Annotated in this window: 38 protein-coding genes and 1 pseudogene; 29 read left to right on the forward strand and 10 right to left on the reverse strand. The window is 71.8% G+C overall.

What is annotated here, in order from left to right:
• Positions 1-407: 407 nt before the first annotated feature.
• Genes ACFWA7_RS25515 through ACFWA7_RS25525 form a run of 3 tightly spaced genes read right to left on the reverse strand, consistent with a single transcriptional unit; the run spans position 408 to position 2,278 of the window.
• Positions 408-1,304: an aminoglycoside phosphotransferase family protein gene (locus ACFWA7_RS25515; protein ID WP_385825389.1), complete on the reverse strand. Its 897-nt coding sequence runs from the start codon at positions 1,302-1,304 to the stop codon at positions 408-410.
• Positions 1,305-1,322: 18 nt separating this feature from the next.
• Positions 1,323-1,754, reverse strand: coding sequence for a ferritin-like domain-containing protein (locus tag ACFWA7_RS25520; protein WP_385548309.1), 432 nt, complete (start codon positions 1,752-1,754; stop codon positions 1,323-1,325).
• Complete coding sequence (locus ACFWA7_RS25525) at positions 1,754-2,278, reverse strand: hypothetical protein (RefSeq protein ID WP_385825391.1); 525 nt, start codon at positions 2,276-2,278, stop codon at positions 1,754-1,756. Before ACFWA7_RS25525 ends, ACFWA7_RS25520 begins: the two co-directional genes overlap by 1 nt.
• 190 nt (positions 2,279-2,468) lie before the next feature.
• Here ACFWA7_RS25525 and rimP point away from each other — a divergent pair, with 190 nt between their 5' ends.
• The 13 genes from rimP to ACFWA7_RS25590 all read left to right on the forward strand — a co-directional run bounded on the left by rimP (position 2,469) and on the right by ACFWA7_RS25590 (position 17,169).
• Positions 2,469-2,966, forward strand: coding sequence for a ribosome maturation factor RimP (gene rimP, locus ACFWA7_RS25530; RefSeq protein WP_385825393.1), 498 nt, complete (start codon positions 2,469-2,471; stop codon positions 2,964-2,966).
• 2 nt (positions 2,967-2,968) lie between these two features.
• Positions 2,969-3,961 (forward strand): transcription termination factor NusA, encoded by a 993-nt coding sequence (gene nusA, locus ACFWA7_RS25535; protein WP_371655022.1) that lies wholly within the window; start codon positions 2,969-2,971, stop codon positions 3,959-3,961.
• Between the two features lie 130 nt (positions 3,962-4,091).
• The gene (locus tag ACFWA7_RS25540) at positions 4,092-4,370 is read left to right on the forward strand and encodes a YlxR family protein (RefSeq protein WP_385548300.1); all 279 of its coding nucleotides are present in this window, start codon (positions 4,092-4,094) and stop codon (positions 4,368-4,370) included.
• Between the two features lie 145 nt (positions 4,371-4,515).
• On the forward strand, positions 4,516-7,644 hold the full coding sequence (infB, locus tag ACFWA7_RS25545; protein ID WP_385548297.1) for a translation initiation factor IF-2: 3,129 nt from the start codon (positions 4,516-4,518) through the stop codon (positions 7,642-7,644).
• A 138-nt stretch (positions 7,645-7,782) separates the two neighbouring features.
• Positions 7,783-8,076, forward strand: coding sequence for a DUF503 domain-containing protein (locus ACFWA7_RS25550; RefSeq protein WP_283141210.1), 294 nt, complete (start codon positions 7,783-7,785; stop codon positions 8,074-8,076).
• Between the two features lie 38 nt (positions 8,077-8,114).
• Complete coding sequence (rbfA, locus tag ACFWA7_RS25555; RefSeq protein WP_385548293.1) at positions 8,115-8,573, forward strand: 30S ribosome-binding factor RbfA; 459 nt, start codon at positions 8,115-8,117, stop codon at positions 8,571-8,573.
• Entirely contained in the window at positions 8,570-9,472 is a 903-nt protein-coding gene (truB, locus tag ACFWA7_RS25560) for a tRNA pseudouridine(55) synthase TruB (protein ID WP_385548290.1), read from the forward strand. The genes rbfA and truB overlap by 4 nt, the downstream gene beginning before the upstream one ends.
• Before the next feature lie 184 nt (positions 9,473-9,656).
• Positions 9,657-13,430, forward strand: coding sequence for a trypsin-like peptidase domain-containing protein (locus tag ACFWA7_RS25565; RefSeq protein ID WP_385825395.1), 3,774 nt, complete (start codon positions 9,657-9,659; stop codon positions 13,428-13,430).
• Positions 13,431-13,493: 63 nt separating this feature from the next.
• A complete protein-coding gene (locus tag ACFWA7_RS25570) occupies positions 13,494-14,450 on the forward strand; it encodes a bifunctional riboflavin kinase/FAD synthetase (protein ID WP_385548285.1) in 957 nt (318 codons plus the stop codon).
• A gap of 240 nt (positions 14,451-14,690) precedes the next feature.
• On the forward strand, positions 14,691-15,086 hold the full coding sequence (locus ACFWA7_RS25575) for an SAV_915 family protein (RefSeq protein ID WP_385548282.1): 396 nt from the start codon (positions 14,691-14,693) through the stop codon (positions 15,084-15,086).
• Positions 15,083-15,373 carry a DUF6317 family protein gene (locus ACFWA7_RS25580; RefSeq protein ID WP_385548279.1) on the forward strand — a complete coding sequence of 97 codons (291 nt, stop codon included), beginning with the start codon at positions 15,083-15,085 and terminating at the stop codon, positions 15,371-15,373. The genes ACFWA7_RS25575 and ACFWA7_RS25580 overlap by 4 nt, the downstream gene beginning before the upstream one ends.
• 10 nt (positions 15,374-15,383) lie before the next feature.
• Complete coding sequence (locus ACFWA7_RS25585; protein WP_385548276.1) at positions 15,384-16,691, forward strand: WXG100 family type VII secretion target; 1,308 nt, start codon at positions 15,384-15,386, stop codon at positions 16,689-16,691.
• A 25-nt stretch (positions 16,692-16,716) separates the two neighbouring features.
• Positions 16,717-17,169 carry a hypothetical protein gene (locus ACFWA7_RS25590; RefSeq protein WP_385825397.1) on the forward strand — a complete coding sequence of 151 codons (453 nt, stop codon included), beginning with the start codon at positions 16,717-16,719 and terminating at the stop codon, positions 17,167-17,169.
• 90 nt (positions 17,170-17,259) lie between these two features.
• On the opposite strand, the gene ACFWA7_RS25595 is transcribed toward ACFWA7_RS25590, so the two are convergent.
• The 3 genes from ACFWA7_RS25595 to eccE form a co-directional block, all read right to left on the reverse strand.
• Positions 17,260-20,511, reverse strand: a complete 3,252-nt coding sequence (locus ACFWA7_RS25595) for an SCO5717 family growth-regulating ATPase (protein ID WP_385825399.1) — start codon at positions 20,509-20,511, stop codon at positions 17,260-17,262.
• 242 nt (positions 20,512-20,753) lie between these two features.
• Positions 20,754-21,515: a hypothetical protein gene (locus ACFWA7_RS25600; protein WP_385545966.1), complete on the reverse strand. Its 762-nt coding sequence runs from the start codon at positions 21,513-21,515 to the stop codon at positions 20,754-20,756.
• Entirely contained in the window at positions 21,515-22,795 is a 1,281-nt protein-coding gene (eccE, locus tag ACFWA7_RS25605; protein ID WP_385545963.1) for a type VII secretion protein EccE, read from the reverse strand. The genes ACFWA7_RS25600 and eccE overlap by 1 nt, the downstream gene beginning before the upstream one ends.
• A 207-nt stretch (positions 22,796-23,002) precedes the next feature.
• Between eccE and eccB the strand changes: the two genes are divergently transcribed.
• From eccB to ACFWA7_RS25640, 7 genes are all read left to right on the forward strand, one after another.
• On the forward strand, positions 23,003-24,556 hold the full coding sequence (eccB, locus tag ACFWA7_RS25610) for a type VII secretion protein EccB (protein ID WP_385545960.1): 1,554 nt from the start codon (positions 23,003-23,005) through the stop codon (positions 24,554-24,556).
• Positions 24,557-24,578: 22 nt separating this feature from the next.
• On the forward strand, positions 24,579-25,901 hold the full coding sequence (gene mycP, locus ACFWA7_RS25615; protein ID WP_385825401.1) for a type VII secretion-associated serine protease mycosin: 1,323 nt from the start codon (positions 24,579-24,581) through the stop codon (positions 25,899-25,901).
• A 152-nt stretch (positions 25,902-26,053) separates the two neighbouring features.
• Positions 26,054-26,548, forward strand: coding sequence for a hypothetical protein (locus ACFWA7_RS25620; protein ID WP_385545953.1), 495 nt, complete (start codon positions 26,054-26,056; stop codon positions 26,546-26,548).
• A 16-nt stretch (positions 26,549-26,564) separates the two neighbouring features.
• Entirely contained in the window at positions 26,565-27,923 is a 1,359-nt protein-coding gene (locus ACFWA7_RS25625) for a hypothetical protein (protein WP_385825403.1), read from the forward strand.
• A 39-nt stretch (positions 27,924-27,962) separates the two neighbouring features.
• Positions 27,963-29,189 (forward strand): S8 family serine peptidase, encoded by a 1,227-nt coding sequence (locus tag ACFWA7_RS25630; RefSeq protein WP_385825405.1) that lies wholly within the window; start codon positions 27,963-27,965, stop codon positions 29,187-29,189.
• Between the two features lie 33 nt (positions 29,190-29,222).
• On the forward strand, positions 29,223-29,588 hold the full coding sequence (locus tag ACFWA7_RS25635) for a WXG100 family type VII secretion target (protein ID WP_385545945.1): 366 nt from the start codon (positions 29,223-29,225) through the stop codon (positions 29,586-29,588).
• A gap of 116 nt (positions 29,589-29,704) precedes the next feature.
• The gene (locus ACFWA7_RS25640) at positions 29,705-30,013 is read left to right on the forward strand and encodes a WXG100 family type VII secretion target (RefSeq protein ID WP_385545942.1); all 309 of its coding nucleotides are present in this window, start codon (positions 29,705-29,707) and stop codon (positions 30,011-30,013) included.
• Positions 30,014-30,113: 100 nt separating this feature from the next.
• Here ACFWA7_RS25640 and ACFWA7_RS25645 read toward each other — a convergent pair whose 3' ends face one another.
• The gene (locus ACFWA7_RS25645; RefSeq protein ID WP_385545939.1) at positions 30,114-30,347 is read right to left on the reverse strand and encodes a DUF397 domain-containing protein; all 234 of its coding nucleotides are present in this window, start codon (positions 30,345-30,347) and stop codon (positions 30,114-30,116) included.
• A gap of 92 nt (positions 30,348-30,439) precedes the next feature.
• Complete coding sequence (gene eccCa, locus ACFWA7_RS25650; protein ID WP_385825407.1) at positions 30,440-34,387, reverse strand: type VII secretion protein EccCa; 3,948 nt, start codon at positions 34,385-34,387, stop codon at positions 30,440-30,442.
• 172 nt (positions 34,388-34,559) lie between these two features.
• On the opposite strand from eccCa, the gene eccD reads away from it, so the two are divergent.
• The 6 genes from eccD (at position 34,560) to ACFWA7_RS25680 (ending at position 41,669) form a co-directional block, all read left to right on the forward strand.
• A complete protein-coding gene (gene eccD, locus ACFWA7_RS25655) occupies positions 34,560-36,029 on the forward strand; it encodes a type VII secretion integral membrane protein EccD (protein WP_385545933.1) in 1,470 nt (489 codons plus the stop codon).
• Positions 36,030-36,246: 217 nt separating this feature from the next.
• Entirely contained in the window at positions 36,247-36,537 is a 291-nt protein-coding gene (gene rpsO, locus ACFWA7_RS25660; RefSeq protein WP_067164948.1) for a 30S ribosomal protein S15, read from the forward strand.
• A 293-nt stretch (positions 36,538-36,830) separates the two neighbouring features.
• Entirely contained in the window at positions 36,831-39,047 is a 2,217-nt protein-coding gene (locus tag ACFWA7_RS25665; protein WP_385545930.1) for a polyribonucleotide nucleotidyltransferase, read from the forward strand.
• Positions 39,044-40,423, forward strand: a complete 1,380-nt coding sequence (locus tag ACFWA7_RS25670) for a M16 family metallopeptidase (RefSeq protein WP_385825409.1) — start codon at positions 39,044-39,046, stop codon at positions 40,421-40,423. Before ACFWA7_RS25665 ends, ACFWA7_RS25670 begins: the two co-directional genes overlap by 4 nt.
• Positions 40,424-40,457: 34 nt before the next feature.
• Entirely contained in the window at positions 40,458-41,210 is a 753-nt protein-coding gene (dapB, locus tag ACFWA7_RS25675; RefSeq protein ID WP_385545924.1) for a 4-hydroxy-tetrahydrodipicolinate reductase, read from the forward strand.
• Positions 41,211-41,225: 15 nt separating this feature from the next.
• The gene (locus ACFWA7_RS25680; protein ID WP_385825411.1) at positions 41,226-41,669 is read left to right on the forward strand and encodes a hypothetical protein; all 444 of its coding nucleotides are present in this window, start codon (positions 41,226-41,228) and stop codon (positions 41,667-41,669) included.
• Between the two features lie 48 nt (positions 41,670-41,717).
• Here the strand turns inward: ACFWA7_RS25680 and ACFWA7_RS25685 are convergent, their stop codons facing one another.
• Both ACFWA7_RS25685 and ACFWA7_RS25690 read right to left on the reverse strand, forming a co-directional pair.
• Positions 41,718-42,269: a PH domain-containing protein gene (locus ACFWA7_RS25685; RefSeq protein ID WP_385825413.1), complete on the reverse strand. Its 552-nt coding sequence runs from the start codon at positions 42,267-42,269 to the stop codon at positions 41,718-41,720.
• A 127-nt stretch (positions 42,270-42,396) separates the two neighbouring features.
• A complete protein-coding gene (locus ACFWA7_RS25690) occupies positions 42,397-42,633 on the reverse strand; it encodes a hypothetical protein (protein ID WP_385825415.1) in 237 nt (78 codons plus the stop codon).
• A gap of 226 nt (positions 42,634-42,859) precedes the next feature.
• Here ACFWA7_RS25690 and thyX point away from each other — a divergent pair.
• From thyX to ACFWA7_RS25705, 3 genes and pseudogenes are all read left to right on the forward strand, one after another.
• A pseudogene (gene thyX / locus ACFWA7_RS25695) lies at positions 42,860-43,482 on the forward strand (FAD-dependent thymidylate synthase); the annotation flags it as partial.
• A gap of 200 nt (positions 43,483-43,682) precedes the next feature.
• Positions 43,683-44,582 carry a 4-hydroxy-tetrahydrodipicolinate synthase gene (gene dapA / locus ACFWA7_RS25700; RefSeq protein WP_385545913.1) on the forward strand — a complete coding sequence of 300 codons (900 nt, stop codon included), beginning with the start codon at positions 43,683-43,685 and terminating at the stop codon, positions 44,580-44,582.
• A gap of 134 nt (positions 44,583-44,716) precedes the next feature.
• A complete protein-coding gene (locus ACFWA7_RS25705; protein WP_385545910.1) occupies positions 44,717-46,402 on the forward strand; it encodes a ribonuclease J in 1,686 nt (561 codons plus the stop codon).
• Positions 46,403-46,738 lie beyond the last annotated feature (336 nt).

Here is a 46,738-nt window from a genome sequence, read left to right on the forward strand (position 1 = left end):
GGGCTCCGCCCCGGACCCGCTCCTCAAACGCCGGAGGGGCTGAATTTCCCGCCGCCGACCCTCGCATCGTGGCTGCACCCCATCCCCCAAGGGGCGCGGGGAACTGCGCGCCCAGCCACCCACGGCTCGCAGATGAGCACCGGGCCAAGAAGGGGCGCGGGGAACTGCGGGCCCAGCCAGCGACGGCTCGCAGGCAAGCACCGGGCCAAGAAGGGGCGCGGGGAACTGCGCGCCCAGTCCCCACCGGCTCGCAGATAAACACTGGGCCAAGAAGGGGCGCGGGGAACTGCGCGATCAGCCCCCACCGGCCCGCAGGCAAGCACCGGGCCAAGAAGCGGCGCGGGGAACCGCGCGATCAGCCAGCGACGGCCCGCAGAAAGAGCACGCACCCAAGGACGGGCAGCCCCCTACAACCAGCCCGCGAACTCCAGCAGCAACTCCGACTCCTGCGTGCGGCCCGCCGCTCGGGCGCGGAGCCCCGACTCCACCGCCCGGAACAGCGTCCAGCCATGCAGACGGGCCGGGTCGACATCCAGCGCGTCGGCCAGTTTGTTCACCCGGCGCCGCGCCACCGACGCGCCGCTCGGGGCCGCGATCAGGTCCTCGACGCGGTCGCGGGCCAGGCGGGCCAGGTCGTAGGCCCGTTCGCCCACCAGCGGCTCCGGGCCCACCGTCAGCCACGGCGAACGCTCGCCCGAAAGCACCTTGCTCTGGCGGAAGTTGCCGTGGAGGAGGAACTCCTCCGAAGAGGAGGTCGTGAGAGCGTCCCGGGCCGTCAGGGCCGCCTCGGCCAGCGGGGCCACGTCGTCCGGCAACACACCCCGCATCGCGGTCGCCTGACGTTCCGTCCGTTCGGCGACGGACTCGAACGGGTGGGCGGCAGGCGGCTCCACCCACAGGCGGCGCAGCGTTCCCGCCGCCTCCAGGAGCGCCTTCGCCTCCGGGAGCGAGCGCAACGACACCTCGGGGTGCAGGCGTTCCAGGAGGAGGGAGTCGGCGGCGTCGGTGTCCAGGAGTTGCGCCGTGCCCCAGCCGTTCCAGTGCCGCAGCGCCGTCCGCTCCAGCTCCGGCCGGGCCTCGGCGGGGGCCAGCTTCAGGGCCGCCGGGGTGCCGTCCTGCTGCCGTACGAGCAGGACGAGGCTGCTGCGGCCCCCGGGCGCCTGCACCCGGTCCACCGTGAGCCCGCGCCCCGCGACCGCCGCTTCGGCGAGTTCGGGCAGCTGCCCGAGCCAGCGCGCGGCGACGTCGTCCCCGTACGTCTCGCCGAGCGCGCGTACCAGCCGCTCAGGCGGTTCAAAAGCCATGCGTGCGTCGTCCCTTGGTCAGCTACCGGTCGGGCCCGGACGTTCGGCGAGCCCCGGAAAGGCTACGCTGCCGCCCCGCCACCTCCCCGCCCGCACCGCCGCCTCCCGCAGCGCGGCCGCGGCCTCCCGGCGCAGCGGGCCCTCGGCCGCCCGGACCAGGTCGGAGTAGACGCCGGCCACCCGGTCCTCCAGCTCCGCCGCCAGCCGCACCGCGGCCGCCGCGTCCGGCACCGGGAACGGCAGCTTGTACGCGGGCGCCGACGCGACCGGCGCGGCGCCCAGGTCGCGCACGGTCCGGGTGAGCGCGTCGCGGCGGCCGCGGTGGGCCGTGTACGCCTCCCGGGCCTCGGCGCCGCGCGGCTCGGTGACCCGGCCGCCCAGCACCCCGTACCCGTACACCGCCGCGTGTTCCGCCGCGAGCGCGGCCTGTGCCGCTTCCAGAGCCGACATCAGCTGCCGCCCTCCCGCCGGGTCAGGAGGTACGCGTGGACCGCGCCCGCCGCCGCGACCGAGGCCAGCAGCCGGGCGAGTTCGGGGGGCGCCCCGGTGAGCGCCGCCGTGTGGGCGTCGCAGACCTGGCGCGCCGTCGCCGCCAGCTCCCGCAACGCCTGGGAGGCGTCGTCGGGGACGGTGGCGGGGGGCGCGGAGGATGGTGTGGAGGGCTGCTGTGCGTGGCCGGCCGCGAGCGCCGTCGCGTGCTGGGCCGCCTCCTCGCGCAAAGGGGCGAGCCGGTCCCGTACCAACGGATGGCGTACCGCCACCGCCTCGTACCGGTCGCGCAGCGCGGCGCTCGCCGCCGAGGTGCGCAGGCGCAGGGCGGCCTCGGCCCGTGCGGCGCGGGCCCGCTCCGCCGCGCTCCGTTCTGCGTCCGGCGCCGTACCGTCCGAGCAGGCGGCCAGGAGCCCGGCCGCGGCGGCCGCGCCGGTCGCCGCGAGGGCGGCTCTGCGAGAGGTCAGCGTCCTGGTCGCCGGCACGGCTGTCTCCCCTGTGGGCTCCGGGCCCGGGGGCCGCCAAGTGATCACCGCAGGCGAGCGTACCCGCGCCCCGCTCCGGGTGGGCGGCAACACCCCCCGGGACCGGATACCCTTTGACCTGACGGCGCAGAGGTATGTATGCCGTACGCGACGATCCCACAACAGCACACGCGGCCGAGGAGTCACCCGGATGAGCACGACCCAGAGCGAGAGGCTGCGCGGACTGCTGGAACCGCTCGTCAGCGCGAAGGATCTCGATCTTGAGGAGATCGAGGTGTCCCGGGCCGGCCGCCGCCGCATGCTGCGGATCGTCGTCGACTCCGACGAGGGCGTGGAGCTGGACACCTGTGCCGAGCTGAGCCGGGCCGTCTCCGACGCGCTCGACGAGAGCGACATCATGGGTGACGAGGAGTACGTCCTCGAAGTCACCTCCCCCGGCGCCGAGCGCCCGCTCTCCGAGCCGCGCCACTATGTGCGCGCCACCGGGCGCCTCGCCCGGTTCACCCTCGCCGAGGGCGAAGAGCTGGTCGCGCGCATCCTGAACACCGACGAGGACGGGCTCGACCTTGAGGTTCCCGGGGTGAAGGGCCGCAAGGCCACCGCCCGCCGGGTCGCGTTCACCGACATCGTCAAGGCGCGCGTCGAAATCGAGTTCAACCGCAAGGACAAGAAGGAAGAGGAGGCGTAGCCATGGACATCGACATGAGTGCCCTGCGGGGTTTGGTACGGGAGAAGGAGATCTCCTTCGACCTGCTGGTCGAGGCCATCGAGTCGGCCCTCCTCATCGCCTACCACCGCACCGAGGGAAGCTTCCGCCGCGCGCGCGTCAAGCTCGACCGCGAGAACGGTCATGTGACCGTGTGGGCGAAGGAAGACCCGGCCGACCTGGAAGAGGGCCAGGAGGCCAAGGAGTTCGACGACACTCCGACCGGTTTCGGCCGGATCGCCGCCACCACCGCCAAGCAGGTCATCCTGCAGCGGCTGCGCGACGCCGAGGACGACATCACCTTCGGTGAGTTCGCCGGGCGCGAGGGCGATGTGATCACGGGTGTGGTCCAGCAGGGCAAGGACCCCAAGAACGTCCTGGTCGACATCGGCAAGATGGAGGCCATGCTCCCGGTGCAGGAGCAGGTCCCGGGCGAGGACTACACGCACGGACTGCGCCTTCGTACGTACGTCGTACGGGTGGCGAAGGGCGTGCGCGGTCCGTCCGTGACGCTGTCGCGGACCCACCCGAACCTGGTGAAGAAGCTCTTCGCGCTGGAGGTCCCGGAGATCGCGGACGGCTCGGTGGAGATCACCGCCATCGCCCGTGAGGCCGGCCACCGCACGAAGATCGCCGTCCGTTCGACGCGCTCTGGGATCAACCCGAAGGGCGCCTGCATCGGCCCGATGGGCAGCCGTGTGCGCAATGTCATGGCCGAGCTGCACGGCGAGAAGATCGACATCGTCGACTGGTCGGAGGACCCGGCCGAGATGGTGGCGAACGCGCTCTCCCCGGCCCGGGTCTCCCGGGTCGAGGTCGTGGACTTCGCGGCCCGCTCCGCACGGGTGACCGTGCCCGACTACCAGCTCTCCCTCGCCATCGGCAAGGAGGGCCAGAACGCCCGGCTCGCCGCGCGGCTCACCGGCTGGCGCATCGACATCCGGCCGGACACGGAGCAGCCCGCCGAGCAGGACTGAACAGACGGCCACGGGGTCCGGGAATAGGCCGGGCCCCGCTGCCGTTGCCGTCATGGCGATCTTTTAGGACAACGACCGTTCGATTTTTGCCCCAAAGGGGTGAGGTCGGTACGGGGAGGTAGACTTAAACGTGTCTGGCCGGACGCATGCCCGCGCATGCCCTGAGCGCACCTGTGTGGGGTGCCGGGAGCGAGCGGCCAAGACCGATTTGCTGCGCATCGTGAAGGCCGAGGGCGCTTGCGTCCCCGATCCTCGCGGTACGCTGCCCGGCCGGGGTGCGTACGTTCACCCCGCCTCGGTCTGTCTCGACCTGGCGGTCCGTCGCCGGGCGCTCTCCCGGGCCTTCAAGGTCAAGGAGCAGCTGGACAGCGAGGCCGTGCGTCAGCACGTCGAGCAAGCAGCACCGTAAGAAGTACGGCACGGAACACCGTGCGGTCAGGTACCTCGCGAGTTGGAAGTAGGTCGAGATTGCGATGAGCACTCGATGAGTACGCGATGAGTACGCCCATGAAGTAGCGACGGTCCGGCGGTAACCCGGACCTAAAAGGAGCGAAGTGGCTAAGGTCCGGGTATACGAACTCGCCAAGGAGTTCGGGGTTGAGAGCAAGGTCGTCATGGCCAAGCTCCAAGAACTCGGTGAATTCGTCCGTTCGGCGTCCTCGACGATCGAGGCGCCGGTTGTACGTAAGCTGACCGACGCTTTGCAGGGGCCCGGTGGCAACGCCGGCAAGTCCGCTGCCAAGCCGAGCGCGCCCCGCAAGGCGACGCCTGCCAAGCCCGCCGCGCCCTCCCCGGCGCAGGCGGCACGTCCCGCTGCCCCCAAGCCCGGCGCCCCGGCCCCCAAGCCGGCCGCCGCCGAGGCCCCCAAGAGCAGCAGCACCCCGACCGCGGCGCCGGCTTCCGGCCCGCGTCCGGGTCCCAAGCCCGCGGCGGCCAAGCCCGCCCCGGCGGCTCCGGTCCCCGCGGCCGAGTTCTCGGCTCCGGCGGCTCAGGCCCCCGCGCCGCAGCAGCAGCAGGCCCCGCGTCCCGCGGGTGCCACTCCCGGCCCGCGTCCGGCCGCCCGTCCCGCCGCCTCCGGTGGTCAGGGCGAGCGTCAGGGCGGCGAGCGTCAGGGTGCCCGTCCGGGTGCCCCGCGTCCGCAGGGTCAGGGCGCACACCCCAGTCCCTCCGGGCGGCCTGGCGGTGCCCGTCCGGCCGGTCCGCGTCCCGGCAACAACCCCTTCACCTCCGGCGGCTCCACCGGCATGGCGCGCCCGCAGGCGCCCCGTCCCGGTGGCGGCGCTCCCCGGCCGGCCGGCGGCGCCGGTGCCCCCGGTGGTGCCCCGCGTCCGCAGGGTGGCCCCGGTGGCGCTCCGCGTCCGCAGGGCCAGGGTGCTCCCCGGCCGACCCCGGGCGGTATGCCCCGGCCGCAGGGCGGCGCCCCGCGTCCGGGCGGTGCCCCGGGCGGTAACCGTCCGAACCCCGGCATGATGCCGCAGCGTCCCGCTGCGGGCCCGCGTCCCGGTGGCGGTCCCGGCGGTGGCCGTGGTCCCGGTGGCCCCGGTGGCCGTCCGGGCGGCGGCGCTGCCGGCCGACCTGCGGGCGGCGGCTTCGCCGGCCGTCCGGCCGGTCCCGGCGGCGGCGGTCGTCCCGGTGGCGGCGGTGGCTTCGGCGGCCGTCCCGGCGGTGGCGGTGGCGCTCCCGGTGGTGGCGGCGGCTTCGGCGGCGGTCGTCCCGGCTTCGCCGGTCGTCCCGGCGGCCCCGGTGGCCGTGGCGGCACGCAGGGTGCCTTCGGCCGTCCCGGCGGGCCCGCCCGTCGCGGTCGCAAGTCGAAGCGTCAGAGGCGCCAGGAGTACGAGGCCATGCAGGCCCCGTCGGTAGGCGGCGTGATGCTGCCCCGCGGCAACGGCGAGGCTGTTCGCCTGTCGCGCGGTGCGTCCCTCACCGACTTCGCGGAGAAGATCAACGCCAACCCGGCGTCGCTCGTCGCCGTGATGATGAACCTCGGCGAGATGGTCACGGCCACGCAGTCCGTCTCCGACGAGACGCTGCACCTGCTGGCCGGCGAGATGAACTACACGGTTCAGATCGTCAGCCCGGAGGAGGAGGACCGCGAGCTGCTTGAGTCCTTCGACATCGAGTTCGGCGAGGACGAGGGCGGCGAGGAGTACCTCGTGGCGCGTCCGCCGGTCGTCACCGTCATGGGTCACGTCGACCACGGAAAGACCCGACTGCTCGACGCGATCCGCAAGACGAACGTCGTGGCGGGCGAGGCCGGTGGCATCACCCAGCACATCGGTGCGTACCAGGTCGGTACCGAGGTCAACGGTGAAGAGCGCAAGATCACCTTCATCGACACCCCGGGTCACGAGGCGTTCACCGCCATGCGTGCCCGTGGTGCCAAGTCGACCGACATCGCGATCCTCGTGGTCGCGGCCAACGACGGCGTCATGCCGCAGACGATCGAGGCGCTCAACCACGCCAAGGCCGCCGGCGTCCCGATCGTCGTCGCGGTCAACAAGATCGACGTCGAGGGTGCGGACCCGGTCAAGGTCCGTGGTCAGCTGACCGAGTTCGGTCTGGTGGCCGAGGAGTACGGCGGCGACACCATGTTCGTCGACATCTCCGCCAAGCAGGGTCTGCACATCGACTCCCTGCTGGAGGCCGTCGTCCTCACCGCCGACGCCTCGCTCGACCTGCGGGCCAACCCGGAGCAGGACGCGCAGGGTATTGCGATCGAGGCCCACCTCGACCGCGGCCGCGGCGCCGTCGCCACCGTCCTCGTCCAGCGCGGTACCCTCCGCGTCGGCGACACGATGGTCGCCGGTGACGCCTACGGCCGAGTGCGCGCCATGCTCGACGACAAGGGCGAGAACGTGGAAGAGGCGGGTCCGTCGACTCCGGTCCTCGTCCTCGGTCTCACCAACGTCCCGGGCGCGGGCGACAACTTCCTGGTGGTCGACGAGGACCGTACGGCCCGTCAGATCGCCGAGAAGCGCGCCGCCCGCGAGCGCAACGCCGCGTTCGCCAAGCGCACCCGCCGGGTGTCCCTGGAGGACCTCGACCAGGTGCTCAAGGCCGGTCTGGTCCAGGACCTCAACATCATCATCAAGGGCGACGCGTCCGGTGCGGTCGAGGCTCTTGAGTCCTCGCTGCTCCAGCTCGACGTCGGTGAAGAGGTCGACATCCGCATCCTGCACCGCGGTGTGGGTGCGGTCACCGAGTCCGACATCGACCTGGCGATGGGCTCCGACGCCATCGTCATCGGCTACAACGTCCGTGCGGCCGGCCGTGCCGCGCAGATGGCGGAGCGCGAGGGCGTCGACGTCCGCTACTACTCGGTGATCTACCAGGCCATCGAGGAGATCGAGGCGGCCCTCAAGGGTCTGCTCAAGCCGGAGTACGAGGAGGTCGAGCTCGGCACCGCGGAGATCCGCGAGGTCTTCCGCTCGTCCAAGCTCGGCAACATCGCGGGTGTGCTCATCCGCTCCGGCGAGGTCAAGCGGAACACGAAGGCCCGCCTCCTCCGGGACGGCAAGGTCATCGCGGAGAGCCTCAACATCGAGGGTCTGCGCCGCTTCAAGGACGACGTCACCGAGATCCGCGAAGGCTTCGAGGGCGGTATCAACCTCGGAAACTTCAACGACATCAAGATCGACGACGTCATCGCGACGTACGAGATGCGCGAGAAGCCGCGCGGCTGATCGTCGTATCGAGTCGGGGCCGGTCGACGGAGCTTATTTCCGTCGATCGGCCCCGGCCGTTGCGTGTACGGTTCTGGTGTCCCCGCCAAGTCGTTGGCGGGGTCATCTACCCCGGACCGGCGGGATATCCGGACACATATGTATGTGGGGACGCTGTCCTTCGATCTGCTCCTCGGCGACGTACGGTCGTTGAAGGAAAAACGCTCCGTCGTCCGGCCGATCGTCGCCGAACTCCAGCGCAAGTACGCGGTGAGCGCGGCGGAAGTCGGCGGCCAGGACCTCCATCGCAGGGCCGAGATCGGCCTGGCGGTGGTCTCCGGCGACACGGGGCACCTCACAGACGTACTCGACCGGTGCGAGCGCATGGTCGCCGCCCGGCCGGAGGTGGAGCTGCTGTCGGTGCGACGCAGGCTCCACAGTGACGAAGACTGAAACCTGAGCTTGAGCAAGGCAAAGAAGGAGAAGGACCAGTGGCCGACAACGCGCGGGCGAAGAAGCTGGCGGACCTCATCCGGGAGGTGGTCGCCCAGAAGATGCAGCGCGGCATCAAGGACCCGCGCCTCGGTACGCACGTGACCATCACGGACACCAGGGTCACCGGCGACCTGCGGGAGGCCACGGTCTTCTACACGGTCTACGGCGACGACGAGGACCGGGCCAGTGCGGCCGCCGGCCTGGAGAGCGCCAAGGGCATCCTGCGCTCCGCGGTCGGGGCCGCCGCCGGCACCAAGTTCACGCCGACCCTGACGTTCGTGGCGGACGCCCTCCCGGAGAACGCCAAGACGATCGAGGACCTCCTCAACAAGGCGCGGGCCTCGGACGCCGCGGTGCGCGAGGTCTCCTCGGGCGCCAAGTACGCCGGCGACGCCGACCCGTACAAGAAGCCCGGTGACGAGGACGAGGACGACGAGGGTACCGCCGCCGAATGAGCCAGAACCGGACGCCGGACGGACTTGTCATCGTGGACAAGCCGTCCGGCTTCACTTCGCACGACGTCGTGGCCAAGATGCGCGGGATCGCCAGGACCCGCCGGGTCGGCCACGCGGGCACGCTCGACCCGATGGCGACGGGCGTGCTCGTCCTGGGCGTCGAGCGCGCCACCAAACTGCTCGGGCACCTCGCGCTGACCGAGAAGGAGTACCTCGGTACGATCCGCCTCGGCCAGGACACGGTCACCGATGACGCCGAGGGCGAGATCACCTCGTCCACCGACGCCTCGAAGGTGACCCGCGAGGGCATCGACGCCGGTGTCGCGGCGCTGAGCGGCGACATCATGCAGGTCCCGTCGAAGGTCTCGGCCATCAAGATCGACGGCAAGCGCTCCTACGCGCGCGTGCGCGGCGGCGAGGAGTTCGAGATCCCGGCCCGGCCGGTGACGGTCTCCTCGTTCCGGGTGTACGACGTGCGCGAGGCCGTGGCCGAGGACGGCACCCCCGTCGTCGACCTGGTCGTCTCCGTGGTCTGCTCCTCCGGTACGTACATCCGCGCCCTCGCCCGTGACCTGGGCGCCGGGCTCGGCGTCGGCGGGCATCTGACGGCGCTGCGGCGCACCCGGGTCGGCCCTTACGGCCTGGACGCGGCGCGCACGCTCGACCAGCTCCAGGAGGAGCTGACGGTGATGCCGGTCGCCGAGGCGGCGGCCGCCGCGTTCGCCCGCTGGGACGTCGACGAGCGGCGCGGGGGACTGCTCCTGAACGGCGTGCGCCTGGACATGCCCGAGGTGTACGACAACGGCAGGCCGGTCGCCGTCTACGGGCCGGAAGAGCGCCTCCTCGCGCTGGTCGAGAGCCAGCGCGGCAAGGCGAAGAGCCTGGCGGTGTTCGGCTAGCCGCGTGAGGGGTGCGGCCGGGACCCGTCCCGGGTTTTCAAACGTGTGGCGGGCTCCTTGCGAGCCCGCCACAGGTGTTTTCACCCTCGCGTGCAGGCGCTCGTAGTGAAAGAGGGGAGCACTGGGGGGCGCTTTCGCCTCGCGTTCTTCTCGGGCGGATCATCCCAGAACTACCGTTTCGGACATGGGACGCGGGGACGGTGACGGGGGGCGGGAGACGCTGGTACGGATCTGCGATCTGGCGGGGCGTACCCGGGGCGTCGGCTTCGTCGCCGACGACCGCGGCACCGTGGTCACCAGCCACGAGGTGGTGGACGGGCTCACCCGGGTGGTGCTGCACGCGCCCGGCGAGCGCACCTGCCTCGCCGAGGCCGACGCGGTCACCCCGCTGCCGGAGGCCGGTCTCGCCCTGGTGCGCACCGAGGGGCTGGGGGTGCGGCCGCTGCCCGTCGCCGCCCGGCAGTCGGTCGCCGCGGGCGCGTACGTTCGGATCGCCGCGCACGGCTGGCGCGAGGCGCGGGTGCTCGGCGAGTCGCCCGTCACCTACACCGCCACCGACCGCTTCCACCTCCTCGGCTCCGCCCTGGAGCTGGCCATCGGCACCGAGGGGGCCGACGCGCTGCGGCTCGGCGGCGAGGCGGCGGGCGGGCCGGTCCTGGACGCGGCGACCGGTGCGGTGCTCGGGGTGCTCGCCACCGCGCTGGACGCGGCGCACCGGGCGGCCGGGTTCGCGGTGCCGCTGCGGCCCGACGGGGGCCCGCTCGAAGAGCTGCTGCGGCGCAACGCGGCGACCGTGCCGGGGTACGGCGAGGACCTGAACCTGGCGGGCGCGCTCCAGCTCACCGCGACCTCGGTCGGCTCGGCCGGCTCGGCCGGCGGGTCCGGCGTCCAGCAGGACCCGGTCGAACGGCGGCTCACCGTACGGCACTTCACGGACTTCGCGGCCGGGAGCGCCAGTGTGCTCGGCCTGGTCGGGGACCCCGGCACCGGCCGCACCACCGAGCTCGCCGCCCTCGCCGCCCGCCGCGCCCGGGGCGCGGAGCCCGCCCCCACGGTGTGGCTGCGCGGCGCGGATCTGCGCGCGGGCGACGGCTCGGTGGCGGACGCGGTGGCGCGGGCGCTGCGGCAGGCGGGCCGGATCGTGGCGGCCGCGGGCGCCCCCGGCGACATGGAGTGCGCCACCCCGGACCGGGTGGCACGGCTGGCCTCGGACGCCGGGCGCCCCCTGCTCGTCCTGCTCGACGGGCCCGAGGAGATGCCGCCCGTCCTCGCGCACCGGCTGCCCGAGTGGACGGCCGGTACGGCGGCGTGGCTGCGCGCGGCGGGGGCGCGCCTCGTGGTCGCCTGCCGGCCCGAGCACTGGGAGCAGGCCGGGGCGCTCTTCCCGCCGGACGCGCTGCATCCGGCCGAGGCGCCCCGGCTGCCGCACGCCGTACGGATCGGCGACCTCTCCCGCAAGGAGGCCGCCCGGGCCCGCGAGCGGTACGGCCTCCCGGACGGCGCCCTGGCGGACCGGGCCGGGCGCCATCCGCTGACGCTGCGGCTGATCGCCGAGGTGCGCGACGCGCTGCCGGGCGAGGTGCCGGGCCGGCCCGGCCGCGAGGACGTCTTCGCCGCCCATCTGGACCTGATGTGCCTGCGCGTCGCGGTACGGCTGGCGGCCGCCCGGCGCCCCGCGCTGCGCGGCACGGCCGTACGGCGGCTCGCCGCGCGGGTCGCGGGCCGGGTCCACGAGGCGGCCCGGCGCTGTCTGGGCCCCGGCCAGGGCGAGCTGGACCGCGAGAACTTCGAGGAGATCTTCCCCTGGCGCACCGGCTGGGCGTCGGCGGTCCTCACCGAGGGCCTGCTGGTCCCGGCGGGCTCCGGCTACCGCTTCGCGCACGAGGAGCTGGCCGACTGGCTCCAGGCCGCCCACCTCGACCTGGACGGGGCCCTGCACGCCCTGGTGCACCGCTGGTGCGAGGACGCGCCCGGCACCGCCGACCGGGCCCCGGCCCGGCTGCCGTCCCGCCCGGGCACGAGCGGGCCGGGCGGGGAGAGCGGCGAGGGGGCGGCGTACGTGCCGCCACCGCCGGGTTCGCGCGCCGCCGCGCACATGGGCGAGGGCGAGGAAGGCGCCGGGCCGCCGTCCCCCGGCGTCCCCGACCAGCGTCGCTCCCGGCGCCGCGAGGACGGCAGGCGGGGGCGGCGGTTCCGGCCGGGGCCGCCGCCGCCCGCACCCGGGACGGAACCCGCGGCCCCCGAGAACGAGCCCCCCACCCTCCCCGTCCCCCGGCACCGCATCGGCCCCGTCCTGCAGGCCCTGCTGCTCCTCGACCGCGAACACGGGGCCGACCGGCTCGCCCCGCACCTGGAGGAGCTCGTCGACGCGCTCGACCGGCTGGCGGCGGGGCCCGGCGCGGCCGAGCCGGACCGGGCGGAGGACGCCTGCTGGTGGGCCGTCCAGCTGCTCGGGCAGACGCTGCTGCGGGTGCCCGAGCCCCGTGCGTACCTCTGTGTGCTGCGGCTGCTCGCGGACCGGATCAGCGAGCGGTCGGTGCGCGCGGGCGGGCCGGGGCGGCTCGGCGGGCTCGGGGAGTTCGGGCCGTGGTTCTGGCAGCGGCTGCGGATCGGCGACGACCGCCGGATGGAGCTGATGCGGCGGCTGGTTCCCGCCGACGGCGCGCCGGGCGGGGCGCCGGAGTGGGAGCGGTATCTGGACGCCGTGGACCGGCGGCTCGCGGCCGAGCCCCGGAGCGTACAGCCGCTGCTGTGCCGGTGGTTCACCGACGAGCGGCCGCTGCCCGCGCCGCCGGGCAGCGAGATGCGCCCGACCGTCGCCGGGGCCGCGCAGGCCCTGCTCTACGCCCGCCGCTCGCTGGCCATCGACGACCTCACCGAGGCGCTGGTCGCCACCGCGCACGCCCGCGCCGACGAACTCCTGGACGCGCTCGCCGAGGACGAGCCGTCCGCGCTCTGCCGGGCCGTGGACCGCTGGGCCCACGACGACCGGCCCGAACGCCGGGTGGCGGCCGCCGCGTACGGGCCGCGCGTCGCGCCGTACGTCACCACCGGCGCCGACCGCGACCTGCTGCGCTACGCCGCGCTCGCCCTGCTCGCCAGGTCCGCCGACACCCCCCTGCACGGCGCCGCGCTCGGCCTGCTCATCCGCGATCCGCGCACCCGCACCCGCTACCTCGACAAGACGCTCGCGCGGTACGCGGGCGGCGATCCCCGGCTGCCCGCCTCCGCGCTCGTCGCCGCCCTCACCACCCACCCCGAGCCGGTGCTCGCCGCCTTCCAGACGCGGCTCGACCAGCCCGGGGACGCCGGGGCCGAGGTGCTGGAGGCGCTCGCCGAGATCAACACGCCCGCGCTCGCCCGCCGCGCGGCCGCCCTGGTCCGCGGCTATCTGGACCGCCACCCCGAGGGCGCGGCCCATGCCGCCGCGTTCGTGGAGCGGCGCCTGCGGTACGGACCGGCCGCGAGGGCCGTGCTCTTCCCGCTGGTCACATCCGTACTGCGGGGCAGCTCGCCACAGGTGCGGCAGGCGCTGGCGCCGGTGCTCGCCGCGCCCGGCAGCCGCACCTCGCGCCCCCTGCGGGCCGAGCTCCTGGACGTACTCCTCGAATACGAGCGGTACGAGTCGCGGGACCCGGCGGTGCTGCACGCCCTGCTGAGGGCCGCGGCGCTGGGGGCCGAGGCGCGCCCCGAGGCGCGCACCCGCGACCTGGTCCACCGCACCGGGCTGCTCCTGGTGCGCACCCCCGAAGGCGCCTCCTGCTTCGACCGCCGGGTCGTCGAGCTGGCCAGGGAAGTACCGGAATTCGCCGTTCAGGTGGCGGGCTGGCTGGTCCAGGCACCGCACGAGTGGTCGGCGGTGATCGGGCCGAGCGCCCGCCGCACGGTCGAGACGCTTGCCGTGCCCATGCCGATGCGGGCCGAGCATGCCGGGCATGGCAGTCTTAGACCTGTGTGAGAGGCCTACTCTCACGTACACGGGTTCGGTTTTCGGGCGAGTTTCGGGCGAGGAGCGGTCACAGTGCAGCGCTGGCGTGGCTTGGAGGACATTCCCCAGGACTGGGGACGCAGCGTCGTCACCATCGGCTCCTACGACGGGGTGCACCGCGGTCATCAGGTGATCATCGGGCGGGCCGTGGAGCGCGCCCGCGAACTGGGCATCCCTTCCGTCGTGGTGACCTTCGACCCGCACCCCAGCGAGGTCGTGCGCCCCGGCAGCCACCCGCCGCTGCTCGCCCCGCACCACCGGCGCGCCGAGCTGATGGCGGGCCTCGGCGTGGACGCGCTGCTCATCCTCCCCTTCACCAGCGAGTTCTCGAAGCTGTCGCCGGCCGAGTTCGTGGTCAAGGCGCTCGTCGACAAGCTGCACGCGCGCGTGGTCGTCGAGGGCCCCAACTTCCGCTTCGGCCACAAGGCGGCCGGCAACGTGGAGTTCCTGGCCGAGCTGGGCGAGACGTACGACTACGAGGTGGACGTCATCGACCTCTTCGTCAGCGGCGAGGCGGGCGGCGGGCAGCCGTTCTCCTCGACCCTGACCCGGCGTCTGGTCGGCGAGGGCGACGTGGAGGGCGCGGCCGAGATCCTGGGCCGCCCGCACCGGGTCGAGGGCGTCGTGGTGCGCGGCGCGCAGCGCGGCCGCGAGCTGGGCTACCCGACGGCGAACGTGGAGACCCTGCCGCACACCGCGATCCCCGCGGACGGCGTGTACGCGGGCTGGCTCACGGCCGACGGCGAGCGGATGCCCGCCGCGATCTCGGTGGGCACCAACCCGCAGTTCGACGGCACCGAGCGCACGGTCGAGGCGTACGCGATCGACCGCGTCGGGCTCGATCTGTACGGGCTGCACGTCGCCGTCGACTTCCTCGCGTATGTGCGCGGGCAGGAGAAGTTCGAGTCGATCGAGGCGCTGCTCGAAGAGATCGCGCGCGATGTGAAGCGCTCGACCGAGCTGATCGAGGCGGACGAGGCACGCGCCTGAGCAGCAGTGCCGAGCCCGGTGCGGCACAGCGCCCCTCACGGGGCGCGGGGAACTGCGCGACCGGCCACGGACGGCCCGCAGCCGAGTCACCGCACGCCGGCGCAGCGCCTGGCGCCAGTCAAACAATGGTCAACCAGTGACCAGAAACCGCCCAAGACCTGGCATCCATTGACTATGGGTGAAGGCTTTGGGCGGTTTTCGTCGTATTGACGGACTGGAGCGGCGCATAGGTTGAGACACGTGGCTGAACCGAACGCGTCCCGGATCCTCGGCATCGTCGGCGTCGACGCGGCCAGGACCGCGCAACCCGGCGTCCCCCCATACCACACACCGGTGTTCGTCCCGGCCCACCCGCGCCATCCGGCCCAGGGCGCCGCCCCGCGCGTCGACTTCGAGCTGCTGAGACCGCCCTCGGGGCCGCCGGTCCCGGTGGCCTTCAGCACCCTGGCGAAGCTGGTCGACGCGCTCGGCCCGACGCAGCCCTGGATCGCCGTCTCCATCGGCCCGTTCGCGGAGGCGATGCGCGAGGCCCGGCTGCCCAAGGTGCGCCTGGACCCGGAGGTGGCGCCGGGCGGCCGCAGATGGCAGCCGGAGGACCTGGAGCGTACCTACGGAGAGAACGGGGCAGGGGCATGAGCGCCGATGTGAAGATCATCCTGGCCGACCTCAACTCGATGGCGTCGACCTTCCACGACGAAGCCGGCATCTACCGCGGCATGCACGCCAATGTGAAGCCCGCGGTGGCCGGTTCCGGCGACGCCGGGTGCGACGCGGCGATCAAGTCGATGGCCGACCTGATAGCGGGCCTGCACGACAAGCTGTCGGACCGGCTGGAGGACAACAGCGACAAGGTGAAGTACGCGCACGACTCGATGCAGCGCAACGACATCGATGTGCACGGCCTCTTCGAAGACCTGATGTGAAGGGCACGCGGTGAGCGACAGCTGGGTGGGCGGGGACATCGGCGGCATCCGCACGATGGGCGACGCCTACAAGAACGCCAAGCACGACCTCGAATCGATCGTGAAGCCGCTGGGCACGGTCGTCGAGCAGCTGGCCAAGGACGCGGCCTGGGAGGGCGAGGCCGCCGAGTCGTTCCGCGCCAAGTGGAGCGAGGACGCGCTGACGGCGGGCGGATTCGCGGAGCTGGTCCACGCGACCGGCGAGATCCTCTGCACGCTGGCCGACCATCTCTCGGCCGCCGAGAGCGCGTTGCAGAACGCCGAGGACATCGCCGTCAAGGCAGGCGTCCCGATGGGCCCCAAGGGCGTCCCCGGCCAGCTGGTGACCAACAACCCGCCCCATCCCGACGAGCAGAAGGCGATCGACGGGCTCACCAACTACGGGGCCGTGCGCACGGACATCCTGCACGCGGCCCAGCAGGCCCGCCTCGACGCGGCCGAGGCGCTCAACAAGCTGTACGAGGAGGACACTTCGGAGGTGTCCAAGGGCGACAAGGTCACCATCGCCGACTATCTGCGCGGGCTGTACGCGTACGACTCCGAGCGCACCCGGGTCAAGGGCCATGACGCCGCCACCAAGCTGGACGACGCCAAGAAAGAGGCGGCCGAGGCGAAGAAGGACCTGCGCACCGAGCGCAGCGCGTGGCAGAAGCAGGGGAAGACGCTCCCCAAGGACTCCCCGGCCCGGCTCGCCTACAAGGACGCGCTGACCAAGCTCGACGGCCTGGAGACCGACATCGCCCGCGCCGAGCACGGCAGTTCGGCCCTCCCGTACGACCACGCGCTCAATGTGAAGGTCGGGGACGCGGCGGAAGCGCTGCGGCTGGGCAGGAGCCTGGAGAAGCTGCCGGAGTTCCTCAAGGAGATCCCGGTCGTGGACGTCGCCGCGGCGAGCGTGTGCGGCCTCATCGAGGCGAAGGACGACCACGACAAGGGCTGGTCGTGGACGCACTCAGTGGTGGTGGACGGGGGTGCGGCGCTGGGCGGCCTCGCGGCAGGCACCGCCGCGGTCGCCCTGGTGGCGAGTTCGGAGATCACCGTGCCGGTGGCCGTGGTCGCCGGAGTCGGCGGCATGGTGATCATCGGGACGACGGACCTGCTCGACGAGGCGTTCCACGAGCACTGGAGCGAGGACATCCACGACCACGGCGTGGTCGGCGGCCTCCTGCACGGCTCCGCCAACGTGGCGTCCGACACCTGGGGGGACGTCAAGCGACTCGGCAGCGATGCCAAGGACGGAGCGAAAAAGGTGTGGCATGGCTTCACGGGCCTCTTCTGAGGACACGGCTCCCGCGAAACTGCCCGTGGTCGGGACCACGTGGTACCGCCGGGGGCCGCGCTACTGGCTGCGGCGCGCCGGTTCCGGCTGTGCGACCCTGCTGGTGGCGGTCCTCGTGTGCGCTGTTGCGGGCGCGCTCTTCGACGGTCTGGTCTCCGGGCTGCCCGACGGCTGGCGCGAGGCCGGTTACGTCGTCGAAGGGGCGGCGGCCGTCGTCGGTCTGGCCTGGGGATGGGTGCGCGGGCGCCGTCAGATCCGCGAGCGCCTCGCCAACCCGCCGACGCCCGAGCAGAGTTGGTCGCGACAGCGGGACGCACGGCGGGGCGCTGCGAGTGGGGTCAGCAGCCGTGGCCTCATATTGCTCATGCTGCCGCTGTTGCCGGCGGTGATGGCGTGGTGGCTGGGCACGATGTGTGCGGCCACGTTCGTCCGCGAGCTGCCCTCGGAGGTGGGCGCCCGCCGGGCGATGGCCCGTTAGCGCTGGACAACAGCGCCCGCTAGCGCTGGACAACAGCGAAGGGCCCGCGCAGTCGTGACGACTGCGCGGGCCCTTTCGCGTCCGGCCTGCCTACTGCTGCGGAGGCTGCGGCTGCTGCCACGCCTGCGGGGGCTGCTGGCCGCCGTACGGCTGGGGCGGCTGCGGCTGCTGCGGGGCGTACGGCTGGGGCGGCATCGGCTGACCCGGGTACGGCTGCTGGGGCATCGGCTGCCCCGGCGCCTGCCGGCCGGGCCCACCCGGCTGGCCCGGGAACGGCTGGCCCGGCTGCTGGGCCTGCTGGTGGCCCGGCATCGGCGGGGCCAGGTGCGGCGGCGGGTTGCCGTCCGCGGTCCACAGCCCCTGCTGCTGCTGGGCCCGGATGAAGTCCTCGGCCACCAGCGCCGACAGATGGAAGTACGCCTCGCGCGTCTTGGGCCGCATCATGTCGAGGTCGACCTCGGCGCCCGCCGCCAGATGCTCGTCGAACGGGACCACCACGACTCCGCGGCAGCGCGTCTGGAAGTGCTGGACGATGTCGTCCACCTTGATCATCTTGCCGGTCTCGCGGACCCCGGAGATGACGGTGAGGGAGCGCTGGACGAGGTCGGCGTACCCGTGCGCGGAGAGCCAGTCCAGGGTCGTGGACGCGCTCGACGCACCGTCGACGGACGGGGTGGAGATGATGATCAGCTGGTCCGCGAGGTCGAGGACGCCGCGCATCGCGGAGTACAGCAGACCCGTGCCCGAGTCGGTGAGGATGATCGGGTACTGCTTGCCCAGGACGTCGATCGCCCGCCGGTAGTCCTCGTCGTTGAAGGCCGTGGACACGGCCGGGTCGACGTCGTTGGCGATGATCTCCAGACCGGACGGGGCCTGCGAGGTGAACCGGCGGATGTCCATGTACGAGTTGAGGTACGGGATCGCCTGGACCAGGTCGCGGATGGTGGCCCCGGTCTCGCGGCGCACCCGGCGGCCGAGCGTGCCGGCGTCCGGGTTGGCGTCGATCGCCAGGATCTTGTCCTGCCGCTCGGTCGCCAGCGTCGCACCGAGCGCCGTCGTGGTCGTCGTCTTGCCGACACCGCCCTTGAGGGAGATCACGGCGATCCGGTAGCAGGAGAGGACCGGGGTCCGGATGAGGTTGAGCTTCTGCTGCCGCTCGGCCTCCTCCTTCTTGCTGCCGAACTTGAAGCGCGAGGCGCTGCCCGGGTTGCGGCTGCTCTTCGCCTTCTGCTTGTTGTTGCGCAGCAGCCGGTCGGAGGAGAGCTCCACGGCCGCCGTGTACCCGAGCGGCGCACCCGGCACGGACCGCTCGCGCTGGTCGTGCGCCACGGGGGAGGGCCACGCGGCCCCGCTCCGCGGGTCCACGGGCCCGGCGGGCGGCTGAGCCTGGGGCAGCGGCTGCGCCGGGGGCTGGGCCTGCTGGTGGGGTACGGGGAGGTGGGCGTCGGCACCCGTACCGGCCGGGCCCGGCTGCGGGAAGCCGTAGCCCGCCTGGTGGGCATGGGGTGCGTGGGGTGCGTGGGGTGCCTGCGGCGCGGGCGGGTTCGGGGCCTGGGGTGGCTGCGGGAACCCGTAACCGCCTTGCGGGGCGGGGGAGTTGGGGTCGGCGGCGGCCGGGGTGCCGGGGCGCGGGAAGACGTAGGTGCCCTGCGGGGGGTTGGCGTCGGCTGACGGGACCGGTGCGCTCGGTGCGCCTGGCGTGCCGGGGTGCGGGAACCCGTAAGCACCCTGCGGGGCGGGGCTGTTGGGGGCGACCGCCGGGGCCGGGGCCGGGAGGTCCGGCGTGCCCGGTGCGCCTTGCGTGCCCGGCTGGGGGAACCCGTAACCGCCTTGTGGGGCGGGGGTGTTGGGGTCGGTGGCTGGGGCCGGGGCGAGGGGTGCGCCGCCTTGCGTGCCGGGGTGCGGGAAGCCGTAACCGCCTTGCGGGGCGGGGGTGTTGGGGGCGGTGGCTGGGGCCGGGGCGTTGGGCGTGCCCGGGTGCGGGAAGCCGTAGCCGCCCTGCTGGGCCGGGGTGTTGGGCTGGGGCAGCGGGAAGCCGCCCTGGTGGGGCGTCGGTGGCACGGGCTGCGGTGCCGCAACGTTCGGCGTGCCCGGGGCCGGCGGCTGGTCGCCCTGCGGCAGCGGCCATGCGGGCTGTCCGGCCTGCGGCTGCTGCTGCGGCGCCGGTACGGGCCACTGCGGCGCCGCAGTGGGCGCGGCGGGCTGGTACGCGGGCGGCAACGGCGGCAGCCCCGGCTGCTGGGCCGGCGCGGCCCACGGCTGCTCCGCCGGGGCGACCGGCGCGTCCTGCGGCGCGGCGTCCTCGGGGGTCGCGTCCGCGACGGCGGGCACGGCGTCGGCCGGTGCGGCCGCTGCCGCCTGCGCCGCCACGGCGTCAACCGGCTCGGCGACCGGCGGCTCGGCGACCGGCGGCGCGGGGACGGGCTCGGCGGGCACGGCGTCGGCTGCCTCGGCCGTCACCGGCGCGGCGGCCATGTAGTCGCCGGAGTCGGCGAAGTCGGTGGGCTTGCCGGGCGTCTGGTCGGCGGGAGCCCGGGCGGACGCGGCGTCGGCCGATGCGGCGGACTCGGCGGGCTCGGCACCGGCCGTCTCCGCAGCGGCGACCGGCGCGGAATCGCTCGGCTCGACAGCTACGGCGGGCTCGGGCTCACCCGAAGCCGCTTCGGTCTCCGGCGTCACGCCCTCGGAGCCACCCGGACCAGCGGCCCCCGCTTCTGGCTCGGCCTGGGCCGTACCGTCGGAGTCCTGGGCCTGGGCAGCGCTCACCGCGGCCTCGTCCTTGACGGCCGCGTCGACCGGCGCGGTTGCGGCGGCGCCGGACGGCGCATCCGCATCCGCATTTTTGCCCGCATCCGCATCCGCATCCGCATCCGCATCCGCATCCGTGCCCGCGTCCGCCTCGGCGTCCGCCTTCGCGGCGGCGGCCTTCGCCGCGTCCGCCGCGGCCAGCCGCTCCGCGAGCTCCCGCTTCAGCGAGCCCGGCGAGAACCGCATCGTCGCGCCGCTCTCGATGTCCCCGCCCCCGAACGGCTGCGGCTCGGCGGCCGCCTCCGGAGCGGGAGCCTGGGCCGGGACCGGAGCGGGGCCCGGCGGCGGGGGCGTGGTCGTCCAGTTCGGCTGGAAGCCGCCGCTGGAGGGCAGGCCGGGCACGGCCACGGGCGGCCCGGCGGGCGGCGGGGGAGGCGGCGTCGCCGGGTCCGCGCTCGGCGCCGCGTTCTGCGTGTACCAGGCCGGCGGGGTGTAGTCGATGGTGAACTCACCCGTGGGCTCGGGATCGGCGTCGGACCGATTCTCGTCGCGCGCGTTCCCGCCGGTGCGGAACTGGTCCTGATCGCTGTTCACCGGATTCCTTTCGTTCGCAGGCCGTCCCAGCCTAATCGCCGACAACACCGCACCGGCAGGCCCGGCCACCCCTCACCGACTGTCCCCTCCATCACGTCGTGCCCGCACGCTGCCGTCAAGTGACCGCAGGGCATCCCGTGTGGCCGGAGTGTGAACGAACCGTTCACGTACCCGGTCAGGGCCAGTCGTACCTGCTCAATTCCTTATGGTCCTTGTGACGGAACGCGCGCGGCGCGGACCGCTCAGTCCATCCGCCGCGCGGAGCCGAGAAGTCCGGTCTCCGCGTCCGTGGCCTGGGTCATCACGAACTGCCGGTCGCGGGCACTGCACCACAGTGTCACCCCGTCCGCCAGCGTGGACAGCGCCTCCGTCTCGGCCTGCGGGAGATGCATGATCCGCCCGATCTGCGCGGCCTCGTCCGGCGAGACCCGCTGCACACCGACCAGGTCCGACTTCTCCAGCAACCGGGGCGCCACGGGGCTCAGATACGGCAGCAGCGTCAGCACCGACTGCCACGGCCCCGAGACCACGCGCCCGCGCGGCGGCCGCATCCCGCAGTCGCGGACGACCACGACGGGCGATCCGGCGGACGCGCCCTGCGGCGGCACCCGGCCCACGTCGTGCAGCGCGATGCACTGCTGGCCGCCGCCCGCCGCCTGGGCGAGCGCCGTCCACGCGGGGGCCCGGCCCGTCTCCACGGTCACGCGCGCGCCCGTCGCGGCCGCCCGCAGCGCGAGCACCTGCGCCGTCCAGAGGCCGCCGATCAGCGTCACGTCGTACGCGGTCGGGCGGTTGATGCCGAGGACCGACGGATGGCCCGCCGCGTCCACACCTATGACCACGCCGTCGTCGCCGACGGGCAGCGCCAGGGCCTCCACCTGGTCGGCGGAGAGCGAGTGCCGGTCGCGGCGCGGCCCGAGCAGCCCGAAGCCGATGCGGGCGCGCCCTCTGCGTACCTCGGGAGAGGACGGCGGAGGGACAGGAGAGACAGAGGACGTGGTCATCAGCGCGCACCCCCGAGCGGCAGTGTGGCCAGCATGCCCGGCAGCTGTTCGCGGTCCAGGCGCACCAGGCCGGTCTTGACTCCGCGCGCGGTGCGCTCCAGCTCCCGGCGGGCGACGACCAGTTCCTCGTCGCTGCGGCCGGTGATCCGGACGTGTCCGGTGAGTGTGACCTCCTGGCGGTCGCCGGCGGCCAGCGTCAGGCTGAACGTGGTGGCGAGCGCGGGAAGCGAGGTGAGCAGGGCGACCAGCTGCGGCATCGAGGCCCCGCCGCCGCCCAGTTGGGGCCAGCGGCCCACCCAGTACGTCGTGTGGCGGCGGTCGTCGCAGCGCCAGGTCCTGGCGGTCTCCTGGGTGCGCCGCCCCGGTGTGCCCGCGCGGCCCGCCTGTGTGATCGCCATCGGGTTGGCGCAGGTCGAGGTGGCGATGGCGCCCGTCAGCTCCTGCTCGGTGAGGACCGTCGTACGGAACCCGGCGCCGGTGAGCCGGCTCGCCAGCTGGTCCGCCGCGCGCACCAGGCACTTCTGGGCGCCGGTCAGACCGCCGCCGCGCGCCGCCACCGCCTCCGGGCACAGCTCGGGGTCGAGTTTGAGCGCGATCCAGGTGATGCGCACCGCGGGCGAGCCGGTCTGGGCCTGCAGCGGTGCGTAGTTGCGGGCGGCCACCGACTGCTGCGGCAGGTGCGGGGCGGGCGCGGGCTGGGTGTGCTGGACGATCTGCGCGGACTCCAGACGGATGCCGTCGACGTCCAGCGCGTCCCGTACGAGGGCGACCGGCAGCGGGCGGGTGCCGCGCTCCGGGCGCAGTGCCGTGGCGTCCATCTCGACCTGGAGGACCGCGGTGAGGAAGGTGCCGTCGCCGACCATGCCGACGGGGCGGCGGTCGCGGTCGCCGAACGTGTACGTCCGCAGGGCCGGGTCGCATTCCACCGCGGGGGCGAAGCCCGGTTCGGTGCCCTCCGGGACCGGCAGGCTCGCCGCCCTGCGCGTACGCGCGCGCAGCGCCAGTACCGTGCTCAGCCACTCGGGCAGCGAGCGGCGGTGGCGGCGGACGACCGCGAGCAGCACGAGCAGCGCGGCGACCACACCGGCGGGCACCAGCATCAGTGTGTCGATCACCCACGCGACCAGCAGCACGGCGGCGGCGAGCTCCACCAGCACGAGTTGTTGCAGTCGGAACGACCCGAAGTGTCCGGGCCGGGCCTTCAGACGGGGTGCGGAGGCTCCCTGGGCGGGGGCCGAAGGACCGGCGGCGGCAGGCCGCAGACGCGTCGCGGACGCCATCACTCCACCACCCCCCATTCGTGCGCAAGCACCCAAAACATCCGGATTCCCCCAGCTCGGCAAGGGGTCTTGACGGCGGCTTCACCCTACCCGCCCCACAGGCACCCTCGGTCAACAGGCATAGTAGGGGGCCGGTCTGACAATCGAGGCCCGGGGACCGCAGGACCAGGTCCGATCAGGGGGCCGCGCGGGGAGAGACAGAGGCGCATGGCATCACGGCGGGACGAGCTCAACGCGTACACCTTTGCGAAGAAGCGCACGGTGGCGGCGTTTCTGCAACCGTCTCCCACGGGCACGGAGGAAGGTGCTCCGCGTCCGCTGAAGGCCATCGTGCCGAGCGTGATCGTGGCCGCGCTCTGCCTCGCCGGCTTCGGCGCCTGGGGGATGTTCAAGCCCAAGGCGCCGCAGGGCTGGGACACACCCGGCACCAAGGTGATCGTCGGCAAGCAGTCGACGACCCGCTACGTCGTCCTGTCCACCGGCAAGGGCAAGGACAAGAAGGTCCTGCTCCACCCGGTGCTCAACCTGGCCTCGGCGCGGCTGCTGCTCGATCCGCAGAAGTTCGACGTCATCCAGGTCAGCGACGACATCCTGGACTCGGGCAAGCTCTCGCGCGGCCCGATCCTGGGCATTCCGTACGCCCCGGACCGGCTGCCCGGCGCGGGCGAGGCCGGCAAGGCCAAGCGCTGGGCGGTCTGCGAACAGCCCGGCGGCGGCAAGGACTCGGTCCAGAAGGCGGCCTTCGTCTTCGCCGACCGCGACCTCAAGCTGACCGACGACAAGCGCAGGCTCACCGGCGGCCAGGTGCTCTACGTCCAGGGCCAGAAGAACAAGGCCCGTTACGTGGTGGACGCCAAGGGCACCAAGTACCTGGTCAAGGGCGCCCCCGGCGATCTGCTCGCGCGTACGCTCTTCGGCGCCGACGAGCAGCCGCAGCCCGTCACCGACGACTGGCTGGCCACCCTGGGCGACGGCACCCCGGTCGACTTCCCGGTGATCCCCGGCCCCGTCGGCGCCCCGGCGGGCACCGGCGGCGGCCTCTCGCCGCAGGAGGACAAGGTCGGCATGGTGCTGAGCGCCCAGACCGGCGCGGGTCCCCAGCAGTACGTAGTACTGCAGGGGAAGGTCCAGCCCGTCTCCGACTTCACGGCCTGGCTGGTGCTCAACTCCCCGCAGACCACGAAGCTCGGCATGCACGGAGACGTCAAGGAAGTCGACGCGGCCTCCATCGCTCCCAAGCCCGACTACTTCGGCGCCGCCAACAACTGGCCGGACAAGAAGGCGAAGCAGGTCAACGCGGGCGGCGGCGCGGCTGCTTCGGGCGCGCGGAGCACCGTGTGCAGCGTGCTGCGCAAGGTCGACGACAAGGGCAACACCACGCTCTCCACCTGGGCGGGCACCGAGTACCCGGCGGCCATCACCGCGGGCGGCACCAGCACGTACGTCACCCCCGGCACGGGCCTGCTCTACACCCAGGTGCAGGGCAAGCAGACCAAGCCGGACGGCTCGCTGTTCCTGGTGACCGACACCGGGCTGCGGTACGCGGTGCAGGCCAACGGGGACAGCGACGCCGCCCGCTCCGACATCGGCACCGGCGACCAGCAGAAGCAGGACGACGGCCGTCCCGAGCCCAGCCAGGCGCAGCAGCGCCTCGGATACGAGAAGGTCACCCCGGCCCTGGTGCCCATCAACTGGTCGGAGTTCCTGTCCAAGGGCCCGCGGCTCGACACCAACAGCGCCCGCCAGCCCCAGGGCTCGTAGGGAAGGACTGACCTCAGTGTCGATGGTGAAGCCATACAGGAAGCCGGTGCTGGCGGGCGTGGCCACGGCCGTCGCCTCCCTGGCGCTCGCCCCGTCCGCGTACGCGGCCCCCGCACCCGCGCCGCCCGCCCTCGGGGTCGACGGCAGCGGCGAGTGCACCTTCCCCATGAAGAAGCAGATCGAGGGCCGCCCCTGGTCGCTCCAGCGGGTGCTCTTCGACGAGCTGTGGCAGGACACCAAGGGCAAGGGCGTACGGGTCGCGGTCATCGACACCGGTGTCGACATCGCCAACCCGCAGCTGAAGTCCGCGGTCGACGCCAAGAGCGGCAAGGACTACCTCAAGCCCGAGAAGAACGGCTCGGGCGAGCAGAACGACAAGCGGGGCAAGACGGGCGGCACGGTCGACGAGGTCGGCCACGGAACCAAGGTCGCGGGCATCATCGCCGCGCGCCCCCGTGCGGGCACCGGCTTCGTCGGCCTGGCGCCCGAGGCCACGATCATCCCGATCCGCCAGAACGACGAGAAGAACAGCGGCAAGACGGACACGATGGCGCAGGCGATCGACCACGCGATCGCGCAGCACGCCGACGTCATCAACATCTCGCAGGACACGACCGAGCCGCAGGGGCCCAACTCGGACCTCGCGAAGGCCGTTCGGCGCGCCTTGGACAAGCAGATCGTGGTGGTCGCCTCGGCGGGCAACGACGGCATGGACGGCAAGGCGAAGGACACCTATCCGGCGGCCTTCCCGGGCGTGCTCGCGGTCGCGTCCTCGGACCGCAACAACGAGCGCGCGGTGTTCTCGCAGCCGGGCACGTTCGTCGGGGTCGCGGCGCCCGGCGTCGACGTCGTCTCGACCGTGCCGGGCAACGGCCAGTGCTCGGACAACGGAACGAGCTTCTCCGCCCCGTACGTCGCGGGGGTCGCCGCGCTGCTGCGCGCCAAGTACCCGTACGCGACGACGAAGTGGACGGCCGCGCAGATCATCGCGCGGATCGAGCAGACGGCGGAGCGGTCCGTCAACGGGCACGACAACTTCGTCGGGTGGGGCGTGGTCGACCCGGTCCGCGCGGTGACCGACGACTCGCCCCCGGAGGCGGCCGCGCACCCGGACCCCGGCCCGCCCAAGGCCACGGCCCCGGACGTGACCGCGCTGGCGCTCTCCGAGACGCCCCAGGAGCGCAACGAGCGTTACGCGACGTACGCGTTGGGCATCGCCGCCCTGCTCGTGGCGGTGGTCGCGGGCACGGCGACGGTGATCCGGGACGCCCGGAAGCGGGGTTCGCGGAAGGTGAACGGGGTGAACGGGGTGAACGGGGTGAACGGGGTTTCGGGACGAACCTGAGACGTCTTTGAGTACGGATACTCATTCGGCTCCGAAACCGGAGTGACTAGAGTGATCACATGCTTCGCGCGCTTCACGAGTGTGACGAAGCGACAGCGGTAGCGCGGCACCAGTGGCAGAGCGGTGCCGACGGGGATTTACGGGGAGGAACAGTGGCCGAGCCGAACGGTGGCGGCAGCGGCGGCAAGGGCAGCGGCGGCGGAAAGCCGGACCTCGGCGTCGACGGGGTGAGCCTCGCCGACTTCAAGGGCCGCATGGAGGAACTGCTGCGCAGCCTGGACCAGTCCCCGGCCCGCCACACCAAGATCGCCGACCAGCGGGTGCAGCCCGCCTCGTACGGCAAGGGGTTCGCGGCCGCGGACGAGCTGCACAAGGCGTACGACAAGGTCCGTACGAACCTGGAGCGGCTCACCAAGATCTTCGGTGACCAGATCGAGGGCATGGGCATCGCGGTGCACATCGCGGACAAGGGCTACGGCGGGATCGACGTGGACGAGGCCCACCGCTACCAGGCCATCCGCAAGGAGACGGAGACGTACTACGAGTCTCCGGCGGCCGGTACGAAGGCCCCCGAGAAGGGTCCTGCCGCGCAGGGCCCCGACAAGGGTGGCAAGGGCAACGACGCCGACTCCGGCGGCTTGAAGTAAAGGGGGGGGCACAACGATGGCGACGGACGAATTCGAGGGCATGTCCCTTGAGGCCCTCAACGCGATGCTGGCGTCGGCCAAGCCGGCCGAACTGACCGGCGCGGCCGAGACGCTGGCCGCCGCGGCGCCCGACATCGCGGACATCGCGCGGGACCTGCGCTGGTACATCGACCAGGTCAAGTGGCACGGCGCCGGTGGCGACGCGTTCCGCGAGTGGGGCCGCGGCATGGTGTCGGAGACGTTGGTGCTGGCCGAGTACGCGGGGGTCGTCGGCCAGGAGATGGCCCACGCGGGCCAGGCCCTGACCGAGGCGAAGGCGGCGGTCCCGGCGTCGGACGGCATGTGCTACGCCGACCCCGAGAAGGAGAAGGCGCGGCTGAAGGCGCTGGGGCCGAAGACGAACGAGGCGATCAACCAGCTGAACCGGTTGTCGTCGTACTACAACGCGTCGAAGGATCGGATCTCGGCGCAGCCTGAGCCTAAGTTTGCGCCGTTGCCGGTCCAGCGCAGTGGCGACGAGACCTCCTACGGGGCGAGCTCGTCCTATGGAGGCAGCTCCACCACGCACAGCAATGGCGGCGGTGCCGTGGGCGGGACGTCTTACGCGGCTTCCGGCTCAACGGGTCACCACACCACGGCCGGCAGCGGGGCCGTGGCCCCCGGCTCGGCGGTGACGACACCTTCTGCTACGCACCAGCCGGTGGGAACCGCCATCGACTCGGTCATTGTGGCTCCGCCCCCGGAGACCACGACGCGGCCCACCGGGCCTGCCGTGCCTACTCCGACGCACGGCGGACCGACGACCGTCGTCACCCCGCCGCCCTTCCAGCCTGGCTTGCCCGGTAAGGACGGTTTTGGTCGGCCTTCCACCACGACTCGGGTGAGCACTCCGGGGAGTGGCCCGAATGGCAACCTGCGCGGTCCGGGTATCGCTCGTCCGAGTGGTCTGCCGGGCACCACGCGCGGTATCACCCCCGAGGGCATCAGCGGCGGGCGTCCCACGCCGACGACCGGCCGTGGCTCGACGCCCCGGCTCCCGATGGGCACGGTCGTCGGCGAGGAGCGCGCCGGAACCGGTATGGGCCGTGGGCCCATGGGCGGCGGCATGGGGCACGGCCCCGGCGCGGCGCGTGGTGCGACGGGCATGGGCGGTCGCAGGCTGGCTTCCGAGCCCGGTGGAACTGTGGGGGCCCCGCGTGCGTCTCTCGGTGGGCGTGGTGAATTCACCCCCGGTGGTACGGGGTTGGTGAACGGTAACAAGCGAGGCACGGACCGGCGTCGTTCCACTTCTTCCGAGGCCCCCGACTACCTGGTCGAGGACGAGGAGACGTGGGCGATGGACCACCGCAAGGTCGTCCCGCCGGTCGTCGACTGACGTACGCAAACCATCGCCGCTCAAGGAGTCCGCAGTCCCATGTTCAGCTCAGCCCGCTCGGTGCGCAGCCGCTCGGCACTTCTCGGTGCCGCGGTGGCTGCCGCGCTGGCCTGCTCCGTCGGCACCGCGCCGGCGGCGCTGGCCGACGACATGCGGTCCAAGCAGTGGTACCTGGACGCGATGGACGCGGACGCCATGTGGAAGGTCAGCACTGGTTCCGGAGTCACGGTGGCGGTCGTCGACAGTGGTGTCGACGGCACCGTTCCCGAACTCAAAGGCCGTGTCCTGCTGGGCAAGAACATCGACCAGCCGGCGAAGAGCGCTCGCGAGGACACCAACCGGCACGGGACGAACATGGGGCTGCTCATCGCCGGGAGCGGCGCGCAGGGCGGAGTCAAGGGGCTCGCTCCCGGCGCCAAGGTCCTTCCGGTGAAGGTCTACGAGAACGTCCTGCCGGGGCTGAAGGTCGTCTCACTCGGCATTCGTGCCGCCGCGGACACCGAGGCCAAAATCATTAGCGTCTCGCTTGGTGGCTCGCCCAATGACACCGAGGACGCCGAACTCAAGTCGGCGGTCGACTACGCCCTCAAGAAGGGCAAGTTGATCTTTGCGGCAGCGGGCAATGACGAACTCGACCGCATAGACCACCCCGGTGCGTACCCCGGTGTCGTCGCGGTGAGCGCCATTGACTCCAAGGGTAAGGTCGCGCAGTGGTCCAACCACGGTGCCGGCGTCGGGCTCGCGGCCCCGGGCGATGAGATCCCCGGGTACTGCACGCGCGGCGCCGGGTACTGCGCTTCCCACGGCACCAGCCAAGCCACCGCCCTAACCTCCGCCACAGCCGCCCTGATCTGGTCCGCCCACCCCGCCTGGACCGGCAACCAGGTGCTGCGCGTGATGATGGAGACCGCCGGGCACAACGGCAAGGTGCCGAGTCAGTACATCGGGTACGGCACCGTCCGCCCCGCCCAGGTCCTCCTCAAGGGCAACGGCAACCCGGGCCCCGCCGACGTCAACCCGCTGCTCGCCGCCCGAGGCGCCGGCGCCGGCGCCGGCACATCCACGACTTCCCCCTCTCCCGCAGACACAGCAGACAAGGGGGCAGGCGGTGGCGACCAGGAGAAGCCGCAGGCCGGCAAGGCCGCGGACTCGGGGTCCGAGGACAAGGACTCCGCGCCCTGGACCGTCATCGCCATCATCGCCGCGGCCGCCGTTCTCATCGGCGGCGCCTTCGCGGCGGTACGTGTACGCAACAAGCGAGCGTAATCACTCGCTCGGACACTCACGAGAGGGAAGAGAATGAGCTCCAATCCCGGTGGTCAGAGCATTGGCTACGAGGCCGTCACCAAGGCCAAGAACGCCATTGAGGAAACCGCGCACGACATGAGCCAGCAGATCCGCGTGCTGGCCGACGCGATCGCCACGGTCGGTGCCGGGTGGTCCGGTTCCGGTGCCAACCAGTTCGTGACCGCCCAGGACACGCTGAACCGGCGCCACGACGACATCCGCCGCAAGCTGGACGTCCTCTACAACGCCGTGATCGGCACGAAGAACCTCAACCAGGAGAACGACGAAGAGGTCGACGCCGCGTTCCGGGCGATCAACGCGGAGGGTGGCGCCGCCAGCGGCGGCGTGCCCAACACCTCCAGCCTGAACAGCCTCTAGGCGCTCCGAGACACTCCGAGGCGCTCCGAGGCACCCTTCCGGCGCCGCACGCACGCGCCGCAGCTCATCCGCGTACGTACGCACCCAGCACAGTTCAGACTTCACGAGGAGCAGACATGGGCGACAACGGTCCCGACCTCAAGATTCGGTATGAGAACGTCCAGGAGATCGCGAACAGCATCCGCGCCATCTCCAAGCGCATCACGGACGACCTCGGGCGCATGGAGGCGGCCGTGAACGTCGTCGCCAACACCTGGGACGGCGAGGCGCACGGTCAGTACCTGAAGGTCCAGAAGGACTACCGGGCCGACGCGCACGACATCCAGCAGACGCTGGAGAAGATCGCCAAGACGATCGAGACCGGCAAGGACAGCTACCACGCGACCGACCTGAAGGCGTCGCGGCTGTTCACCGAGGGCTACTGATCCAAGGGCAGGCGCAGGGAAAGGGGGTCACGCCCGCACGGGCGTGACCCCCTTCCGTATGTTCGCTGTGGCCGCTCACGGCCCCGCCACGCTCCGGCGCTCAGCGCAGGTCGAACTCGCCGTCCCGCGCCCCCAGGACGAACGCCGTCCACTCCGCCTCCGTGTACCGCAGCACGGTGTCCGGGTCGAGCGACGACCGCATCGCGACGGCGCCGCCGGGCAGATGGGCGATCTCCACCCGCTCCTCCGCCTCTTCGGTGCCCGGCGCGCTGACCCACTCCACGCCCGAGATGTCCAGGGCGTACAGCTCTTCCTTCTCACGTTCGCTGCCCATGTAGCACGTTCCCTTCGAAGTTCAGTGCCTGTCAGCGTAGTTGGAGCGGGCGGTCCGTACCGCCCGTTCCACCCACTGTCACCGCTCGGCCGTCACTGCTCCGGGAGCCAGCCCAGCTGCACCAGCGGTGTGCCGCGCTTGCGGGAGACGAAGTAGCCGCGGCCCTGCGGCATCGGGCGGGGGCGGACGTTGCCGAGGACGTCGCCCTCGTTCGGGTCGCCCGACAGGACCACGCCCTGTGCGCCGAGCTCCTTGATGCGCTGCATGAAGGACTCGTACATCGAGCGGGACGCGCCCGCCGAGCTGCGGGCGATGATGAAGCGGACGCCGACGTCCCGGGAGAACGGCAGGTTCTCCACCATCACCGAGAGCGGGTTGCCCGCGTTCGTCGAGACCAGCTCGTAGTCGTCGACGATGATGAAGACCTGCGGGCCCGTCCACCAGGAGCGGTCGCGCAGCTGCTGCGGGGTCACGTCCGGCGGCGGCTGGCGGCGCACCATCAGGTCCGCCAGGGCGTTCATGTGCATCTCCAGCGCGCTGGACAGCGGCGCGTACTCCAGCAGATGCGTCTGAGGGACCACGTCCAGGAGTGAGCGGCGGTAGTCGCCGACCACGATCTTCGCCTCGTCCGGCGAGTACCGCTCGGAGATCTTCTGGGCGAGGTGGCGCAGCAGCGCCGTCTTGCCCGACTCGCTCTCACCGAAGACGAGGAAGAACGGGTCGGTCTCGAAGTCGACGAACACCGGCTCCAGATTGGTCTCGTCGATGCCGATCGCCACACCGTGCTGCGGGTACTCGAAGCCCTTCGGCAGCTGGTCGGCCGGGAGCCTGCGGGGGAGCAGCCGGACGGTGGGGGCCGCCGGGCCCTGCCACGCCTCCTTGACCGTGCGCACGAACGCCTCGGTCGCCTCGGAGAGCGTCTCCGGCTCGCACGAGCCGTCCATGCGCGGCAGCGCCGACATGAAGTGCAGCTTCTCCGCGACCTGGCCGCGGCCCGGCATGCCCACCGGCACGTTCGCGGCGACCTTGCGGTCGAACTCGGAGTCCATCGAGTCGCCGAGCCGCAGCTCCAGCCGGCCCAGGATCTGGTCCTTGAGCGCGGCGCGCACCTCCATGTAGCGGGAGGCGGTGAGGATGACGTGGATGCCGTAGCCGAGGCCCCGGCTCGCGATGTCCTGGACGACGCCGTCGAGCATCTCGTAGTCGCCGCGGAACGCGCCCCAGCCGTCGATGACGAGGAACACGTCGCCCCAGGCCTCGCCCGGCAGCTCACCGGCCGCGCGGCGGCGCCGGTAGGTGGAGATGGAGTCGATGCCGTTGGCGCGGAAGAACTCCTCGCGCCGGTTCAGCACGCCCGCGACCTCCGCCACCGTACGCCGCACCCGCTCGGGGTCCAGGCGCGAGGCGATGCCGCCCACGTGCGGCAGGCCGGCGATGGCTGACAGACCGCCACCGCCGAAGTCGAGCCCGTAGAACTGCACTTCGTGCGGGGTGTGGGTGAGCGCGAACGACGAGATCAGGGTGCGCAGCAGCGTCGACTTGCCGGACTGCGGGCCGCCGACGAGCAGCATGTGGCCCGCCGCGCCCGAGAAGTCCCGGTAGAGCACCTCGCGGCGCTGCTCGAAGGGCTTGTCGATGAGGCCGAGCGGCACGATCAGACCGCCCGGGCGGGTGTACTCCGTCGCGTTCAGACCGCGCTCCGCGGTCGTCGCGATGCCCGGCAGCAGCTGGTCGAGCGAGGGCGCGTCGTCCAGCGGCGGCAGCCACACCTGGTGGGCGGGCACGCCCTGCCCCTCCAGGCGCCGCACGATCACGTCGAGCACCGTGTCGGCCAGCGCGTCGTCCTCGCCCGGGCCCCTGAGGGCCGCCGGGTCGGGCGCCGCGTAGACGACCGGCACCGGGGTCGCGGTGAACAGCGCGGGGCGCCGCTCGATGGGCAGCGGGCCCACCGACAGGTCGGGGCCGCCGGAGCGGTAGGTGCCCGACACGTATGCCGCCTTGAAGCGGACCATCTCGTCCGTGCCGAACTTGAGGTAGCCCGAGCCCGGCACCGACGGCAGGTGGTAGGCGTCGGGGACGCCGAGCGCCGTACGCGACTCGGCCGCCGAGAAGGTGCGCAGACCCACGCGGTACGAGAGGTACGTGTCGAGGCCGCGCAGCTTGCCCTCCTCCAGGCGCTGCGAGGCAAGCAGCAGATGCACGCCGAGGGAGCGGCCGATGCGGCCGATCTGGATGAACATGTCGATGAAGTCGGGCTTGGCGGTGAGGAGTTCGGAGAACTCGTCGATCACCAGGACCAGCGAGGCCAGCGGCTCCAGCGGGGCGCCCGCCGCGCGCGCCTTCTCGTAGTCGTGCATGTTGGCGTAGTTGCCCGCCGAGCGCAGCAGCTCCTGGCGGCGCTGGAGCTCGCCGCGGATCGCGTCGCCCATGCGGTCGACCAGGGTGAGGTCGTCCGCCAGGTTGGTGATGACCGCCGCCACGTGCGGCATCTGCGACATACCGGTGAAGGTCGCGCCGCCCTTGAAGTCCGCGAGGACGAAGTTCAGCGTCTCCGAGGTGTGGGTGACCGCGAGGCCGAGCACCAGGGTGCGCAGCAGCTCCGACTTGCCGGAGCCGGTCGCGCCCACGCACAGGCCGTGCGGGCCCATGCCCTCCTGCGCAGCCTCCTTGAGGTCCAGCATCACCGGCTGGCCGTCCTCGCCGACACCGATCGGCACCCGCAGCCGCTCGGCCGTCGAGCGCGGCCGCCAGGTGCGGGCCACGTCGATGGAGCCCGCGTCGCCCAGGTTCAGCAGGTCCGTGAAGTCCAGGTTGGCGAGCAGCGGCTCGTCGTCGTCCCCGCCGCCCATCTGCAGCGGCGCGAGCTGGCGGGCCAGCGCCTCGGCGGCCGGCAGCGACATCTGGTCGGGCACGCCCTCGTACGCCATCCCGAAGCCCGACTCCAGGCGCAGCCGGCCCGGCCGCACGACCACCGAGAGACCGCCGCGCGGCTCGTCGAGCTCGCCCGGCACCACCTCGATGATGGTGACGCCCTGCAGCCCCTCGGCGGCCGCGAACATCGAGTCCGGCGGCACCATCCCGCCGTCCAGGACCACCACCAGGTGCGGCTGGTCCAGGACCGGCTGGTTGTCCCGGCTGAACCGGGGCCGCCCGTCCAGCCTGCTGTGCAGCAGCAGTTCCAGTTCGCCCAGGTCGTCACCGAACAGCCGCTTCGTACCGGCCCCGTCGACCTGGCCGGGCACCTGGGTGTGCGGCAGCCACTTCGTCCAGTCCCAGCGCTCCACCGCGCCCGGCGCCGCCACCACGGCGACCATCAGGTCGTCGGCGGAGTGCAGCGTCACCAGCTGCGCCACCAGCGCGCGCGCGGCCGACTGGGAGGCGTCGGGGTCGCCGGAGACCGTCACGTGGTAAAAGGCGCGCATCGAGACCGCCATCGGCAGCCCGTCCAGCGAGCCGTGCACCGCCAGGAACTGCTGCATCGCGCCCGCGCACAGCGGCTCCAGCTCGTCCACCGGCGCCGTCTCCGGCGCTATCAGCGGGGTGGCGAGCTGCTGGGCGCCCAGGCCGATCCGGGCCTGCCCGAAGTCGTCGTCGCCGACCCGGCGCTCCCAGACCCGCGAGCCCTCCGCGACCACCGACCACAACTGCTCGGGCGCCGGGTGCAGATACAGCTGCGCGTCGCGCTGGCGGCGCGCGGTCTTGCGCACCGTGCGCCGCGTCTGGGCGAGGTACTTGAGGTAGTCGCGCCGGACATCTGCCATTTGCCCCTGCGCACCCTTGCGGAACTTCACCAGCTGCGCGATCACCATGGCCAGCGTCGACACCAGCATCAGCGCGCCCATGATCTTCATGAACGGTGCCGAGTTGGGCATGAAGAAGAACACCACCGACGAGCCCATGCCGAGCATCGGCAGGAGCTGCATCAGCATCGACTCCTGCTGTCCGCGCGGCAGCTCCGGCGGTGCCTCCAGCCGCAGTTCGTCCGAGGACACTTCGGGCGGCAAGGACCGCGGCGGGCGTTTGACGACGATCTGGCTCACCGGAGCATCAATCCCTCGATACGGACGGTCACTTGCGTTCCGGCGCCCCCGTGACCGCTCATTTCGGGGACTCCCTGCGCGCGACGGTGATCCTACTTGCAGCCTGTGACACCGGAGCCCGGTAGGGTGGCGCGCGCAGTGTGCGCAACCGCGAATCAGGGGGTCCGAGGACGTGAGTACGACCGCAGCGACAGGCTTCTGCCGGGTCACGGTGGTGGCGCCCGACAGTCGCATCGATGTGGCCCTCCCGGAGGACATCGCCGTCGCCGACGTCTATCCGGAGATCCTCCGGCTCACCGGCCAGACCCAGCCGGCGGGCGCGCCCACCGGCTACCACCTGGTGCGCCGCGACGGCACCGTCCTCGACGGCGCCCGCACCCTCGCGGCCCAGCAGGTCCTCGACGGGGAACTGCTGAGCCTGCGCCCGTTCGCCGAGTCGCTGCCGCCCGCCGTCTTCGACGACGTCTCGGACGCCGTCGCCTCGGCCGTCACCCGCGACCGCCATCTGTGGAGCGACGACCTGCTGCGCGGCGCCGGCCTGGTCGGCGGCGTCCTGCTGCTCGTCCTGATGGGCTTCGTCCTCTGGTACGCGGACCCGGTCGACCACGACATGCACGGCCTGCCCGGCATCATCGCCGGCTCCGCGGGACTGCTGCTCACCGCCTTCGCGGGGGTCCGGGCCCGGGTCTACTCCGACCGCGCCAGCGCCGTGGCCCTGGGCCTGGGCGCGCTGCCGCTGCTGCTGATCGCCGGCTCCGGCATCATCGGCCCGGACAGCGGCGGACCCGGCAAGCTCCAGTTCCTGCTCGGCTGCGTCACCGTCCTGGTCGCCTCGGTGTCCCTGGTCGTCCTCACCCCGAGCGGCGACGCCCCGTTCGTGGCGGCCACCTTCCTCGCCGCCACCGGCACCCTCGCCACCTTCGTGGCGATCCTCACCGAGTCCACCGCCACCCGGACGGCCGCGGTCTGCGCCCCGGTCGCCATCGGCCTGGTCGCCTTCCTGCCGGGCCTCTCGGCCCGCTTCGCCCGGCTCCCCATCGGCTACGCCTCCCCGCGCAGCGCCGCCGGAGACGACTTCGGCGCCGAGCCCAGCAGCGCCCCCGACGCCCGCCCCGTCGACGCCGAGCGCATAGCCGCCCAGGCCCGGCGCGGCCACGAGATGCTGCTCGGCCTGGTCGGCGGCTGCGCCGCGACCGTGGTCGGCTCCGCCGCCGTCCTCGGCTTCTCGCACAGCGTCTACGGCCAGCTCCTCGCGCTCACCGCCGGGCTCGCCATGCTGCTGCGCGCGCGTCTGTTCCGCTACACCTCGCAGGTCGCCTGCGTCCTGGTGGCCGGGATCGCCGCGATCGCCCTGCTGGTCCTCGGCCTCTCCCTGAACCCGCCCGGCGACCTGCTGTACGACTTCGTCCGCTACGGCGACCGGGGCTCCCTCGACATCCGTACGATCTGGCTCTCCGCGGCCGTCGCGGCCGGCGCCGCCCTGATCACCGCCATCGGCCTGATCATCCCGAAGAAGGGCCTCTCGCCGTTCTGGGGCCGCACCCTCGACCTCGCCGAGGGCGCCGTACTGCTCTCGCTGGTCCCGCTCTGCCTGGCCGTCCTGGACATCTTCGACCGGGCCCGCTCGCTCACCAGCGGCTGACGGGCCCGGGGGCCCCGGGACACGCCCGGGGGTGGGCGACCCCCGATCGGACGAGTCCCGGCGTACTGGTACGCTGTGTGACGGCCGTTTGTGTACGCGTCTTCGGAGTCTTCTGAAGGCTGCGCCCAGCGGATCCCCGCCTCCCGAGTAACGGAAGCTCCCCTGAGACAAAGACCAGGGGCACTCGGTGGCACATTTCGACTACGAGGAGTACCGAGTGTCTCTCGACGCCGCTACGAAGAAGCAGATCATGTCCGAGTTCGGCCAGAAGGAGGGCGACACCGGCTCCCCCGAGGTTCAGGTCGCCATGCTCTCCCGCCGCATCTCGGACCTGACCGAGCACCTCAAGACCCACAAGCATGACCACCACTCCCGTCGTGGTCTGCTGATCCTGGTGGGCCAGCGCCGCCGCCTGCTGCAGTACCTGGCCAAGAAGGACATCCAGCGCTTCCGTGCGCTGGTCGACCGCCTGGGCATCCGCCGCGGTGCGGCCGGCGGCGCCAAGTAAGTCGCCGTGAAGGGAGCGGTTCCCACCTATTAGGGGGCCGCTCCCTTTGCTGTACGTGCGGGACGTACCGGACGCTCAGTAGTCTGGTCGTACAACGCAACACGCAACGCAACACACAATGAGCGAGAAGCCTCCTCCCGCCGCCGGTCCTCGGTAGTGGCCTCCGGGGAGACAACGCCCCCGGATGCTTCGATCGAAGACCGGCCCGCAGCCCAGGAGGGCTTCTCCGCCACACCGTCCCCCCGCCACACGGGCCCGGGGACGAAAGACGATGAGTATCGGAGAAAATGCTAGTGGAGAACGAGACCCACTACGCCGAGGCCGTTATTGACAACGGATCCTTCGGCACCCGCACCATCCGCTTCGAGACGGGCCGCCTGGCCAAGCAGGCCGCCGGCTCCGCCGTCGCGTACCTGGACGACGACACGATGGTCCTGTCGGCCACCACCGCGTCCAAGAAGCCCAAGGACCAGCTCGACTTCTTCCCCCTGACGGTGGACGTCGAGGAGCGGATGTACGCGGCCGGCAAGATCCCCGGCTCCTTCTTCCGCCGGGAGGGCCGCCCCTCCGAGGACGCGATCCTCACCTGCCGCCTGATCGACCGCCCGCTGCGCCCGTCCTTCAAGAAGGGCCTGCGCAACGAGATCCAGGTCGTCGCCACGATCATGGCGCTCAACCCCGACCACCTGTACGACGTGGTCGCCATCAACGCCGCCTCCTGCTCCACGCAGCTGGCCGGCCTGCCCTTCTCCGGCCCGATCGGCGGCGTCCGCGTCGCGCTGATCCGCGGCCAGTGGGTGGCCTTCCCGACGCACACCGAGCTTGAGGACGCCGTCTTCGACATGGTCGTCGCGGGTCGCGCCCTTGAGGACGGCGACGTCGCGATCATGATGGTCGAGGCCGAGGCCACCGACAAGACGATCCAGCTGGTCAAGGGCGGCGCCGAGGCGCCGACCGAGGAGGTCGTCGCCGCCGGTCTGGACGCCGCGAAGCCCTTCATCAAGGTGCTCTGCAAGGCCCAGGCCGAGCTCGCCGCCAAGGCCGCGAAGCCGACCGGCGAGTTCCCGGTCTTCCTCGACTACCAGGACGACGTCCTGGAGGCGCTCAGCGCCGCGGTCAAGGGCGAGCTCGCCCAGGCGCTGACCATCGCGGGCAAGCTGGACCGCGAGGCCGAGCTGGACCGCGTCAAGGAGCTGGCCGCCGAGAAGCTCCTGCCGGCCTTCGAGGGCCGCGAGAAGGAGATCTCCGCCGCGTACCGCGCGCTGACCAAGAAGCTGGTCCGCGAGCGCGTCATCAAGGACAAGGTCCGCATCGACGGCCGCGGGATCACGGACATCCGTACCCTGGCCGCCGAGGTCGAGGCCATCCCGCGCGTGCACGGCTCGGCGCTGTTCGAGCGTGGCGAGACCCAGATCCTGGGCGTCACCACCCTCAACATGCTCCGTATGGAGCAGCAGCTGGACACCCTTTCCCCGGTGACCCGCAAGCGCTACATGCACAACTACAACTTCCCGCCGTACTCGGTCGGCGAGACCGGCCGCGTGGGCTCGCCCAAGCGCCGCGAGATCGGCCACGGCGCGCTCGCCGAGCGCGCGATCGTGCCGGTCCTGCCGACGCGCGAGGAGTTCCCGTACGCGATCCGTCAGGTGTCCGAGGCCCTCGGCTCCAACGGCTCGACGTCCATGGGCTCGGTCTGCGCCTCCACCATGTCGCTGCTGAACGCCGGTGTGCCGCTCAAGGCCCCCGTCGCCGGTATCGCCATGGGTCTGATCTCCCAGGAGATCGACGGCAAGACGCACTACGTCGCCCTCACCGACATCCTCGGTGCGGAGGACGCCTTCGGCGACATGGACTTCAAGGTCGCCGGTACGAAGGAGTTCGTCACCGCCCTCCAGCTCGACACCAAGCTGGACGGCATCCCGGCCTCCGTCCTGGCCGCGGCCCTCAAGCAGGCCCGCGACGCCCGCCTCCACATCCTCGACGTGATGATGGAAGCGATCGACACGCCGGACGAGATGTCCCCGAACGCCCCGCGGATCATCACCGTCAAGATCCCGGTGGACAAGATCGGTGAGGTCATCGGCCCCAAGGGCAAGATGATCAACCAGATCCAGGAGGACACCGGCGCCGAGATCACGATCGAGGACGACGGCACCATCTACATCGGTGCCCAGGTCGGCTCGCAGGCCGAGGCCGCCCGCGCCACGATCAACGCGATCGCCAACCCGACCATGCCGGAGGTCGGCGAGCGCTACCTGGGTACGGTCGTCAAGACCACCACCTTCGGTGCCTTCGTCTCCCTCATGCCCGGCAAGGACGGTCTGCTGCACATCTCGCAGATCCGCAAGCTCGCCGGTGGCAAGCGCGTGGAGAACGTCGAGGACGTGCTCGCGGTCGGCTCCAAGGTCCAGGTCGAGATCGCGGAGATCGACTCCCGCGGCAAGCTCTCGCTGATCCCGGTCGTCGAGGGTGAAGACGGCGACGAGACGAAGGACGACACCGACAAGTGACGTCCCGTAGCTCCAAGACGACGGCCCGCACCTCTTCGGAGGCGCGGGCCGTCGCCCGTACCCAAACGCTTCTCCAGGGCACCAACGGCATCGGCACCGTCCGCCGCACGACCCTCCCCGGCGGCCTGCGCGTCGTCACCGAGACGCTGCCCTCCGTACGGTCGGCGACCTTCGGCATCTGGGTCCAGGTCGGCTCCCGCGACGAGACGCCCACGCTCAACGGCGCCACGCACTATCTGGAGCACCTCCTCTTCAAGGGCACGCGCAAGCGCAGCGCCCTCGACATCTCCTCCGCGATCGACGCGGTCGGCGGCGAGATGAACGCCTTCACGGCGAAGGAGTACACCTGCTACTACGCGCGCGTGCTCGACACCGACCTGCCGCTGGCGATCGACGTCGTCTGCGACATGCTGACCGGCTCCCTCATCCTCGAAGAGGATGTGGACGCCGAGCGCGGTGTCATCCTCGAAGAGATCGCGATGACCGAGGACGACCCGGGCGACTGCGTGCACGACCTGTTCGCGCACACCATGCTCGGCGACACCCCGCTGGGCCGCCCGGTCCTCGGCACGGTCGACACGATCAACGCGCTGACCCGGGCGCAGGTCGCCCGCTTCTACAAGAAGCACTACGACCCGCGCCACCTCGTCGTCGCGGCGGCCGGAAACGTCGACCACGCCACCGTCGTACGCCAGGTCCGCAAGGCCTTCGAGAAGGCCGGCGCGCTCACCCGTACGGACGCGGTCCCGGTCGCCCCGCGCGAGGGCGTCCGCACCCTGAGGACGGCGGGCCGCGTCGAGCTCCTCAACCGGCGCACCGAGCAGGCGCACGTCGTCCTCGGCATGCCGGGCCTGGCCCGCACCGACGAGCGCCGCTGGGCGCTCGGCGTGCTGAACACGGCCCTGGGCGGCGGTATGTCGTCCCGCCTCTTCCAGGAGGTACGGGAGAAGCGCGGCCTCGCCTACAGCGTGTACTCGTACACCTCGGGCTTCGCCGACTGCGGCCTGTTCGGCGTGTACGCGGGCTGCCGCCCCAGCCAGGTCCACGACGTCCTGAAGATCTGCCGGGACGAGCTGGACCGGGTCGCCTCGGACGGGCTGTCGGACGAGGAGATCGGCCGCGCGGTCGGCCAGCTCTCCGGCTCGACCGTCCTGGGCCTTGAGGACACGGGCGCGCTGATGAACCGCATCGGCAAGAGCGAGCTGTGCTGGGGCACCCAGATGTCGGTCGACGACATGCTGGCCCGGATAGCCGCGGTCACCCCGGACGACGTCCGCGAGGTGGCCCGTGATGTGCTGGGTCAGCGTCCCTCGCTGTCCGTCATCGGCCCGCTGAAGGACAAGCAGGCCGACCGCCTCCATGAAGCGGTCTCCTGATCCGTACGTGTACGCAAGGACGTAAGGAAGCAACATGAGCAAGCTGCGCGTGGCGGTTCTCGGCGCCAAGGGCCGCATCGGTTCCGAAGCGGTACGGGCCGTGGAAGCGGCCGAGGACATGGAGCTGGTGGCCGCGCTCGGCCGGGGCGACAAGCTTGAGGCGCTCGCCGACGCGGACGCCCAGGTCGTGGTCGAACTGACCACCCCCGCCTCGGTGATGGGCAACCTCGACTTCTGTGTGCGCCACGGGATGCACGCGGTCGTCGGCACCACCGGCTGGACCGAGGACCGCCTCGCGCAGCTCACCACCTGGCTGGACGGCTCGCCGTCCACCGGTGTGCTCATCGCGCCGAACTTCTCCATCGGGGCCGTCCTGACGATGAAGTTCGCGCAGCTCGCCGCCCCCTACTTCGAGTCCGTCGAGGTCGTCGAGCTGCACCACCCCAACAAGGTGGACGCGCCCTCGGGCACCGCGACGCGCACCGCGCAGCTGATCGCGGCGGCCCGCGCCGAGGCGGGGGTCGGCCCCGCGCCGGACGCCACGGCGACGGCGCTGGACGGGGCGCGCGGCGCGGACGTCGACGGCGTCCCCGTCCACGCGATCCGGCTGCGCGGTCTGCTGGCGCACCAGGAGGTCCTCCTGGGCGCCGAGGGCGAGACGCTGACGATCCGTCATGACTCGCTCCACCACAGCAGCTTCATGCCGGGCATCCTGCTCGGCGCGCGCCGCGTGGTGACCACTCCGGGCCTGACCTTCGGCCTGGAACACTTCCTCGACCTGAACTGAGCTGGACTGCCGGTCATGCGCGCAAAGATCACTTACTTCGTCACGGCTGCCGTCCTGGTCTTCTACTTCGTCCTGGTCGGCAGCCGGGGCCTGATGCTCATCCAGGACGGCAAGCTGATCACCGTCACCATGGGGATCGCGGTCCTGGTGCTGCCGCTGATCGGCATCTGGTTCCTCTGGGCCAACACCCGCTTCGTGACCCGGGCCAACGCCCTCGCCGCCGAACTGGAGGCCGAGGACGGCCTCCCGGTCGACGAACTGGTCCGCACCCCGGCCGGCCGCATCGACCGCGACTCGGCCGACGAGGTCTTCGCCCGCCGCAAGGCCGAGACGGAGGACGCGCCGAACGACTGGCGCTGCTGGTTCCGCCTGGCCGTGGCCTACCAGGACGCCCGCGACACCCCCCGCGCCCGCAAGGCGATGCAGCGGGCCATCACGCTGCGGGAGGCGGCGGAGTAGTCGGCGGAGCGGTTTGTACGCCGGTGCCCCGCGGGGCACCGCCCGGGATCAGGGGCGCCCGTACTCCGCGCCCCAGACCTCCACGGTGTCGGCCGCTCGGTCGAACGCCTCGACGCGCGACAGGAAGTCCGCGTTGTGGTCGGTGAGCAGCACCGGAAGCGTCGCCCCGCCGCGCCGGGAGACGAGCAGCGCCTGCCCCTGCACGGTCCGGGGCAGCCCGAGCCACCGCACCGGCTGCTGCACCGTCCGTACGTCCTCGATCTGCTGCCACGGCATTGTGGAGGTGCGCAGGAAGCGGACCCGCCGCAGCCCGGCCCGGCTGACCCAGACGCCCATCCGCAGCAGTCGCAGCGCCGACGCGATCACGGCGAGGGCGACCACCAGGACAGCGAGCGCCGCGGCCGGACCGCCGGTGAACGCGATGATCACCGCGGCGAGCAGCACGAACGAGGCCAGGAGCAGCAGCACGGCGGCCGCTCCGACCCGCCAGGGGCCCGGTCGGTAGGGACGCCGCCAGCGGTCGTGGTCGTCGAAGGGCAGCGCGACATCGTCGGCGGTCGCATCGAATGCGCGGTCGGCCGTCAGGAAGGGCAGGGGCACGACTGATCCTCACTCACAAGCACGCTCGATTGGCTGTGCCCGGTGAGGCTACCCAGGAGGCAGTCGGACGACCACTTTCGGGGGGCCATGGGGGTGTCTCCCACGCCACTCGGACAATGGGGGAGAGTCAGCGGCCGTCCGCCTGGGACTGCTGGGAGTGTCCCGGAGACTGGGCCGGTTCGAGCGCGGGCAGGCCGAACAGGAGCGAGCCCGCGAGCCCGGCGACCACGGTGAGCCCGACCAGCGTACGGCCCAGTATTCGGCCGGCGCCGGCACGCTCGCGCGGCGGCGGGGCGACATTGCTGCGGAAGCGGTCGGCCTCGGCGACGAACGTGAAGGGGACGGACTCCCGCCGGCGGAACATGAGGGGCTTCTCCTTGCCTCTGGGGTGGTGCACGGGCTGTGGTGGAGTGCTCGAACTGTGATGCGTCTACTGATACAGACGCGCGGAGTTGAGGATTGGTGCCCGAATTCCCCGAATTGGCCGAAGAATTCTATGACGGTTCGTCAGGGCGGGCGTTGTCGGTGCCGGGCCGTAGGGTGGTCGCCTCCGTACCGACTGGGAGGACCCGTCGGTGACCGACACCCCCGCCGGCGGGCAGTCCCTGGAGGAGTTCCAGAAAGATCCCGAGCGCTCCAGCGGCTTGATCAACTACCTGATGCGGGACCGGCACGGCAGCCCCTTCGAGCACAACTCGATGACGTTCTTCATCAGCGCCCCGATCTTCGTCTTCCGCGAGTTCATGCGGCACCGGGTGGGCTGGTCGTACAACGAGGAGTCCGGCCGCTACCGGGAGCTCCAGCCGGTGTTCTACGTGCCGGGAGCCGACCGCAAGCTCACCAGCAGGGCCGCCCCGGCACGTACGAGTTCGTGGCGGGTACCGAGGCCCAGCAGGAGCTGACAGCCCGCGCGATGAAGGACTCCTGCCGCCAGGCGTACGAGGCCTACCAGGAGATGCTGGCGGCGGGCGTGGCCCGCGAGGTCGCCCGCGCCGTGCTTCCGGTCGGCCTGCTCTCGTCGGTGTACGCGACGTGCAACGCCCGTTCCCTGATGCACTTCCCGGGGCTGCGCATTCAGCACGAGCGGGCGAAGGTGCCGTCGTTCCCGCAGCGGGAGATCGAGATGGTCGGCGAGAAGATGGAGGAGCACTGGGCGAAGCTCATGCCGCTCACCTATGCCGCCTTCGACACCAACGGCCGCGTCGCCCCTTAAGTGGCCCGAATCCGCCCGTACGGGCACAGATGTACGGATAGCCCGCGCAAAGTGTCCGTATTGCGGCGTTTCGTGAAGTTCATCTAGGCTGATCAAACGGACCCGGCACTGCTTGAACCCCCGAGCAGGCAGTGCCGGGCTCCCTCTGCCACATCCCCCGAGGGGACACCCGGCGCTGAGCAGCGAGTAGCGTGTTACCCATGGCTCCGATCTCCACTCCGCAGACCCCCTTCGGGCGGGTCCTCACCGCCATGGTCACGCCCTTCACGGCGGACGGCGCACTCGACCTCGACGGCGCGCAGCGGCTCGCCGTCCACCTGGTCGACGCAGGTAACGACGGACTGATCGTCAACGGCACCACCGGCGAGTCCCCGACCACCAGCGACGCGGAGAAAGACCAGCTCGTACGGGCCGTACTGGAAGCGGTCGGAGACCGGGCCCACGTCGTCGCCGGCATCGGCACCAATGACACGCGTCACACCCTGGAGCTGGCCCGCACGGCCGAACGCTCCGGCGCACACGGCCTGCTCGCCGTCACGCCGTACTACAACAAGCCCCCTCAGGAGGGCCTGTACCGGCACTTCTCGGCCATCGCCGACGCCACCGAGCTCCCGGTGATGCTCTACGACATCCCCGGCCGCAGCGGTGTCCCGATCGACACCGAAACCCTGGTGCGCCTCGCCGAGCACCCGCGTATCGTCGCCAACAAGGACGCCAAGGGCGACCTCGGCCGTGCCAGCTGGGCCATCGCCCGCTCCGGCCTCGCCTGGTACTCCGGCGACGACATGCTCAACCTGCCACTGCTCTCGGTCGGCGCTGTCGGCTTCGTCTCCGTCGTCGGCCATGTGGTCACCCCCGAGCTGCGTGCGCTCCTCGACGCGTACCTTTCGGGCAACGTCCAGAAGGCCACCGAGATCCACCAGCGGCTGCTCCCGGTGTACACGGGCATGTTCCGTACCCAGGGAGTGATCACCACCAAGGCCGCGCTGGCCCTCCAGGGGCTCCCCGGCGGGCCGCTGCGACTGCCGATGGTCGACCTGACGGCGGAGGAAACCGCCCAGCTCAAGATCGATCTTGCGGCCGGCGGGGTACAGCTCTAGCTCCTGCGGGGTAGAGCTGTCACCACAGACTTCACAACTGAATACGAAGAACGAAACCGACAACAGCAAGTGCACGAATGTCATGCGCGCCACGTGCCCTATAGGTACGTGGCGTGCGTGGTGAGGAGAGTCTTTTGAGTCATCCGCATCCCGAACTCGGCACCCCGCCGCAGCTTCCCAAGAATGGCCTGCGCGTCACCCCGCTCGGCGGCCTCGGCGAAATCGGCCGGAACATGACGGTCTTCGAGTACGGCGGCCGCCTGCTCATCGTCGACTGCGGCGTGCTCTTCCCCGAGGAGGAGCAGCCCGGCGTCGACCTGATCCTGCCGGACTTCAGCAGCATCAGGGACCGCCTCGACGACATCGAGGGCATCGTGCTCACGCACGGCCACGAGGACCACATCGGCGGCGTCCCGTACCTGCTCCGCGAGAAGCCGGACATCCCGCTGATCGGCTCCAAGCTGACCCTCGCGCTGATCGAGGCGAAGCTCCAGGAGCACCGCATCCGCCCGTACACGCTGGAGGTCTCCGAGGGCGACCGCGAGCGCCTGGGCCCCTTCGACTGCGAGTTCATCGCGGTCAACCACTCCATCCCGGACGCCCTCGCGGTCGCCATCCGCACCCCCGCGGGCCTGGCCGTCGCCACCGGCGACTTCAAGATGGACCAGCTCCCGCTGGACGGGCGCCTCACGGACCTGCACGCCTTCGCCCGGCTGAGCGAGGAGGGCATCGACCTCCTCCTCTCCGACTCGACGAACGCCGAGGTCCCCGGCTTCGTGCCGCCGGAGCGGGACATCTCCAACGTCCTGCGCACGGTGTTCGCCAACGCCGACAAGCGGATCATCGTGGCCAGCTTCGCCAGCCATGTGCACCGCATCCAGCAGATCCTGGACGCCGCCCACGAGTACGGCCGCCGGGTCGCCTTCGTCGGCCGCTCGATGGTCCGCAACATGGGCATCGCGCGCGACCTCGGCTATCTGAAGGTCCCCGCGGGTCTCGTCGTGGACGTCAAGACCCTCGACGACCTGCCGGACGACGAGGTCGTGCTGGTCTGCACCGGTTCGCAGGGCGAGCCCATGGCGGCCCTGTCTCGAATGGCCAACCGCGACCACCAGATCCGGATCGTCCAGGGCGACACGGTGATCCTGGCGTCGTCCCTGATCCCGGGCAACGAGAACGCGGTCTACCGCGTCATCAACGGCCTGACCCGCTGGGGCGCGAACGTCGTCCACAAGGGCAATGCCAAGGTGCACGTCTCGGGCCACGCCTCGGCCGGCGAGCTGCTGTACTTCTACAACATCTGCAAGCCGAAGAACCTGATGCCGGTCCACGGCGAATGGCGCCACCTGCGGGCGAACGCGGAGCTCGGAGCTCTCACCGGCGTCCCGAAGAACCACATCGTCATCGCCGAGGACGGCGTGGTCGTCGACCTGGTCGACGGCGCCGCGAAGATCGTCGGCAAGGTCCAGGCGGGTTACGTGTACGTGGACGGCCTCTCGGTCGGCGACGTCACCGAGTCCTCGCTCAAGGACCGCCGCATCCTCGGGGACGAGGGCATCATCTCGGTCTTCGTGGTCATCGACGCGTCGAGCGGCAAGATCGTCAGCGGTCCGACGATCCAGGCACGCGGCTCCGGCATCGAGGACTCGGCGTTCACGCCGGCGCTCTCGAAGGTCGAAGAGGCGATCAACAAGTCCGCCCAGGACGGCGTCGTGGAGCCCCACCAGCTCCAGCAGCTGATCCGCCGCTCGGTCGGCAAGTGGGTCTCGGACACGTACCGTCGGCGCCCGATGATCCTCCCGGTCGTCGTCGAGGTCTGACGACCCGTCTGATACCAACGGCGTACGCCCGGAGCGGGGCCCCTCGATTTGCGTCGGGGCGCCCCGCTCCAGTACGTTTACATCTCCTCCAGACGGGAACCCGGCACCTTGGCGTGTCCTCCCGCGTCATCGACGCGGGACACCAGGGAAACCGAACGGGAGGGAAATTCCGACTCAGAATCTCTGATAAAGTCGGAGTCGCCGGAAAGGGAAACGCGAAAGCGAAAACCTGGAAAGCGAGTCCCGCTGACTGGGAATCGGACACGAAAGAGTCTGATAGAGTCGGAAACGAAGGAAGCGCCCGGAGGGCCCGGAAACGGGAACAAAGGAAGCGTC

It is taken from the genome of Streptomyces sp. NPDC059994 (assembly GCF_042737755.1).
Classification (GTDB): domain Bacteria; phylum Actinomycetota; class Actinomycetes; order Streptomycetales; family Streptomycetaceae; genus Streptomyces.

Excerpts from the sequence above, each read along its gene's own strand:
- ACFWA7_RS25515 (WP_385825389.1), bottom strand. The coding sequence starts at position 1,304 with ATGGCTTTTGAACCGCCTGAGCGGCTGGTACGCGCGCTCGGCGAGACG.
- ACFWA7_RS25520 (WP_385548309.1), bottom strand. The coding sequence starts at position 1,754 with ATGTCGGCTCTGGAAGCGGCACAGGCCGCGCTCGCGGCGGAACACGCG.
- rimP (WP_385825393.1), top strand. The coding sequence starts at position 2,469 with ATGAGCACGACCCAGAGCGAGAGGCTGCGCGGACTGCTGGAACCGCTC.
- nusA (WP_371655022.1), top strand. The coding sequence starts at position 2,969 with ATGGACATCGACATGAGTGCCCTGCGGGGTTTGGTACGGGAGAAGGAG.
- ACFWA7_RS25550 (WP_283141210.1), top strand. The coding sequence starts at position 7,783 with ATGTATGTGGGGACGCTGTCCTTCGATCTGCTCCTCGGCGACGTACGG.
- truB (WP_385548290.1), top strand. The coding sequence starts at position 8,570 with ATGAGCCAGAACCGGACGCCGGACGGACTTGTCATCGTGGACAAGCCG.
- ACFWA7_RS25565 (WP_385825395.1), top strand. The coding sequence starts at position 9,657 with ATGGGACGCGGGGACGGTGACGGGGGGCGGGAGACGCTGGTACGGATC.
- ACFWA7_RS25580 (WP_385548279.1), top strand. The coding sequence starts at position 15,083 with ATGAGCGCCGATGTGAAGATCATCCTGGCCGACCTCAACTCGATGGCG.
- ACFWA7_RS25600 (WP_385545966.1), bottom strand. The coding sequence starts at position 21,515 with ATGACCACGTCCTCTGTCTCTCCTGTCCCTCCGCCGTCCTCTCCCGAG.
- eccE (WP_385545963.1), bottom strand. The coding sequence starts at position 22,795 with ATGGCGTCCGCGACGCGTCTGCGGCCTGCCGCCGCCGGTCCTTCGGCC.
- eccB (WP_385545960.1), top strand. The coding sequence starts at position 23,003 with ATGGCATCACGGCGGGACGAGCTCAACGCGTACACCTTTGCGAAGAAG.
- mycP (WP_385825401.1), top strand. The coding sequence starts at position 24,579 with ATGGTGAAGCCATACAGGAAGCCGGTGCTGGCGGGCGTGGCCACGGCC.
- ACFWA7_RS25625 (WP_385825403.1), top strand. The coding sequence starts at position 26,565 with ATGGCGACGGACGAATTCGAGGGCATGTCCCTTGAGGCCCTCAACGCG.
- ACFWA7_RS25630 (WP_385825405.1), top strand. The coding sequence starts at position 27,963 with ATGTTCAGCTCAGCCCGCTCGGTGCGCAGCCGCTCGGCACTTCTCGGT.
- ACFWA7_RS25635 (WP_385545945.1), top strand. The coding sequence starts at position 29,223 with ATGAGCTCCAATCCCGGTGGTCAGAGCATTGGCTACGAGGCCGTCACC.
- ACFWA7_RS25640 (WP_385545942.1), top strand. The coding sequence starts at position 29,705 with ATGGGCGACAACGGTCCCGACCTCAAGATTCGGTATGAGAACGTCCAG.
- ACFWA7_RS25645 (WP_385545939.1), bottom strand. The coding sequence starts at position 30,347 with ATGGGCAGCGAACGTGAGAAGGAAGAGCTGTACGCCCTGGACATCTCG.
- dapB (WP_385545924.1), top strand. The coding sequence starts at position 40,458 with ATGAGCAAGCTGCGCGTGGCGGTTCTCGGCGCCAAGGGCCGCATCGGT.
- ACFWA7_RS25680 (WP_385825411.1), top strand. The coding sequence starts at position 41,226 with ATGCGCGCAAAGATCACTTACTTCGTCACGGCTGCCGTCCTGGTCTTC.
- ACFWA7_RS25690 (WP_385825415.1), bottom strand. The coding sequence starts at position 42,633 with ATGTTCCGCCGGCGGGAGTCCGTCCCCTTCACGTTCGTCGCCGAGGCC.
- dapA (WP_385545913.1), top strand. The coding sequence starts at position 43,683 with ATGGCTCCGATCTCCACTCCGCAGACCCCCTTCGGGCGGGTCCTCACC.